62 protein-coding genes (2 of these 62 cut by a window edge) are annotated in these 57,671 nt (G+C 43.5%); 56 read left to right on the top strand and 6 right to left on the bottom strand.

Annotated elements, in window-relative coordinates:
* A protein-coding gene (locus tag OCV99_RS06130) for a helix-turn-helix domain-containing protein (RefSeq protein WP_055151981.1) crosses the window boundary here: on the bottom strand, positions 1-643 show its 5' portion. Its footprint begins 155 nt before the window's first position; only the first 643 of its 798 coding nucleotides appear in the window; the start codon lies at positions 641-643; its stop codon lies off the left edge, out of view.
* Between the two features lie 240 nt (positions 644-883).
* On the opposite strand from OCV99_RS06130, the gene OCV99_RS06135 reads away from it, so the two are divergent.
* From OCV99_RS06135 to OCV99_RS06205, 15 genes are all read left to right on the top strand, one after another.
* Complete coding sequence (locus OCV99_RS06135; RefSeq protein WP_055151984.1) at positions 884-1,987, top strand: tyrosine-type recombinase/integrase; 1,104 nt, start codon at positions 884-886, stop codon at positions 1,985-1,987.
* Between the two features lie 18 nt (positions 1,988-2,005).
* Positions 2,006-3,736: a tyrosine-type recombinase/integrase gene (locus OCV99_RS06140; protein ID WP_055151987.1), complete on the top strand. Its 1,731-nt coding sequence runs from the start codon at positions 2,006-2,008 to the stop codon at positions 3,734-3,736.
* A gap of 112 nt (positions 3,737-3,848) precedes the next feature.
* A complete protein-coding gene (locus OCV99_RS06145; RefSeq protein WP_262575015.1) occupies positions 3,849-5,231 on the top strand; it encodes a tyrosine-type recombinase/integrase in 1,383 nt (460 codons plus the stop codon).
* Positions 5,215-5,622 carry a DUF6262 family protein gene (locus OCV99_RS06150; protein WP_008374214.1) on the top strand — a complete coding sequence of 136 codons (408 nt, stop codon included), beginning with the start codon at positions 5,215-5,217 and terminating at the stop codon, positions 5,620-5,622. The genes OCV99_RS06145 and OCV99_RS06150 overlap by 17 nt, the downstream gene beginning before the upstream one ends.
* A 20-nt stretch (positions 5,623-5,642) precedes the next feature.
* Complete coding sequence (locus OCV99_RS06155; protein WP_055151993.1) at positions 5,643-6,023, top strand: TnpV protein; 381 nt, start codon at positions 5,643-5,645, stop codon at positions 6,021-6,023.
* Positions 6,024-6,154: 131 nt separating this feature from the next.
* Positions 6,155-6,451: a hypothetical protein gene (locus OCV99_RS06160; RefSeq protein WP_055151996.1), complete on the top strand. Its 297-nt coding sequence runs from the start codon at positions 6,155-6,157 to the stop codon at positions 6,449-6,451.
* Positions 6,452-6,599: 148 nt separating this feature from the next.
* Complete coding sequence (locus OCV99_RS06165; protein WP_262575047.1) at positions 6,600-6,950, top strand: CpaF/VirB11 family protein; 351 nt, start codon at positions 6,600-6,602, stop codon at positions 6,948-6,950.
* Positions 6,907-7,662, top strand: coding sequence for a type II secretion system F family protein (locus OCV99_RS06170; RefSeq protein WP_227193415.1), 756 nt, complete (start codon positions 6,907-6,909; stop codon positions 7,660-7,662). The genes OCV99_RS06165 and OCV99_RS06170 overlap by 44 nt, the downstream gene beginning before the upstream one ends.
* Positions 7,599-8,894, top strand: coding sequence for a type II secretion system F family protein (locus OCV99_RS06175; RefSeq protein ID WP_227193416.1), 1,296 nt, complete (start codon positions 7,599-7,601; stop codon positions 8,892-8,894). Before OCV99_RS06170 ends, OCV99_RS06175 begins: the two co-directional genes overlap by 64 nt.
* 73 nt (positions 8,895-8,967) lie before the next feature.
* Positions 8,968-9,120 carry a Flp1 family type IVb pilin gene (locus OCV99_RS06180; RefSeq protein WP_158369277.1) on the top strand — a complete coding sequence of 51 codons (153 nt, stop codon included), beginning with the start codon at positions 8,968-8,970 and terminating at the stop codon, positions 9,118-9,120.
* A gap of 2 nt (positions 9,121-9,122) precedes the next feature.
* Entirely contained in the window at positions 9,123-10,511 is a 1,389-nt protein-coding gene (locus OCV99_RS06185) for a DUF5702 domain-containing protein (protein WP_158369167.1), read from the top strand.
* 68 nt (positions 10,512-10,579) lie between these two features.
* Complete coding sequence (locus OCV99_RS06190; RefSeq protein ID WP_262575019.1) at positions 10,580-11,440, top strand: pilus assembly protein; 861 nt, start codon at positions 10,580-10,582, stop codon at positions 11,438-11,440.
* On the top strand, positions 11,428-11,868 hold the full coding sequence (locus tag OCV99_RS06195; RefSeq protein WP_227193418.1) for a prepilin peptidase: 441 nt from the start codon (positions 11,428-11,430) through the stop codon (positions 11,866-11,868). The genes OCV99_RS06190 and OCV99_RS06195 overlap by 13 nt, the downstream gene beginning before the upstream one ends.
* Positions 11,865-12,269 (top strand): TadE family protein, encoded by a 405-nt coding sequence (locus OCV99_RS06200; RefSeq protein ID WP_158369171.1) that lies wholly within the window; start codon positions 11,865-11,867, stop codon positions 12,267-12,269. Before OCV99_RS06195 ends, OCV99_RS06200 begins: the two co-directional genes overlap by 4 nt.
* Before the next feature lie 11 nt (positions 12,270-12,280).
* The gene (locus OCV99_RS06205) at positions 12,281-13,072 is read left to right on the top strand and encodes a DUF6382 domain-containing protein (RefSeq protein ID WP_158369174.1); all 792 of its coding nucleotides are present in this window, start codon (positions 12,281-12,283) and stop codon (positions 13,070-13,072) included.
* A 19-nt stretch (positions 13,073-13,091) separates the two neighbouring features.
* On the opposite strand, the gene OCV99_RS06210 is transcribed toward OCV99_RS06205, so the two are convergent.
* Positions 13,092-13,877 (bottom strand): sensor histidine kinase, encoded by a 786-nt coding sequence (locus OCV99_RS06210; RefSeq protein WP_158369176.1) that lies wholly within the window; start codon positions 13,875-13,877, stop codon positions 13,092-13,094.
* A 99-nt stretch (positions 13,878-13,976) separates the two neighbouring features.
* Between OCV99_RS06210 and OCV99_RS06215 the strand changes: the two genes are divergently transcribed.
* Positions 13,977-14,390 carry an HIT family protein gene (locus OCV99_RS06215; RefSeq protein ID WP_158369178.1) on the top strand — a complete coding sequence of 138 codons (414 nt, stop codon included), beginning with the start codon at positions 13,977-13,979 and terminating at the stop codon, positions 14,388-14,390.
* 36 nt (positions 14,391-14,426) lie between these two features.
* Complete coding sequence (locus tag OCV99_RS06220; protein ID WP_158369180.1) at positions 14,427-14,963, top strand: RNA polymerase sigma factor; 537 nt, start codon at positions 14,427-14,429, stop codon at positions 14,961-14,963.
* Positions 14,964-14,997: 34 nt separating this feature from the next.
* Here OCV99_RS06220 and OCV99_RS06225 read toward each other — a convergent pair whose 3' ends face one another.
* Entirely contained in the window at positions 14,998-16,065 is a 1,068-nt protein-coding gene (locus tag OCV99_RS06225; RefSeq protein WP_158369183.1) for an undecaprenyldiphospho-muramoylpentapeptide beta-N-acetylglucosaminyltransferase, read from the bottom strand.
* A 102-nt stretch (positions 16,066-16,167) separates the two neighbouring features.
* Between OCV99_RS06225 and OCV99_RS06230 the strand changes: the two genes are divergently transcribed.
* Both OCV99_RS06230 and OCV99_RS06235 read left to right on the top strand, forming a co-directional pair.
* On the top strand, positions 16,168-17,073 hold the full coding sequence (locus OCV99_RS06230) for a DUF4367 domain-containing protein (RefSeq protein ID WP_158369185.1): 906 nt from the start codon (positions 16,168-16,170) through the stop codon (positions 17,071-17,073).
* An 88-nt stretch (positions 17,074-17,161) separates the two neighbouring features.
* A complete protein-coding gene (locus tag OCV99_RS06235) occupies positions 17,162-17,644 on the top strand; it encodes a DUF6147 family protein (protein WP_158369187.1) in 483 nt (160 codons plus the stop codon).
* Between the two features lie 237 nt (positions 17,645-17,881).
* On the opposite strand, the gene OCV99_RS06240 is transcribed toward OCV99_RS06235, so the two are convergent.
* Entirely contained in the window at positions 17,882-18,127 is a 246-nt protein-coding gene (locus OCV99_RS06240; protein WP_158369189.1) for a TIGR03905 family TSCPD domain-containing protein, read from the bottom strand.
* A gap of 332 nt (positions 18,128-18,459) precedes the next feature.
* On the opposite strand from OCV99_RS06240, the gene OCV99_RS06245 reads away from it, so the two are divergent.
* From OCV99_RS06245 to OCV99_RS06310, 14 genes are all read left to right on the top strand, one after another.
* A complete protein-coding gene (locus OCV99_RS06245; RefSeq protein WP_262575024.1) occupies positions 18,460-19,155 on the top strand; it encodes a 5'-methylthioadenosine/adenosylhomocysteine nucleosidase in 696 nt (231 codons plus the stop codon).
* Positions 19,156-19,317: 162 nt separating this feature from the next.
* On the top strand, positions 19,318-20,208 hold the full coding sequence (locus tag OCV99_RS06250; RefSeq protein ID WP_158369191.1) for a hypothetical protein: 891 nt from the start codon (positions 19,318-19,320) through the stop codon (positions 20,206-20,208).
* A 72-nt stretch (positions 20,209-20,280) separates the two neighbouring features.
* Entirely contained in the window at positions 20,281-21,630 is a 1,350-nt protein-coding gene (locus tag OCV99_RS06255; RefSeq protein ID WP_158369193.1) for a glucose-6-phosphate isomerase, read from the top strand.
* 12 nt (positions 21,631-21,642) lie between these two features.
* Entirely contained in the window at positions 21,643-23,079 is a 1,437-nt protein-coding gene (locus tag OCV99_RS06260; RefSeq protein ID WP_158369195.1) for an aminotransferase class I/II-fold pyridoxal phosphate-dependent enzyme, read from the top strand.
* Entirely contained in the window at positions 23,072-23,659 is a 588-nt protein-coding gene (locus OCV99_RS06265; RefSeq protein WP_158369197.1) for a nucleoside/nucleotide kinase family protein, read from the top strand. The genes OCV99_RS06260 and OCV99_RS06265 overlap by 8 nt, the downstream gene beginning before the upstream one ends.
* The gene (gene holB / locus OCV99_RS06270) at positions 23,646-24,635 is read left to right on the top strand and encodes a DNA polymerase III subunit delta' (RefSeq protein WP_158369199.1); all 990 of its coding nucleotides are present in this window, start codon (positions 23,646-23,648) and stop codon (positions 24,633-24,635) included. Before OCV99_RS06265 ends, holB begins: the two co-directional genes overlap by 14 nt.
* Positions 24,636-24,639: 4 nt before the next feature.
* Entirely contained in the window at positions 24,640-25,551 is a 912-nt protein-coding gene (locus OCV99_RS06275) for a PSP1 domain-containing protein (protein ID WP_158369201.1), read from the top strand.
* Entirely contained in the window at positions 25,541-26,284 is a 744-nt protein-coding gene (locus tag OCV99_RS06280) for a tRNA1(Val) (adenine(37)-N6)-methyltransferase (protein WP_158369203.1), read from the top strand. The genes OCV99_RS06275 and OCV99_RS06280 overlap by 11 nt, the downstream gene beginning before the upstream one ends.
* Positions 26,284-27,138 (top strand): 16S rRNA (cytidine(1402)-2'-O)-methyltransferase, encoded by an 855-nt coding sequence (gene rsmI / locus OCV99_RS06285; RefSeq protein ID WP_158369205.1) that lies wholly within the window; start codon positions 26,284-26,286, stop codon positions 27,136-27,138. Before OCV99_RS06280 ends, rsmI begins: the two co-directional genes overlap by 1 nt.
* A gap of 1 nt (position 27,139) precedes the next feature.
* On the top strand, positions 27,140-28,120 hold the full coding sequence (locus tag OCV99_RS06290) for an ABC transporter ATP-binding protein (protein ID WP_158369207.1): 981 nt from the start codon (positions 27,140-27,142) through the stop codon (positions 28,118-28,120).
* Between the two features lie 148 nt (positions 28,121-28,268).
* Complete coding sequence (locus OCV99_RS06295) at positions 28,269-28,724, top strand: RNA polymerase sigma factor (protein ID WP_158369209.1); 456 nt, start codon at positions 28,269-28,271, stop codon at positions 28,722-28,724.
* Between the two features lie 139 nt (positions 28,725-28,863).
* On the top strand, positions 28,864-29,025 hold the full coding sequence (locus OCV99_RS06300; RefSeq protein ID WP_262575029.1) for a hypothetical protein: 162 nt from the start codon (positions 28,864-28,866) through the stop codon (positions 29,023-29,025).
* Between the two features lie 158 nt (positions 29,026-29,183).
* On the top strand, positions 29,184-29,828 hold the full coding sequence (locus OCV99_RS06305) for a hypothetical protein (protein WP_158369211.1): 645 nt from the start codon (positions 29,184-29,186) through the stop codon (positions 29,826-29,828).
* Positions 29,829-30,117: 289 nt separating this feature from the next.
* Entirely contained in the window at positions 30,118-32,397 is a 2,280-nt protein-coding gene (locus OCV99_RS06310) for a hydratase (RefSeq protein WP_158369281.1), read from the top strand.
* A 191-nt stretch (positions 32,398-32,588) separates the two neighbouring features.
* Here OCV99_RS06310 and OCV99_RS06315 read toward each other — a convergent pair whose 3' ends face one another.
* On the bottom strand, positions 32,589-33,332 hold the full coding sequence (locus OCV99_RS06315; RefSeq protein WP_158369213.1) for an ImmA/IrrE family metallo-endopeptidase: 744 nt from the start codon (positions 33,330-33,332) through the stop codon (positions 32,589-32,591).
* 4 nt (positions 33,333-33,336) lie between these two features.
* Positions 33,337-33,681 (bottom strand): helix-turn-helix domain-containing protein, encoded by a 345-nt coding sequence (locus tag OCV99_RS06320; protein WP_158369215.1) that lies wholly within the window; start codon positions 33,679-33,681, stop codon positions 33,337-33,339.
* A gap of 603 nt (positions 33,682-34,284) precedes the next feature.
* Between OCV99_RS06320 and OCV99_RS06325 the strand changes: the two genes are divergently transcribed.
* From OCV99_RS06325 to OCV99_RS06435, 23 genes are all read left to right on the top strand, one after another.
* On the top strand, positions 34,285-41,370 hold the full coding sequence (locus OCV99_RS06325; RefSeq protein ID WP_158369217.1) for an RICIN domain-containing protein: 7,086 nt from the start codon (positions 34,285-34,287) through the stop codon (positions 41,368-41,370).
* A gap of 125 nt (positions 41,371-41,495) precedes the next feature.
* Complete coding sequence (locus tag OCV99_RS06330) at positions 41,496-41,900, top strand: hypothetical protein (protein WP_158369219.1); 405 nt, start codon at positions 41,496-41,498, stop codon at positions 41,898-41,900.
* A gap of 150 nt (positions 41,901-42,050) precedes the next feature.
* Entirely contained in the window at positions 42,051-42,251 is a 201-nt protein-coding gene (locus OCV99_RS06335; RefSeq protein WP_158369222.1) for a hypothetical protein, read from the top strand.
* A 340-nt stretch (positions 42,252-42,591) separates the two neighbouring features.
* A complete protein-coding gene (locus tag OCV99_RS06340) occupies positions 42,592-43,050 on the top strand; it encodes a phage holin family protein (RefSeq protein WP_158369224.1) in 459 nt (152 codons plus the stop codon).
* Complete coding sequence (locus OCV99_RS06345; RefSeq protein WP_158369226.1) at positions 43,043-43,894, top strand: endolysin-like domain-containing protein; 852 nt, start codon at positions 43,043-43,045, stop codon at positions 43,892-43,894. Before OCV99_RS06340 ends, OCV99_RS06345 begins: the two co-directional genes overlap by 8 nt.
* A 212-nt stretch (positions 43,895-44,106) precedes the next feature.
* The gene (locus tag OCV99_RS06350) at positions 44,107-45,177 is read left to right on the top strand and encodes a hypothetical protein (RefSeq protein ID WP_262575033.1); all 1,071 of its coding nucleotides are present in this window, start codon (positions 44,107-44,109) and stop codon (positions 45,175-45,177) included.
* On the top strand, positions 45,174-45,653 hold the full coding sequence (locus tag OCV99_RS06355) for a hypothetical protein (RefSeq protein WP_158369229.1): 480 nt from the start codon (positions 45,174-45,176) through the stop codon (positions 45,651-45,653). Before OCV99_RS06350 ends, OCV99_RS06355 begins: the two co-directional genes overlap by 4 nt.
* 168 nt (positions 45,654-45,821) lie before the next feature.
* Entirely contained in the window at positions 45,822-46,307 is a 486-nt protein-coding gene (locus OCV99_RS06360) for a hypothetical protein (protein WP_158369231.1), read from the top strand.
* A 183-nt stretch (positions 46,308-46,490) separates the two neighbouring features.
* Positions 46,491-46,694: an RHS repeat-associated core domain-containing protein gene (locus tag OCV99_RS06365; protein WP_158369233.1), complete on the top strand. Its 204-nt coding sequence runs from the start codon at positions 46,491-46,493 to the stop codon at positions 46,692-46,694.
* A gap of 63 nt (positions 46,695-46,757) precedes the next feature.
* Positions 46,758-47,336, top strand: coding sequence for a hypothetical protein (locus OCV99_RS06370; protein WP_158369235.1), 579 nt, complete (start codon positions 46,758-46,760; stop codon positions 47,334-47,336).
* A 122-nt stretch (positions 47,337-47,458) separates the two neighbouring features.
* Entirely contained in the window at positions 47,459-48,094 is a 636-nt protein-coding gene (locus tag OCV99_RS06375; RefSeq protein WP_158369237.1) for a hypothetical protein, read from the top strand.
* Positions 48,095-48,173: 79 nt separating this feature from the next.
* Complete coding sequence (locus OCV99_RS06380) at positions 48,174-48,971, top strand: Imm44 family immunity protein (RefSeq protein ID WP_158369239.1); 798 nt, start codon at positions 48,174-48,176, stop codon at positions 48,969-48,971.
* Between the two features lie 136 nt (positions 48,972-49,107).
* Complete coding sequence (locus tag OCV99_RS06385) at positions 49,108-49,407, top strand: hypothetical protein (RefSeq protein ID WP_262575037.1); 300 nt, start codon at positions 49,108-49,110, stop codon at positions 49,405-49,407.
* Positions 49,337-49,978: an RHS repeat domain-containing protein gene (locus tag OCV99_RS06390; RefSeq protein ID WP_262575039.1), complete on the top strand. Its 642-nt coding sequence runs from the start codon at positions 49,337-49,339 to the stop codon at positions 49,976-49,978. The genes OCV99_RS06385 and OCV99_RS06390 overlap by 71 nt, the downstream gene beginning before the upstream one ends.
* Positions 49,972-50,424, top strand: coding sequence for a hypothetical protein (locus OCV99_RS06395; protein ID WP_158369245.1), 453 nt, complete (start codon positions 49,972-49,974; stop codon positions 50,422-50,424). The genes OCV99_RS06390 and OCV99_RS06395 overlap by 7 nt, the downstream gene beginning before the upstream one ends.
* A 186-nt stretch (positions 50,425-50,610) precedes the next feature.
* Positions 50,611-51,432, top strand: a complete 822-nt coding sequence (gene thiM, locus OCV99_RS06400; protein ID WP_158369247.1) for a hydroxyethylthiazole kinase — start codon at positions 50,611-50,613, stop codon at positions 51,430-51,432.
* Positions 51,419-52,060: a thiamine phosphate synthase gene (thiE, locus tag OCV99_RS06405; protein ID WP_158369249.1), complete on the top strand. Its 642-nt coding sequence runs from the start codon at positions 51,419-51,421 to the stop codon at positions 52,058-52,060. The genes thiM and thiE overlap by 14 nt, the downstream gene beginning before the upstream one ends.
* 7 nt (positions 52,061-52,067) lie before the next feature.
* Positions 52,068-52,739, top strand: coding sequence for an HAD family hydrolase (locus OCV99_RS06410; RefSeq protein WP_158369251.1), 672 nt, complete (start codon positions 52,068-52,070; stop codon positions 52,737-52,739).
* Positions 52,736-53,533 (top strand): bifunctional hydroxymethylpyrimidine kinase/phosphomethylpyrimidine kinase, encoded by a 798-nt coding sequence (thiD, locus tag OCV99_RS06415; RefSeq protein ID WP_158369253.1) that lies wholly within the window; start codon positions 52,736-52,738, stop codon positions 53,531-53,533. The genes OCV99_RS06410 and thiD overlap by 4 nt, the downstream gene beginning before the upstream one ends.
* A 94-nt stretch (positions 53,534-53,627) precedes the next feature.
* On the top strand, positions 53,628-55,019 hold the full coding sequence (asnS, locus tag OCV99_RS06420) for an asparagine--tRNA ligase (protein WP_158369283.1): 1,392 nt from the start codon (positions 53,628-53,630) through the stop codon (positions 55,017-55,019).
* Between the two features lie 17 nt (positions 55,020-55,036).
* Positions 55,037-55,726, top strand: coding sequence for a VanR-ABDEGLN family response regulator transcription factor (gene vanR, locus OCV99_RS06425; RefSeq protein ID WP_158369287.1), 690 nt, complete (start codon positions 55,037-55,039; stop codon positions 55,724-55,726).
* Positions 55,716-56,957, top strand: a complete 1,242-nt coding sequence (locus tag OCV99_RS06430) for a sensor histidine kinase (RefSeq protein WP_158369255.1) — start codon at positions 55,716-55,718, stop codon at positions 56,955-56,957. Before vanR ends, OCV99_RS06430 begins: the two co-directional genes overlap by 11 nt.
* A protein-coding gene (locus OCV99_RS06435; RefSeq protein ID WP_158369257.1) for a metallophosphoesterase family protein crosses the window boundary here: on the top strand, positions 56,863-57,671 show its 5' portion. The gene runs 247 nt beyond the window's last position; only the first 809 of its 1,056 coding nucleotides appear in the window; its start codon is at positions 56,863-56,865; the stop codon falls past the right edge of the window. Before OCV99_RS06430 ends, OCV99_RS06435 begins: the two co-directional genes overlap by 95 nt.

A 57,671-nucleotide genomic window follows, 5' to 3' on the forward strand; every position in this document is an offset into this window, starting at 1 on the left:
GAATTGTAACAAAATAATCATAATCTTCGTAAGAAGGAGTGGCGCAAGAAACTTTGATTTTTCCGCCCAATTTCAATTTTGCAAATTCTCCATAAATGGCAGTTAAGGCTTTTTTCCTTTCTTCATCAGAAGTAATTCTATCTACATATCTAATATACCAATAATCTATATTTCCCTCTTTTAATTCAATTAAATAATCGTATGATCTGGGCGTTCCAGATTTTATTGTCCATTCAACTTTATGCAGACTTGTCATCATGGAAAGTCCACGCATTAAGGTAGAAAAAAACTTTTCATGCACCTGAACAGTAGAGAGATCCAAAGAAAATCCATTGTCTGCAATTATCTTTTTTCGTTCCCGTATTTTTTTAGAAGAATATCCCGTTGCATCATATAATTCTTGGATAAGTTCTGGATCATCAATGGCTTTTGCAATTTTATCAATAGTGCTTTTATATGGTCTTCCAGATCGGGCACCGTTGAGCATTCGTGAAATGGTTGCATTATTTAAGCCTGTTTGTTCAGATAATTCTTTTTGTGTTTTTTTCTGTAAAATGATTTGAAGTATATTGATGAATCTTTCCTGATCGTAAACGCTGTCAGGATTTATTAGTGTGCCTGAATTTGATATAAATTCGTTCATTCAAATCTCCTCTTGATTTCTTTGACTTTGTATAAATTGACTTCTTGTATTTTATCTTATCAATTATATCCCTAAAAATCAATTTAAAACATAAAGAAATCAAAAAATACTTTATTGATATTCCCTTAAAAGTCAAAGAAATCAAAAACGTAATTGACATTTTGACGTCTTTGTGTATAATGTAAATCAAGAAGTCAAAGAAGTCAAACAAATCAAAAAGAAAGGAAGGAGGGCTGTGGATTGAAATATAGGGTTGTTTCGATTTTGAAAGATAATAGACCACGTTTTTTGATTATTTCTGATATTGAAGAAATTGAAATCCTTCCATCAAAGTATTTGAAGCATCTGGATCAGATTAATGCTTCTCCGAATACTGTAAAATCCGCAGCTTTCGCACTTTCATATTATTACAATTTTCTGCAGGAGCAAACGATAGGATTGGATGAGATTATATTGCTATCTTATTCAGAGCAGAATAAACATTTTATTGATTTCTTGTATTGGGTTAAGAGTGGAAAGCATACTGAGCATAATACACAGACGAGCAATAAGACCTGCAATATGTATCTTGGTGCAGTCTTCAGATACTACCAGTTTTTGGCACTGGAAGATGTTTTGCCAATGCTTAAAGCCTTACGAGTAAAAAAAGTATCGTATTTTGACAGTATGGGAGTAAATCATCAAAATGCAGTGAATTCGTTTAAAGGTTTCTTCAAAGAAGAAGAACCTAATCTGGAAGAAATAACATCCGAAGAAATACAGGAGCTGATAAATGCCTGTTCGAATGATAGAGATCGATTGCTGATAGCAATGATGGCAGAAACCGGTCTTAGATTAGGGGAAATTCTGGGAATCCATTATACCGAAGATATTGATTTTGAAAGAAGAACGGTTCGGGTAAGGTATCGTGAATACAATACCAACTTGGCAAGAGCAAAAAATGCAGAATATAGAATGGCTTTGTTAAGTAATACAACTTTTGAGTTCTTGGTTAAGTACATTTCTGATAACCGAAAAAGTCTGATGAACTCGGAGTATTTATTTACAAAATTGACTGGAAAAAACAAAGGAGAGCCATTAGATGCGGATTCTGTGTATAGCATGTTGAAAAGGCTATCCCAAAAAACGGATATCAATTCTCATCCGCATCAGCTCCGACACTATTTTGCGGAGGAAAGAAGAAAAGAAGGATGGGATTTGAATGACATTCGTTTTGCCCTGGGGCATAAGAAAGTTGAAACTACCATTAAATACTTGGGTGAAAATAATGAACGATTGATAGAAGCGACAGATCAATACTACTCAAATAATGAAGATTTATACCAAATTGCAGATTTTCTGTAAAAGGAAGGAGGGATTACCTTGGCAGTATTAAAAATTGTTCCGAAGTTATATCAGGAAAAAATATCCGAGAAATTAAAGGAAGAAATATCTTTAGTTACGAATGGAGAAGCAAAATACTATAACCGGTTATACAAATTTTTCCAGTATACAGATATACAGTGTACTGCAGATATTAACTATGAAACGAGAAAAATGTATATGGATTCTCTTGAAAAAGAGGATATTTCAGAAAAATATAAAGCGGAATTACTGAGCTTATTTGATCGTTTAAAAATAGAAAATATGCCGGATGTCTATTCACAAGGAAATCCCTTCTCTGTAGAACAGGAGTTTTTTAAGCAAGACAAATTGTTTTTGCTGTATGTCCCCAATAAGAAGAAAGCACACTCTTTTCGTCAGGTGGTCGATAAGAATGATTTGTTATGGGACTTAACGAGGATACATTCATCACAGTTGGTGCGACAGACAAAAATATTGCTGTGTGAAATTCTGAATATGGATAAGGTACAAAGACATCGAAGATATTTTTTAGAACCATTAAAAGCACTTATACGGTTTTGCGATAAGTACGGAATAGATGATATTGAAGAAATGGAACAGGCAGATGAAAACAGATTTTATCTGTATTTAAACAAAGAGTCGGAAATTATAAAAAAACAGGCTTCTAAGATTGTTGAGTTTGCGAGAAGAACGTTATTTCTAACAGATTCAGAGACAAATTGGCAAGCGTGTATCTGGTATATGGATAGGTTTCAGTTTGATAAATCGAGAATCAATGCCAGTTCACCTGTTAAAAGCCTTTCATTTATTAATATTTACGAAAAAGAAAATCGTTGGTATTTACAATTATACGCAAAATATTTGGTCGGGATATCTGATCTGTCTTTATCAAATATCCGAAATACAATAAGTTTTATTTCACAATTTTTAAAATATCTGGATGGACAGAGTAAGAAAGTAACTGAACTGGAGATGCAAGATATAGCGGATTATGTGTCTGCTTTGGATGAGTCCGATATTAAGTATTCCACTTTTAACCGATATATCACACATATGCATACATTTCTACAGTTTTTGAAAATGAAAAATATTGAAGTGTTGAAGTTTTATCCGGAACGATTTTTAAAAAAAGGTTTTTCGGAACACAATGAAAGAAGTGTTCCAGAAAAAACAATTGCTCATCTAATTAAGGAGCTGCCGGCATTCCCAGAGCATTTACAGTTGATGTATTTGATTTTGTTTTGCACAGGAATTAGGAAAAGCGAGGTTTGCACAATAAAATCGGGAGCCTTTTATTCACAAGGCAATGAGAATTGGATGCGCATATATCAAAGCAAAATGCGGAGAGAAAAAGTCATTCCTGTTCCTAGTTTATTGGTTGGACTGGTGAATGATTATGAAAAAAAGTATGGAATAAAAAATGGGGAGTATTTATTCAAAAATAAAAAGGGTGGTGCATTTAATGGACAGACATTTTCAAATCAGATGATTCGGGAGTGTAAGGTTCGTGGGATTGCCTGCGGAGATTATATCTTTAGAGCACACGATTACAGACATAACCTTGCAACTTCAATGTACGGAAATGGGGTTTCTATACAAGGGGTACGAGATTATCTAGGACATTCAAGTGAGAATATGACAAAACAGTACATTGATTTCATGCCGGAACGTATTGTATCGGCTGAAGATAAATATTTCTTTAAAAATCAGTCATTTAAATTGAAAGGAGCAGAAGATGATGAAAGGTAATATTAATTTGATTTCGTATGACTGTTATCAACAAGCTACAGAAAAACAGTTGGCAGGACTGAAATGGAAGGAAAACAGGGTGTACTACATATCAGAGATTCATAATGAAAAGATGCAGGATGAGATTTATGGGTATATCGATGATAGATGTAGACGTTTGTCATTATCAACAGTAGTAAATGATATTTACAGATTTGATCTGTTGAAAGAATTTCTGAATGAGAAGTGTACAAGTTGTAGCAGCATCACTGATAAAAAATGGGAAGAACTGGAGAGAAGTTATAAAGCATTTTTATATAAAAAAGGATTGGCGCTGTATGTTAGAAGAAATAGACCGGATAGGCGGAATGTTGAGCAACAAAGTAGCGCTCAGATTTCTTTTCTGAAAATGTATTATGAGTATGTTGTGAAGTGTAAAACAGCAGATATTCCAGAAAATGAAAAAGATGTATGGGATATGAGAAAGTTGGATATTGTGCCAAGGAGTAATCCGATTCGTGGAAGATATAGATTAGATTTTCGTGAGATCAGGCAGAAAGAATTTAAAGAGATAATAAAGAAAATATTGTATAGCCACTGCCAGACAAAAGCAATGGGTAGTATAAAAGGTGAATTGCGTGGATTCCGTCGGTTTGCTAGTTTCATGTATGATCGATTCCCAGAAGTAAAGCACTTTACAGAAATTAGCAGGGATATGATAGAAGATTATCTGGTTTATATAAAAACGGATACCGGTCTTACATCAGTCAGTTACACGACAGAGCTGTCGGTTTTGGATAATCTGTTGGATGAAATAGGGCGTGAACTGGAAATAGGAAATATATGCAACCTTTTTCTGTCCAGTGATTGCAGAGCATATGACAACGCTTTACCAGAAGCGTATTCAGATGCAGAAATCAGAAGATTTAATTGTGCATTAACAAAATTAAAGCCCCAGTTAGGCAGATGTTTAATAATACATCAGATGCTCGGTACAAGAATAGAGGATACGTTGACTTTGCGAAGGGATTGCTTATCTGAGAAATCTGGACATTATTTTATAACTATTATCCAGCAGAAAACAAGGAAATACAAAAGACCAGTTAGCGATCAGCTGGCAGAATTGATTAGAAAAGCAATAGAAGTTTCAGAAAAGGAGCATCCAGATTCAGAATATATTTTTCTGCAAGATAATGGAAAATTGTATACAGATTCAATGCTGAAATATCATGTAAATATCATGATTTATGAAAATGATATCAGGGATGATAATGGAAATTATTTTGAGTTTCGTACACATCGTTTTAGACATACTTTTGGAGTAAAACTTACAGAAATGAAATTAGATGATGATAGCATTGCAAGGCTGTTGGGGCATAAGGATACACGAACCATACCACATTATCGGCGGTTAAGAAACGAAGCATTAGCGGAGGATACAAAGGCTGTACGAGATGAAATGAATGAATTATTAGCACAATACAGGAGGGAAAAGGAAAATGCAGAAACACGATAAAATGGTAGCACTGGCAAAAGAAAAAAGTGCGGAAATGACGGAAACAGCAATAACAGCTATTGAAACAATGTATAGAAAAAATATAAAAATTTCAGTTGCTGAACTTACAAAACTAACAGGACTTTCTAGAGGTTTTTTCTATAATAATCCGAATGTGAAACAGGTCATGATGGAATTGAAGGAAAAACAACAGGGAATGATATTGCGAAATCCTAAAAGTGATGCTATTGCAAAAGCACAGGAAGCACGGATTAAGAGTTTAGAACAGAAATTATCCGATAGTGTTCCGAAAAACGAATATGAAAGTCTTCAGAAAAAATATGAAGAATTACAGGTGAAATATAGTCAAATGAAAAAGGGAACACTGTTGAAGATGTACGACCAATTATAGGAAGAAAAGGAGAATATTTTATGCAGAACGAAATTTATGATGAGAAAAATGGACTTACTTATATGTTATGTGGTGATTATTATTTGCCAGAATTGGCACTTACAGATATCGAACCAACTTATGGGAAATATGGGATGCTTCGTAAAAGCTATTTACAGGAACACAGAAAGGCAAAATATCAAATATTGTTGTTACAAGGAAAACTTGTCGAGCATTTGAATCAGATTGATGCAGAAGCAAGGGATAGAGAAGAACAATTAGTAAAACAGATGATGGAGAAAGAAGGAATTACAGAGGAATTAAAAAGGCAAGACAACATGGAATGGACAAGGAGGATGAATACCCTTTGTCATGATGCAGAAGAGATGATTTTGACGGAAATGATATACACGAAAGGATAATGAACTGTATTGGATAGCAAGAATTTTGCAGCCCGGATAGCAAAAAAGTGGAAGTCCGGATAGCAAAAAAATGGAAGTCCGGATGGCAAGATTCTTGCTGTCCGGAAAGATAAAAAAGGGAGGGATTAAAAATGTTGGTTAAGTACATAATAAAAGTGTTTTTATATTTAATTCTTGCAGTAATGACATTGATTCACTGGTTATTAAAAATTCCGATGATATTGGGAAATATTTTGCTTTACTTTTTATCAATTATATTTATTCTGACAGGTGTTTTGAGTTATGGATTTGCATTGGAATCTGCAAGAGAATGTGGTCGAATGATAATAATTGGGATGGCATTTGGTGCAATACCAGATTTTGTCCCATTTTTGGGAAAAAGTTTAGAGACATTGGTTGCAAAACTGTTGAGTATGACAAATGAATGAGAAAGTCGATATGAAAGAGGGCTGTGAAAGGCGCTCTTTTCTTTTTGCAACTGTGGAATGGCAAGATAATAACGTTATATACAGTGTATATTAAGTAAAGCTATTGTATTTCTGCATGATGGGAACATAGGGAGTCCATATAAAGGCACTGTCTACCGGACACAAGGGAAGCTTAAGTACCGGGCATTCGGACAGCCCGGAGGATATGCTGCGCAGGCTGGAAACCATGGTGCTGATGGGAATGGAGATACCACTGGCAGCCATTCAGCGGCAGATTGCATCGGCGATAGACATTGTGATACATATCGGCAGACTTCGGGATAAGAGCAGAAAGGTGCTGCAGGTGGTGGAAGTTCTGGGATACCGGAACAAAAAGATTGAGACGCAGGTGCTGTATGAATTCAGGGAAAATCCGGAGAAAAAGGAGAGGATAACCGGTGAATGGAAGCAGATTCATGACCTTATTCATAAAGCCAAATTATTTTCGGCAGGATATTAAGAAGCGGGAATATCTGCTGACGGCAGTGCGGTGTATGGCACTTATGGGGCTGATTGCTTTTTTATATTATGATTCTTTCTGGGCAGTTCCGGCGCTTCTGCCAATAGGATTCGGGTATTTTCTTCAGTGGGAACAGGAATGCATGGAGAAGAAAAGAGTGGAATTTCAAAAGCAGTTCCAGGAAAGTATTCGGGCTTTATCCGCATCTCTTGGTGCGGGCTATTCGGTGGAAAATGCAATGAAGGAAACGAAAAAAGAGCTGTCGGTTTTGTATCGTGATACAGAACCGATTCAGAGGGAATTTACCTATATGATCCGGCAGATACATCTGCATATTCCCATAGAACAGATTATAGAAGAGTGGGCAGAGCGTACCGGGCAGGAGGATGTATATAATTTTGCGGCGGTTTTTGCAGCGGCAAAAAGGAGCGGCGGCAATATGACAGGAATTATAAAGAATGCAATCCGGCAGATTGAGGATAAGCTGGCGGTGGCGGAAGAGATAGAGACGATTCTTGCAGCGAAAAAGTATGAATTTAAGGTTATGTCGGCAGTTCCTTTCGGGGTGATTGCTTATATGAAAGTCAGTTTTCCAGAATTTATGGATGTTCTGTACGGCAGCAGTGTGGGAATTGGGGTGATGAGCGGATGTTTGGGCGTATATATCGCGGCATATTTGCTGGGACGAAAAATTATAAATATCGAAGTATGATACTGGTGTTATGTGGAACGGTCTTTCTGTCGCTGTCGCTTTTATATATGGATGTCCGGGAGAGCAGAAAGGAAGCAGAGGTTATAAGGCGTAATACTTATGGGCAGGGAAGCAAGACAGAAGAAAGGGAAGTCACCGTCGGCGGCGAGAAGATGGAAGAACCATTGGAGATTACCGTTGGCGAGAGACAGTATACAAGTGAGGAAATCAAGAAGGTATTTGAACAAAATATTCGAAGGCTGGATCTGTTGATCCTGGGAGAGAATAAGAGTCTGGATGAAGTTCGTTCTGACCTTGAGCTGATAACGGAGATTCCGGATGAGCCTGTGGAAATTGTGTGGGAATTGGACCGGTACGATGTAATGAATATGCAGGGGAAACTGCAGGAGAAAAAAATAGCAGAAGAAGTATCGGAAAATCCGGATATAAAGCGGGATGGAATTCTGGTGCAGCTTAAGGCGTTTCTCAGGTATACGGAAGACGAGACGAAGGAAGCTCTTTATGAAAGGGCAGTAAAAGTTTTTCCGCCCCGCTTAAGCGAAGAAGAAGAAAAAGTAGAAAAGATATTGGAGGAAATACAAAATGAAGAAAACAATAATTCGTCTAAAGAAACGATTGAATTGCCAAAGAAAGTGGAAGGTGAAAAAATTACATACCGCCGCCCGATAGATTTCAGGTGGTTCGGCGTATTGCTGCTGGGAATATTTGCGGCGGGATTGACAGGCTGTCTGATTCGCCAGGAAGAGAAAAAACAAGTAAAAAAGCGCAGGATACAGCTAATGCGGGATTATCCGGAAATTATAAATAAACTGTGTCTGTTGCTTGGAGCTGGTATGACGATTAAAAATGCCTGGAAGAAGATAACGGATGATTATGAAAAAAAGAAAGCGAAAACCGGAGAGCGTTTTGCTTATGAAGAGATGCTTGTAGCGTGCCGGCAGATGAGAAGCGGTATGACGGAAGCGGAATGTTATGAGCAGTTCGGGAAGCGATGTGAGACTCCTGCTTATCTGAAGCTGGGGGCGCTGCTGTCGCAGAATCTCAGGAAAGGAACCAAGGGATTGTCTGAGATGCTGCAGATGGAGGCGGTTCACGCGTTTGAAGAAAGAAAAGCGTTGGCAAAAAGAGTGGGAGAAGAGGCAAGTACGAAACTTTTGCTGCCTATGTTTTTTATGTTGGGGATTGTTCTGGTTATAGTGATTGTTCCGGCATTTTTATCTATACAAATATAAAAATTTCAACGAAGGAGGAAAGATTATGTGGAGACTGAAACATGCATTTTTTACAGTAAAAGAACGGTTGGAGATGAGTCTGCGGGATGAGAGTGGAATTGGAGTGGTAGAGGTTATTTTGATTTTGGTTGTGTTGATTGGATTGGTGATTATCTTTAAGTCACAATTAACCAGTCTGGTGGAGACCATTTTTCAGAAGATTACCAGCGAAAGTGCAGGAATTTAGAAATGCGGAAGGGGGAAGTAACAGCATTTTTAAGTTTGATATTTTTGTTGCTGATATCTTTCTCAGCGTCGATTATGGAGGCAGCTTCCATCCAGATGGCGAAAAATTACAGGCGTGCGGATATGAACCGCGCGGTGGAATCTGTGTTTGCAGAGTATAGAAAAGAACTGTTGGAAGAATTCGATATTTTTGCATTTGATGCGGGATACGAGACGGGAGAATATGAAGAAAACAAGATCAAAGAGCGGCTTGAATTCTATGGAGCATCCGGTATGGAGCAGAAGATTTCGCGGATTCGGCTCTTGACAGATCAATCCGGACAGGAGTTCTATGAACAGGCAGTCCGGTATGTACAGCACAGATATGGTCTGGATTTTCTGGACAGGTATGCAGGCCTGCCGTCTGTCTGGGAAGAACAGGAAGAACATGCGCGGGAGTATCAGGGAGAAGAATACGATGCAAGAGAAGAGCTGGAGCAGGGACTTCTGGAAAATGAAGGCGCGCTTCCCACTGAAAACAATCCTCTGCCAAACATGGAACTGTTAAGGAACCGTTCACTTCTGGATATTGTTATGCCCCGTGGAAAAGCGGTTTCTTCTAAACAGTTTTCTCTGAGTGAAATGGTATCAGAGAGGGAACGGCAGCAGGGGTATGGCAGTTTTGAAGATGTGGCCGAAGAAGGAACACAGTCGAAGCTTTTGTTCGGAGAATATCTTCTGGAGCATTTTTCTGTGGCAGTGGAAGAAACCGAGACGGCGGAGGATTCGATTGCAGAGGAAGATAAAGCTCTGGATTATGAGATGGAATATATTCTGGAAGGAAAGGGAAGCGATAGGGAGAATCTGGAAGCGGTGGCAAAAAAGCTGCTTCTCCTTCGCTTCGCCCCCAACTATGGGTGTATTTTGGGAAGCGCCGGAATGCGTGCGCAGGCAGAGTCGCTTGCATTGACATTGTGTACGGCGGCAGCGCTCCCTATGCTCACAGGGGCAGTGACGCAGGTTCTTCTGCTGGCATGGGCTTTTGGAGAAAGTATCATGGATCTTCGCTCTCTCCTGGGCGGCAGCAGGGTGGCACTTGTAAAGACAGAGGAAAACTGGCAGCTTCGTTTGACCGCTCTGCTTACTTTGGGGACGGAAGAGGATACAGGAGAAGGTGAGGATATGGCAGATGGTTTATCCTACAAGGAGTATCTTCGGATTCTTCTGTTTCTAAAGGAGAAGGAGAAGATGACTATGCGGGCGCTGGATATGACAGAGTTATGCCTTCGGAGAGAAAAAGGGCTTACCTGGTTCCGGGCAGACTGTTGTGTATGCAAAATGGAACTGGAGAGCACTTGTAGTCTGAGAAGAGGGATTTCTTATCAGTTCCGAACTTATTATGGATATAAATAAGAAGTGCATGGAGATGTCCTTATGGGGTTTCTCTAATGGAAATAAAATATGACGAAAGGAGTTATCGCATGATCCTCACAAAGCAAATACCAACGAATAGTATCACATTAACCCAAAATCCTCTTAACGCCCAAAGGACATCTCCATGCACTTCTTTCCATGAAAAAAGGAAAAGCCGGTGGAATGGGAAGCTTTGCGCCAGCATTACGGTAGAAGCGTCACTGGCGGTTCCGGTTTTCTTTTTTGCTATATTGACGTTTTTCTATATGTTTGAGGTGATGGCGGTTCGGACAAGTATAAGGAGCGGAATGCATTATGCCGGAAAAGCGTCGGCAGAGAAAGCTTATTTGATTTCGGTGGTTACGCCGGGGCAGTTGGAACAGGATATTGTAGAAGCAGTGGGAAGAGAAAGACTGGAAAGAAGTATTGTGGTGGGAGGGAGTAGTGGGATTCACTGTGAAGGGTCAAGGATGTCTCTAAAAACGTCCATATTGGAAATAAAAGTTTCTTACCGGGTGGAGCTTCCTGTTCCGCTGGTAGTTGGCGTATCGGTTCCCATGGAAGAAAACATGCGTTTCAAAGGCTGGTCCGGATATGAAAGAAACGCATTTGGCGGAGAGAATGACGAAACAGTCTATGTTACGGAGAACGGTGTGGTATATCACAGAAATTATCATTGTACCTATCTGGATCTTTCCATTCGCGGAGTAGCGGCTGAGAGTGTGGAGAATTTAAGAAATGAGAGCCAGGGAAAATATCATGCCTGTGAGAAATGTATGGGCGGCAGGATCCCGGCAAGTGTTTACATTACGGATTACGGGGATCGTTATCACAGTACGCTCGCGTGCAGCGGATTAAAGCGGACGGTTTATGCAATTCCTCTGTCAGAGGCGGTAGGAAAGGGAGCGTGTTCAAAATGTGGGAAATAGAGAAAATAAGCAAGGGGATTTGTCTGTGCTTTCTTGCTATCTGCAGTTGGCAGGATATAAAAAGGCGGGAAATATCCGTTTCTTTCCTGTGGGTGGGAAGCTTACTGGGGATTGTAAGTTTTATCTGCCGCGGCAGGGAATGTTGGTATTTGTATCTTTCAGGTGCCGGGATAGGGATAGTTTTCCTGATTATCAGTAAAGTTACCAAAGAGGCAATCGGTTATGGAGATGGGTGGATTGTCTGCATTATGGGGAGCTTTTTGGGAATTTGGAGTTTGTTAGAAGCGCTGGCGGCAGCCTGGATGTTCCTGGCCGCCGCGGCCATGGTATGTCTGGTGAAAAAGAAGTGGTCAAGAAAATCAGTGCTTCCGATGGTTCCTTTCCTGACAGCAGGGTACGTAGTTTCATTGGCGGCGAGGTGTGTATGATGTGTGTAAAAGGAAGTATGACGATAGAGATGGCTTATATTATGCCGGTAATTTTTCTGGTATTTTTTCTTAGCGTTACAGGTATTTTTTATTACCATGATAAAAATATTATCAGCAGTTGTGCTTATGAGACGGCAGTTGTGGGGAGTGTAAAGGCGAGAGAAAAAGACGGGATAGAAGAAGAGGCGTTAAACGCCGCTTTTCAGGAACGCATAGACGGGAAGTGCATACTTTTTGCAGGCGCACGGGCACAGATTTCGGTCGAAGAGGATGAGATCGCAGTTGCCGCGACAGCAAGAAAAGGCAAAATGAAAGTATCCGTCCGTCAGTCGGCCAGGGTTACAGAGCCGGAGAAATATATCCGGGATGTTCGAAGGGTAAAAGGAATTATAGAAAGATAGGAGCTGCGAAGATGAAAGAAAATAATATAGTGAAGATTCAAACAGAGTATAAAAGAGAATTAAATAAGACGCATTTACTATTAAAAAAAGCAGGCGTCTATTCGGAAGACTATCAGATACGGATGCTGAGAGAAAATCATATAGAAGGATTGCTGCCTCTGAAAACCTGGGGATTGGATGAAATGAGTGTCTGTGAATATGATATTAGTGGAATGCAGTCTTTGGAAAATCTATATGATAGAAAAGGAATAGTATCGAAAGAAATGAAAGAGTTGCTAGAAACAATATTGAAAGTTATGGAGGAGATAGACAAATATCTTTTAAATGCAAATTGTCTGTTATTGGATCCGGCTTATGTGTTTAAGGAAAATGAAGAGTATATTTTCTGTTATTGTCCTTTTCATGAGAAAGATGTCCGGGAATCTTTCCATGAACTGACGGAATTTTTTGTTCAGCATACGGATTATCAGGATGTGGACAGCGTGAAATTGTCCTTTCTTCTTCATAAAGAAACGATGGAAGAGAATTACAGCCTGGGGAAGATTCTGGATAAAATAAAGCAGGAAGAAACAGTCCGGAAGCCGACGGAAGAATACCGGCGGAAGAATATGGACGTATTATTTCAAAATTCCACCTGTGAGGATGCGGAGCATGACTGGATTGCCTGTCAGGAAATGGGGAATAATATTATGCGGGAGACAGACAATCTGTGGACTCCGGTAAGAAGATTTCTTCAAAAGCATAGGAAGCCCCGGTGGGGAGACTTTGACGGAATCTATATTGATGAAGAAGAGTTCTATTGATAAAAGCAAAGGGGTTATGCTATAATTCATCTATATTCTTCAGCGGAGGTGTTTTTCGTACCTGATGCTGAGGGAGAATTATGGTAAATGTTGTTCCGGCGTCTGGCATAGATTCTACAGAGATCTTGCCGTGATGCGCTGTGACGATACGGTCTGTAATTGCCAGTCCAAGGCCTGTGCCGCCTTGCTTATAAGTGACAAACGGGGTGAAGATATCGGAAAGATGCTCTTTGGGAATACCGCAGCCGGAGTCCTGGATTTTAAGGAGAATCTGACCGGAGGATATGTCACAGGCTGCAAAGAGATGGACTCTTTTGTCAGTGGACCGGTTGTCAACAGCGTCTGCGGCATTGCGGAGAAGATTCAGGATTACTTCTTTCAATTTTACGGAGTCACCTTCTATGGAAGGAAGATCCGGTGCTATGTAAGAGGTGAATTCAATATCGGTGTCTGCAAGAGACGCAGCGTAGGAGACGGCGATCTGCTTTAGCAGAGCAGAGAGGGAGAAGGAAGATACAGTCAGTTTACTTCCATTATGAAAAGAGGACAGCTCGTCAAGAAGCTGCTGCATGTATTCGGTATCTTTTTTCAGGGAGTCCCAGTGCCGGTATCCGGTTACTTCCGGGTGCTGATGTTCAATCAACTGGATGGTGCTGTATACAAGTGTTAATGGATTGCGGATTTCGTGGCTGATGATCCGCAGGGTTTCTGCCTGTGAGTCTAAAAGCCTCTGCAGCAGGGCCTTGTTTTCTGGATTTTCTTCCATTAAATGTAACAATTTGTCGTAATCTGTTTTTGTCAACATGTGATATTACCACCTTTCTGGAGTAACAGTTTATCACGCACGGTTTTAATATTCAATGAGAAAATGTAAGTCTAAGATTCAAGAAAGAAGGATGAGAAAATGAGAGATGAAAATTGTATTTTCTGTAAAATTGCAAATGGTGAGATTCCCTCAACGACGGTATATGAGGATGATGATTTCCGGGTGATTCTGGATCTGTCACCGGCATCAAAGGGACATGCACTGATTTTGCCAAAGGAGCATTATGCGAATTTGTATGAATTGCCGGATGAAGCAGCGTCTAAGGTTTTGATTGTTGCTAAGAATGTTGTCGCTAAGATGACGAAGGCGCTGGGATGCGATGGCTACAACCTGGTACAGAATAACGGAGAGGCAGCCGGGCAGACCGTATTTCATTTCCATATGCATCTGATCCCAAGATATAAGGAAGACCAGGTAGGGCTTGGCTGGAAGATGGGTGAACTGACAGATGCCGACAGAGAAGATATTCTTGCAAAGTTAAAAGAAGTGTAGTGTTTGGAAATATACAGAAGATGAAGGTAAAGTAATGTGGAAACAGAATTCAATACAGTATTTGAATTGTATCAGAATATAGTAGTTCAGGCCGCGGCACTTTATACCCGTAATCAGCATACAGCAGAAGATATTGCGCAAGAAGTTTTTCGCAGATATTACATTTATGCCGGTTGTGGAGAGGTAGAGAATGTCAAAGGATGGCTTTTAACAACTGCAAGAAATCTTGCATATAACTACGTGAGAGACCACAGAAAAGAAGTTCTTCTGGATGTGAATACAGAAGGAGAGACGCTCTTGGGATATGGCGACAGTCCTGAGAAAGCATTCTTCGAGAAACTTTGGACAACAGAGGTGCTGGAGACCACGGATACGATTTTGAGCGCACTTGCAAGAAAGAATGAGAAATGGTTTGACGCGGTAACGCTGGTGTATTGTATGGAGAAGCCACAGCGGGAAGTGGCGGAGAGTATGGGTATTAGTTACGAGGGCTTGCAGAGTATGTTATACAGAGCAAAGAACTGGATAAAAGAAAATTACAGAGAAGAATTCGACTGTATAAACAAAGCATAAAGAAGCAGGTGTCGAACGGACACCTGCTTTTACGCTAAGAATTGACAGCGGATTCAATTAATTCAATAATGGTATCGATAGAATCCTGCTGACCGGAGACGGTCATTGCCTTTTTATACTGTGCACGGTTGTCATATAGCTGATGTACGGCTGACAGAAGGGATTCGTCTGTCAGTTCTTCCTCTTCGAGAACCATGCTGAATCCCTGGCGCTCGAAAGAGCGGGCATTCAGAATCTGATCGCCGCGGCTTGCGCTGGCAGACAGCGGAATCAGAAGGTTCGGCTTGTGCAGCGCCAGAAGCTCGCAGATGGCGTTAGCTCCGGCACGGGAAATGACAATATCGGTTAGAACGAACAGATCCTTCAGTTCGTCCTTGATGTACTCATATTGCACATAGCCCTTTACTCCCTGCAGAGAAGTGTCCAGTTTATTTTTGCCGCAGAGATGAATAACCTGAAAGTCCTTTAAAAGCTCCGGAAGGACATTTCTGACGGCCTGATTAACTGCAGCGGCGCCCAGACTTCCGCCGATAATCAGGATGACCGGTTTGTCAGAGGTAAGTCCGGTAAATTCAATAGCTTTGGATTTGCTGCCGGACAACAGTTCCTGGCGGATTGGGGAACCGGTCAGAACCGCTTTGTCAGCCGGAAGAAGTTTTACCGTCTCAGGAAAATTGCAGCACACTTTGGCTGCGGAAGGTATGGATAATTTATTCGCAAGCCCCGGCGTCATATCGGACTCATGAATAATAGCCGGAACCTTGCATTTCTTTCCGGCTATGACAACCGGAACGGATACGAATCCGCCTTTTGAGAAAATAACATCAGGTTCTAAGAGTTTAATCAACTTTTTCGCTTCGCTGAATCCTTTGATAACGCGAAACGGGTCAGTAAAGTTCTGAAGACTGAAATAACGGCGAAGCTTGCCGGAGGAAATCCCGTGGTAAGGAATTCCGAATGGTTCAATCAGCTCCTTCTCAATGCCGTTATAAGAACCGATGTAGTGGATATCATATTGTAATTCTTTTAGACGCGGCAATAATGCAATGTTAGGTGTAACATGACCTGCCGTACCGCCGCCGGTTAAGATGATACGTTTCATAATGCGCCTCCGCTTTTATCATTATAAATGTAATTGTAAACGCAAGCGGGGCGCGGGTCAAGGAAAAGTAAAAAGTTAAGATTAATTTAAAGGGGAAACAGAATGAAAGAAGAATTAGACGGCTTCAAAGAAAAAATGAAAGAGGAAATGGAAAAAGATGCCGCCCGAATCGAGGAAGCCATCCGGGCAGATGAAGAGATCTCGAAGATGAAAGCCAGCGCCGAATTGAGGGATAAGGTGAAGGAGCGGATCGAGGCATATCAGAGAGAAGAACTTCTGTCCAAATTGTCGGAGGAAGACCGGGAGGCGCTGCGCCTTGGACGGGAGCTTCAGAAGAAGAAAGCCGGGGCAGAGCCGGATGTGGAAATTGCCGGGGAAATCGGCATAACGGCAGAAGATGTGAAGAAGGCACCCGTACGCAAGGGCAAAATTGTGTGGAAGCGTGTGGCGGTGCTGGCGGCGGCAGTTATTGCGGTCTTTGCCATTGGAATCACCAGCGTCGGCGGACCGGAGAGGTTTATAGAAAAGATGAAGCAGACGGTTGGCGGCAGGGAAATGACGCAAGTAGATTCGGATAATGATTATGTAGCAAATGGTGGAGAAGAAAAAGAGGAGGCGGCGTATCAACAGGTTAAGGATGAATATGGTTTTGACCCAGTGAAAATAATGGTAAAACCCCAAAAGATGGTCTTTGACCGGGTGGAGATGGATTCGGATATCCCGCTTGCCCAATTTGTTTATGATTTGGACGGTCAGATAGTCACTTACATTGCGGATGCCCTGTATCTGGATAATTCCTGGGGCCTGGATGTGGAAGACGTACTGCTGGAGGAATATGAGTATCCCCTGGAGAAGACGACGGCTATGGTGGAAGCTTATCGTATAGCTGACTCGGGAAACACTAGCTATGTGGCTCAGTTCGATTACCGGGATGTACATTATACCCTTATGGGGCTTACGGAGAAGGAAGATTTGGAATTAATTTTAAAAAATTTACATTTTTTGTAAAATTTGCGTCAGATTCTGCCGACTTGTGTGTCTTAATATATGTAAAGGAAAAAGAAAAGCATAACAAAACAAGTGTGGAGGTACGAAGATGAGGAAGAAGTTGGTGTCTGTGATTAGCGCCGTAGTATTGACGATGAGTCTGGTAGTAGGGATGGGAACCCTAAGCTATGCGGGAAGTGGCCAGCCGCTGGCGGACGGTTCTTACCTTACCCATGACGAAGAGTCAATTGGCCACGCGACGCTTATGACCAGAGGAGTAGACCTTCAGGCAGGATATTCTAAAGTAGCACGCCTCGGTCCTGGAAAATTATATGCAGGTGGAACAACCATTGCAAATCACAACGTAGAATCCATCCAGGTGAGTGTGCTGGTAGAACGATGCAAAAAGGAAGGTGCCCCATGGGAATGCGTGGATGGTTGGCACAAGGAGAATGAGGATACCAGTACTGTCAACTCCAGCAAGGTGATGACTGTGGAAGGGGGATATTATTACCGAGTAAGATGTACCCATTCGGCAGGCAACGACATGAGCAGCTCATATACCAACGGAATCTTTATCGAAGAACCGTAAGCACGGAGAGAGTGGAGAATTAATTCACGGAGGGTGGAACTGCCGCAGCCACTGCACTGCGGAGCGAAGGAATGATTCCTTACATTGAGAAGCCGTCAAGCATCCACAACCACAATGGGTGACACCCACAGTGCAGTGGCTGCGGCAGTTCGCTGAACATGGCTAAAATGTGAATTCAAACAAGGGAAGGCTGAAGCGTAGGCAACTTCAGACCTTCCCTTTCTCCATTTTGGCAGGTTAAGCCTGTTCTTTGGCGAGCTTCAGCGCTTTTGCCAGTTGATCCGGGCAGGAAGTGGGCTTGATGCCACAGGTGATTCCTTCCATGCGCTGAATTGCGTCGTCTACCTTCATGCCTTTTACAAGCTGGGAGATTCCCATTGTATTTCCGGCACATCCGCCGACAAATTCCACTGATTTTATAACATCGCCGTCCAGTTCTACATTGATTAACTGAGAACAGACGCCCTGGGGTTTGTATACCATATGATAAGCCTCCTTGATTTTTTATAAGATGTTCAGGGTTACTATTCACAGTCGATTTGGAATCCAATATGGATTCGTCGTGCTTGCACGTAAGAAGGTATATTGGATTCCAAATCAGGACTGTGGGGCAGTCACCCAACCCACATAAGCAGTCTTAGCTCCTTTAGGAGCGGGACTGGAGTATCGAAGATGCGACGAGTGCGCATGCTGGTGGGGTGCTGTGAATTGTAACTGTTCAGGAGGATTATAACAGATGACGGAGGAAAAAGCTAGCTTTCAAAAGAAGAAGCTGATACAATAGATATCAGTTCAGACGATGGAGGATGTGGAAGATGATAATTGGCATTATTGGAGCAATGGAGGAAGAAGTTGCAGTTTTAAAGGAAGAGATGGATGTTCAGGAGGTTGTGAAAGCAGCGTCTATGGATTTTTGCAAAGGTGTGCTGTGCGGAAGAGATGTGGTGGTGGTAAGAAGCGGCGTAGGCAAGGTGAATGCCGCAATCTGCGCCCAGCTTTTGGTGGACAGGTTCGGCGTGGAGATATTGATTAATACGGGAATCGCGGGTTCTCTGGATGCGCAGATTGATATTGGGGATATCGTGATTTCTACGGATTCTCTGCATCACGATATGGACGCCACTTTATTTGGTGATCCACTGGGGCAGGTGCCGAGAATGGATACTCTGGCATTCCCGGCAGATCAGCGGCTTGTGGAGCTGGCGGTGCTGGCGAATCAAGAAGCGAATCCGGATATCCATACGTTTACGGGAAGGGTAGTCAGCGGTGATCAGTTTATCTCATCTGCAGAGGTAAAGGACAGGCTTGTGAAGCAGTTCCATGCAAAATGTACGGAGATGGAAGGGGCAGGGATAGCTCATGCCGCCTATCTGAATAAAATTTCGTACGTCATTATTCGCGCGATTTCCGACAAAGCAGATAATAGTGCTACTATGGATTATCCGGTGTTTGAAAGGCAGGCAATCGCCCACAGCGTAAGGCTTGTGAAGAATCTGCTGCCAAGGATTTAAAGGATGAAAGAAACCGCAGAAGAAGCGGTGAATCGACAGCAATCCCGGCTTTCGACGGCAAAGTGTAGGTTTCGGGGATTGAACCGCACAATTTGGCGAACGGTTTTTCTACCCTCTTTCTGAGATTCAGGTATAATCGGAATCAAGAAGGAGGGTTTTACTATGTTAAAAGCGATTTTGGACAGGCATGTACTATTGATACTTATGGGAGTGTTCGCGGTTCTGGGGATTGTGAGCAAGTGCATTGCCGGCATTACACTAAAGAGGCTTGTACGGGCGGCGGGCAGTATGAACAAAAGCGCACATCCATTGATCCGGCTGGTGCGCGCCAAGTATGAACATGCATGTATGCTCAACGACAAAGTACAGAATGTGGGAGTATTTGTGGATAAGTATTTATACGAGTATAAGATCCTGGGGCTGCGCCTCTACCGGTGGAGACGGATGGAGAATGTGATGGCGGGATTGTGTCTGATTACCGGGGCAGCGGCGGCGTTCCTTACATACAGCGTTTACGGGATGTCGGACGCTGTGCTGAAGATGGGGGCCGGCGGAGCGGCTCTTGCAATACTGCTTTATCTCTTCCATTTGACGTCTGACGAAAATTATATGCTGGAGGCAGTGAAGACTTATATGGTGGATTATCTGGAAAATGTCTGTGCACGCCGTTATGAAAAGAACCAGCAGAAAGAAAAGAAGGAAATAAAAGGATTGGCAGTGCGGGAAGAGCCGGAGAATGCGGCAGAAGACAGAGCGCTGGCGGCGAAGGTGGAGAAGCTTGGAACTGCCGGAATAGAGGAAGACGTTCAGAAGTTACAAAAATCGGAGCCGAAAAAGGAAGAGGGGGCGGATGATGCTTCTGGGACAACGAAAAAAGAGATTCCGGCGGAAGTTCCACTGGAGATTCCGGAGCCGGGACAAGATCTGGAGAGGCTTCCGAAACCGGAAATATCAGCTGCATCGTCTAAAAAATCCAGGGAGGAGAAAAAGGAGCAGAAGCAGGTTTCGAAGGAAGTGCTGATCAGGGAGATATTAGAAGAGTTTTTAGCTTGATAAAAGCGTGGTAAACTGATAAAATAAGGATAGTGTATTTATAGAAACATAAGAGGGAAAGAAGGTATTGCGATGGCAAATAAAGTAACATTTGATTACGCAAAAGCAACAACATTTATTCATGACCATGAAGTGGAATCTATGAAAGGAATCGCAGAGGCGGCGAAGGAGGTTCTGGTCAGCAAGTCAGGCGCGGGCAATGATTTCCTGGGATGGATCGATCTCCCGGTAGATTATGATAAAGAAGAATTTGCACGTATCCAGAAGGCAGCCGCGAAGATTCAGAGCGATTCAGAGGTTCTGGTTGTAATTGGAATCGGTGGTTCTTATCTGGGGGCAAGAGCTGCGATCGAATTCTTGCGCCATAATTTCTACAACATGGTTTCTAAAGAAGTGCGTAAGACTCCTGAGATATATTATGCAGGAAACAGTATCAGCAGCACATATTTAAAGCATCTGATCGATGTGATTGGCGACAGGGATTTCTCTGTGAACATCATTTCCAAATCAGGTACGACAACAGAGCCTGCTATCGCATTCCGTGTTTTTAAGGAAATGCTGGAGAAGAAATACGGTAAGGAAGAAGCTGCGAAGAGGATTTACGCAACTACAGATAAGGCAAGGGGAGCGCTTAAGAATCTGGCGACAGAAGAAGGATACGAATCCTTCGTGGTGCCGGATGATATTGGCGGACGTTTCTCCGTACTGACAGCGGTAGGACTGCTTCCGATTGCTGTGAGCGGGGCAGATATTGAGAAGTTGATGGAAGGTGCTGCAGCGGGAAGAGAGATGGCGCTGAACCTGCCGTTTGAGGAAAATGATGCAATGCAGTATGCTGCTATCCGTAATATTCTCCACAGAAAAGGGAAAGCAGTGGAGGTTCTTGCCAATTATGAGCCAAGTCTCCATTATGTATCTGAGTGGTGGAAACAGCTCTACGGTGAGAGCGAAGGCAAGGACAATAAGGGAATCTTCCCGGCGGCGGTAGACCTTACGACAGACCTGCACTCCATGGGCCAGTTCATCCAGGACGGAAGCCGCATTATGTTTGAAACGGTTATGAATGTAGAAGAGTCCACAGAGGAGATTATTATTAATGAAGAACCGGTGGATCTGGACGGCCTGAATTATCTGGCAGGAAAGAATGTGGATTTTGTAAATAAGAGTGCGATGAACGGAACGATTCTTGCCCACACAGATGGAAATGTGCCGAACCTGCTTATTAATATTCCGGCGCAGAATGAGTTTTATCTGGGAGAGTTATTCTACTTCTTTGAATTTGCATGTGGTGTAAGCGGCTATATTTCAGGAGTGAATCCGTTCAATCAGCCAGGTGTAGAGAGCTACAAGAAGAATATGTTCGCGCTTCTCGGCAAGCCGGGATTCGAGGAAGAACGGGAAAAATTACTGAAGAGATTATAAGGACCGGAAGGTATGACATTATATCAGAGACTGAATGAGTACAGTGAATCGGACTATTACGGATTCCATATGCCGGGACATAAGAGGAACCGGAATCTTATGGGCAATGGATTACCGTACAGCATTGATATTACAGAGATTGAAGGATTTGACGATCTGCATCATGCGGCGAATGTGCTGAAAGAGGCGCAGGAGAGAGCAGCCAGAGTGTATGGAGCGCAGGAGAGCCATTTCCTTATCAATGGAAGTACAGCAGGAATATTGAGTGCGGTTCTTGGAAATACACAGAGGGGGGATGCGGTGCTTGTGGCAAGGAACTGCCACAAGTCCGTGTACCACGGGATTTATTTGAATGACTTGAAGCCGTACTATCTGTACCCGGAGTTCAGGCAGGATATTGAATTAAACACAGGAATTTCCGTAAGCGCAGTGAAAACTGCGCTTAAAGAGCATTCAGAGATTCGGGCGGTTATTATCGTATCCCCTACCTATGACGGCGTTCTGTCGGATGTCCGGGGAATTGCACAGGCAGTTCACGAGAAAGGGATTCCGCTGATTGTGGATGAGGCTCACGGCGCCCACTTCGGATTTCATCCGTATTTCCCGGAAAATGCGCTCGCGAAGGGAGCTGATGTGGTAATACACAGCGTCCATAAGACACTTCCTGCCCTGACCCAGTCAGCGCTGCTCCATATGCAGGGTTCTTATGCGAACCGCAGAAAAGTGCGTAAATATCTGGATATGTTGCAATCCAGCAGTCCATCCTATATACTGATGGCAGGGATTGATGCTTGTATGGATATGCTGGAGAACCGCAGAGAGGAAGTATTTGACCCTTATGTGGACAGGTTGAAAGCGCTGCGGGAATCTCTGAGGGAGCTAAAAGCACTGCGGCTGATCGAAACGGAGGGGGAGACTTACGACCCGTCTAAATTGCTGATTTCCGCAGGGGATACGGGACTTAGCGGCAGGCAGCTTTACAGGAAATTGTTGGAAGAGTATCATCTTCAGATGGAGATGGCGGCAGGCAGCTACGTGCTTGCCATGACGGCAGTAGGGGATACAAAAGAAGGATTTGACAGGCTGAGAGATGCTTTGTTTGCCATTGACGCTCAGGTTTTGGAGGGAAGATGGAAGGATATGCCGATAAGGAAGCGCGTATGCGGGAGACTTCCGGCGGCGGAGATGGTCTATACCAGCTATGAATTGGAAGCGCTTTTGGAAAATGCAAAGGCGCACGGTGTGCAGTTTGTTCCGTGGCAGAAAGCGGCGGGATATATTTCCACGGAGTATGCATATCTTTATCCGCCGGGGATTCCGTTGATTGTCCCGGGCGAACGGATTACAGAAGAAATTGCAGATATGTGTGCTGCTTATCATACTCTTGGATTTACCATTGAGGGATTAAAAGGAGAAGAAGGATACATTGAGGTTTTAGAAAATGGGTAGAATATATTATATCATGGGAAAAAGTTCGGCGGGGAAGGATACCTTGTTTCGGGAGATCAGGCACCGTCTGCCGGAGCTTCGAACCGTAATCCCTTATACGACCCGCCCGATCCGTGAGGGCGAAGAGAACGGAAGAGAGTATCATTTTGTAGAAGAAAGCCGTCTGGCAGAGCTTGAGGCGGCAGGCAGAGTGATTGAGATGCGCGCCTATCATACGGTGCACGGTGTCTGGAAATATTTTACGGTGGATGATGGGCAGATTGATGTCCGGACTGCGGATTATCTGATGATAGGAACGCTGGAGTCCTATGAGAAAATGAGAGAATATTACGGCGCGGAATCTTTGGCGCCGATTTATATAGAGGTGGAAGCCGGAGAACGGCTGTCCCGGGCGCTTGGGAGGGAGCGGATGCAGAGGTCGCCCAAGTACGGGGAGATGTGCAGAAGATTTCTTGCGGATGAGAAAGATTTTGCAGAAGAAAATCTGCACCGCCTGGGAATCACAAGAAGATTTATAAATGATGACAAAGAACAATGCTTAGAAGAGATTATCGAGGTAATACACAATGGGAAGCTTTAAAGACGTGGTAGGACACAAAGACATAATTAATTATATAAGGAATGCAGTCAGTGAAGATAAGGTCTCACATGCTTATATCCTGAATGGCGAGCGGGGTTCCGGCAAGAAGATGCTGGCAAATCTTTTCGCTTCGACGCTTCAGTGTGAGAAGGGCGGACCTGACCCGTGCAATGAATGTCATTCCTGTAAGCAGGCAGAGAGTGGCAACCATCCGGATATTATCCATGTAACCCACGAAAAGCCGAATACAATTAGTGTGGAAGACGTCAGGACGCAGGTCAATAATGATATTATGATTAAGCCCTATCAGGGGCCTTATAAGATTTATATTATCAGTGAGGCGGATCTGATGACGCCCCAGGCACAGAACGCCCTCCTTAAAACGATTGAAGAACCGCCGGAGTACGCGGTGATTTTCCTGCTGACGGAGAATGCCCAGATGCTGCTTCCTACCATTACTTCCAGGTGTGTGATGCTGAAGCTGCGCAATATTAAGGATACGCTGATTAAGAAGTATCTGATGGAGACTGTAAAAGTGCCGGATTATAAGGCGGACATGTGTACCGCATTTGCCCAGGGAAATATGGGACGGGCAATTATGCTGGCAAATTCGGAGCATTTTAATGAAATCCGTGAGGAAGCCGTGCAGCTTCTGAAATATATCGATGAGATGGATCTGAATGAGGTTGTGAAGGCGATTAAACGGATTAGCGCATATAAATTGGAGATTAACGATTATCTGGATATTATTATGATATGGTATCGGGATGTACTTATTTATAAGGCGACACAGGATGTTACAAAGGTAGTTTTTAAAGATCAGCTGTCCTGCATTAAGGCAAGGGCAAGGAAGAGCTCTTATGAAGGGATCGAGAAAATTTTAGAAAGTCTTGAGAAAGCGAAGAGCAGACTGAAGGCAAATGTTAATTTTGATTTGGTAATGGAGCTTTTGCTGCTGACGATAAAGGAGAATTAGAAATATGACAGAGGTAATAGGAGTAAGATTCCGTCCCGCGGGCAAGATATATTTTTTTTCACCGGGGAAGTTAAAAATCGGGACGGGCGACCATGTGATTGTAGAGACTGCCAGGGGCGTGGAGTATGGAACTGTGGTGACAGGACCTAAGATGGTGGAAGACGACAAGATTATGCAGCCGTTGAAGCCGGTTATCCGTATTGCGACACCTGAAGATGTGAAGAAGGAAGCGAAGAACAAGTCGAAAGAGAAGGAAGCGTTTGAAATCTGCCTGGAGAAAATACGTAAGCATGGGCTGGAAATGAAGCTGATTGATGCAGAGTATACTTTTGATAATAATAAGGTATTGTTTTATTTTACTGCAGATGGGCGGATTGATTTCCGGGAACTGGTAAAAGATCTGGCAAGCGTGTTCCGCACAAGAATTGAGCTGCGCCAGATCGGCGTGCGGGATGAGACAAAAATCAGAGGCGGCATCGGCATCTGCGGGCGTCCGCTGTGCTGCCATACGTATCTGACAGAATTTGCCCCGGTATCGATTAAGATGGCAAAGGAGCAGAATATGTCCCTGAACCCTACAAAAATATCGGGTGTGTGCGGAAGATTGATGTGTTGTCTGACTAACGAAGAAGAGACTTATGAAGAGCTGAACAGTCGTCTGCCGTCTATAGGCGACAGTGTGACGACACCGGAGAAACTTCATGGAGACGTGCAGTCAGTGAATGTCCTGCGCCAGCTTGTGAAGGTAATTGTTACGCTGGATAATGACGAGAAGGAAATCCGGGAGTACAAAGTGAGTGAGCTGCGGTTTAAGCCCCGCAGGAAGAAGAAGGATATCCGGCTGTCAAAAGAAGAATTCCAGGAGCTTAAAGCGCTGGAGGAAAAGAATGGAGCGTCCAGATTAGATGATGAATAGGTTAAAGGAAGGCGAGCGGCTGGATGACCTGCAGGTGAAAGGTTATGAAATCATTCAGCATCCGGGACGTTTCTGCTTTGGGATGGATGCGGTGTTGCTGTCATCATTTGCAAAGGTGAAGAGAAGGGAGCGGGCGCTTGATCTTGGATGCGGGACAGGGATTCTGCCTATATTACTGGAGGCGAAGAATGAAGGCAGCTATTATGCCGGGTTGGAGATTCAGGAAGAAAGCGCGGACATGGCGCGGCGGAGCATTTGCCATAATCGACTGGAAAATAAGATTGAGATTATAACGGGGGATATTAAAGAGGCGGCTAAAATTTTCGGTGCGGCCTCTTTTGAGGTTATTACTTCCAATCCGCCCTATATGATTGAAGAACACGGATTGAAAAATGAGATGGATACGCAATATATTGCAAGGCATGAGGTGCTTTGTACGCTGGAGGACATTCTGCGGGAGAGTGCAAAGATTCTGAAGCCAAAGGGCAGGTTTTATATGGTGCACCGCCCTTTTCGCCTGGCGGAAATTCTGGCGGGTATGAATCGGCATGGAATAGAACCTAAACGGATGCGCCTGGTATATCCTTATGTGGATAAAGAGCCGAATATGGTGCTGGTAGAGGGAATGAGAGGAGCCAGGCCGCGGATGACGGTGGAGCCGCCGCTGGTTGTGTATGAGAAGGATGGAAGTTACACGCGGGAGCTGCTTCGTATGTATGGGAGGAATTTATAATGGCAGGAACATTGTATTTATGCGCGACGCCTATTGGCAATCTGGAAGATATGACGCTGCGGGCCATACGGATTTTGCGGGAAGCAGATTTGATTGCAGCAGAGGATACCCGCAACAGCATTAAGCTTTTGAATCATTTTGAAATCAAAACTCCTATGACCAGCTATCATGAGTATAATAAGATAGAGAAAGGGCGTAAGCTGGTGGAACGGCTTTTATCCGGTGAGAATATTGCTCTGATTACCGATGCGGGGATGCCCGGGATTTCTGATCCGGGAGAAGAACTGGTGAAAATGTGTTATGATGCAGGGGTGGCGGTTACGGCGGTTCCGGGGGCGTCGGCATGTATTACGGCGCTGGTCCTTTCCGGGTTGTCCACAAGGAGATTTGCATTTGAAGCATTTCTCCCGGCTGAGAAAAAAGAACGAAAAAGCATATTGACGGAGCTTAAGGATGAGACAAGGACTATGATTATTTACGAAGCTCCGCATCGGCTTTTAAGGACGCTGGAGGAACTGTATGAGACGATGGGGGAACGGAAGATTACCGTATGCAGGGAGCTTACCAAGAGACATGAGACTGCATTTACCACAACATTAAAAGAAGCTTGCAGTTACTACCGTGCACAGGAGCCTAAGGGCGAATGTGTGCTTGTGATCGAGGGAAAGAGCAGACAGGAGCTTAAAGAAGAGGCGCAGGCAAGGTGGGACGATATGTCTGTCAAAGAGCATATGGAATATTACGAAAGCCAGGGCATCGGGCGGAAAGAGGCGATGAAGCTGGTGGCGAAGGACCGGGGCGCAGGCAAGAGGGATATCTATAAAGCGCTGCTTGAACAGCGGGAGGAAGAGTGAAATGGCAAGTGTATCACTAAGGCATATTAATAAGGTTTATCCAAATGGATTTGAAGCGGTGAAGGATTTTAACCTTGAGATTGAAGAGAAAGAATTTATCGTATTTGTAGGGCCGTCAGGCTGTGGGAAATCCACGACTCTTCGTATGATTGCCGGCCTGGAGGATATTTCTTCCGGTGAGCTTAGAATTGGGGGCAAGGTGGTAAATGATACGGAGCCAAAGGATAGGGATATCGCGATGATTTTTCAGAATTATGCTCTGTATCAGCGCATGACGGTATATGAAAATATGGCATTCGGACTGAAGTTAAGGAAGACACCCAGAGATGAAATTGACAGGATGGTTCGCGAAGCGGCAAAAATCCTGGAACTGGAAGCCTTGTTGGATCGCAGACCCAAAGCACTCTCTGACGGACAAAAACTGCGTGTTGCTATGGGACGGGCTATTGTCTGTGGACCGAAGGTCTTTTTGATAGGGGAGCCACCCTCAAATTTGGATGCGAAGCTTCGGCGGCAGATGCGTTTTGAACTTTTCAGGCTGCATCAGAGATTGGGAATGACAGTTATTTATGTAACAAATGATCCGGTAGAGGCTATGATGCTTGGGACAAGGGTTGTGGTTATGAATGGCGGTGTCCTGCAGCAGGCAGATACGCCGCAAATGCTGTGTGATTATCCCCGTAATCTGTTTGTGGCTGGTTTTGTCGGTTCGCCGCAGATGAATTTTGTGGATGCAGCATGTAAGGCTGCCGGCGGCAAATTGTATCTTACGGCAGGCTCTCTGGAACTTGAGATTCCGGTGGAGCAGGTAAAGAAGTTTACTGACGGCGGTTATGTTGGGAAAACGGTGGTGCTGGGAGTTCGCGGGGAGGATGCCGGCGCTACTTTGAAGGCGCTTACACAATCCCCGGAGGCTATGAAGAAAAAGATGATTCATATATTTGATAAGGAAACGGAGCTTGCCATTACAAGTTTGTCATAGTAAAATAAAAATAGAAAAGAAAGTACAGAAAAGACGGCGTGGGATGCGCCGTCTTTTTATATGTAGTCGGGGAATGCAGCAGGGCTTTCAGAGGATTCGGGCTGTTATGGCTGAACGGATATATTTTGTGCGGTGATGGGCGTCTTAATTGGCTGAACTGGAACAGGGAGTGAGGAGAGACATCGCTTACAACAAATGGCTGGCAGAACAACGATGGAAGCAATGGAAGAAAGAGGAAGAGCAGATTCTCAGAGAAGAGGGGGCAAGTGAGGAAACCATACAGAAGTTAAGAGAATATGATTGGGAAATGTTCAAACAAGAGAGGCGTTTTCTGGAAAGGCAGACGCCCATGGCAATGCATTCGGGAAGAGAGAGAATGCAAAGAGAAGAAATCTATGATGAAAAAGAACTGCTGGAGGCAATCGATCATGAGGCGTTGTATGAAGTGGTAAAGAGCTTAGATTCCGTAAGCCGGGAAATCCTGGTTCTGAAGCTGCAACAGTACAATACAGCCGAAATTGCCAGGAAATTAGGGATTACAGAAAAGGCGGTATACAGGCGGATGGACAGGATAAAAGAAAAAATTAAAAAAATTGTCGAATGAGAGGGGAAAAAAGCAGCTTCCCGACGGCTAGTATATAAGAGGGATATTTTACACGTAACATCTGAGCTCTGAAATAGCCAAGCCTTGCGGCTGGCAGAGATCAGCAAACAACGGCAGACAGAAAGAGAGGAAAGGACTTATGAAGAGAGATATTTTGATGATGGGGATACTGACTGTATTCGGCTGCTGGGGAGTGCATATCGGAAAGATAAATAGGGAAATCAGCAAATTTGACAGAGAAATGAAAGTCATGAAACAGGCACAAAATAGTTCCCACCAAAAGAAAAATATGATACAATGAGCGCATAGCGACGAACGCAAATCCGGGGGAAGATGCGCTGTCTGCTTGCAGACGAGAGCATCTTCACAGGGATTTATGTGAGTGCAACGGACACCGAGGGAAGGGAGTTCCCGAGGTGGCGTTCGGAGAAGGTAGGTAGTGAAAGAGGTGATGAAAGTATGTTAGATGAAAAAGATGTGTTTATCATAAAAGATATTGTAGAAAGTGCAATTGAAAAGAATAATTATATCCTGCGAGATGAGATGCGAGAGAATTCGGAGAATCTGAAGAAGGAACTACGCGAAGAGATGCGAGAGAATTCGGAGAATCTGAAGAAGGAACTACGCGAAGAGATGCGGGAGAATTCGGAGAATCTGAAGAAGGAACTACGCGAAGAGATGCGAGAGAATTTGGAGAGCTTGAAGGAAGAACTACGCGGGGAGATGCGGGAGAATTCGGAAGAACTACGCGGGGAGATGCGGGAGAATTCGGAAGAACTGCGCGGAGAGATGCGAGAGAATTCGGAGAATCTGAAGAAGGAACTGCGCGGAGAGATGCGAGAGAATTCGGAGAATCTGAAGACAGAGCTGCGTGGGGAGATTCATAGTGCAATTGAGGAGAATAACGAGTTGATTTTCGATGAAATGGAGTGTTATTACCAGATGACACACAGAGAGCTCGAGGCATTAGACAAGAAGGTAACAGAGATTAGCGATTATTATCGGATTAGGAAACTGGAGGATTCCACCAGCGATAAGCTGCTGCGGCTATATGAACAGCAGCAAGAAGAAATAGAAGAAATAAAAAAACAGCTTGCAATGTAGCGGCACGCGGGACATTCTGTCCCGCGTGTTTTGATACTTATTATAGTAACAGTTCAGCCCGCGCCATTCGCAAAACGCATCTACGATGCTTCTCCGCTGCTATGCAGCTATTTTTGCTCATAAAATGGCGCTCCGCTCATAAGCCGGATTGTATGTTCATTCATGCAAGCATGATTCACCCACAATCCGGCTTATGGCTGAACTGATATGTATGAATTCTAAGGTTACATTGACTTTTTATAGGATGCGTTATAAAATAACAGAAGCGAAGGCGACAGGAGGAGAAGCAATGGTGAAATTGTATGACAAAGGTGTCTATCTTGTGAATGGCACTGAAATTGTAGAAGATGTAAAAGAAGCAGAGCGTAAGGCTGGCAGGGCGTTTTCCAGGGATGAAGCCGCGGAACAGACAATGGCATATCGTATTTTGGCTGACCATAATACATCCGGAAATATGGAACGCCTGCAGATTAAATTTGATAAACTGACGTCCCATGATATTACTTTTGTTGGGATTATCCAGACAGCAAGAGCTTCCGGCCTTGAGAAATTCCCGGTGCCGTATGTACTGACGAATTGTCATAATTCTTTGTGTGCGGTAGGGGGAACGATTAATGAGGACGATCATATGTTTGGATTGACATGTGCCAAGAAATACGGCGGAGTCTATGTTCCTCCACATCAGGCGGTTATCCACCAGTATGCGCGTGAGATGCTTGCGGGAGGCGGCAAGATGATTCTGGGTTCGGACAGCCATACACGGTATGGAGCCCTTGGTACGATGGCAATGGGTGAGGGTGGACCGGAGCTTGTGAAGCAGCTTCTGAATAAAACTTATGATATTAAGATGCCGGGAGTTGTAGGCATTTATTTGGACGGCGAGCCGATGAAGGGCGTAGGACCGCAGGATGTGGCGCTTGCAATTATCGGTGCAACCTTCGGAAATGGATATGTGAATAATAAGGTAATGGAATTTGTCGGACCCGGCGTAGGCAAGCTGAGTGCGGATTTTCGTATTGGCATTGATGTTATGACGACAGAGACTACCTGTCTTTCTTCTATCTGGAAGACAGATGAGAAGATAAAGGAATTTTATGAGATTCATGGACGTGTGGAAGATTACAAGGAGCTGAATCCGGGAGAAGTTACATATTATGACGGCATGGTATATGTAGACTTAAGTGAGATTAAGCCAATGATTGCAATGCCGTTCCATCCATCTAATGTATATACGATTGATGAGGTAAATGCAAATCTGAAGGATGTGCTTCATGATGTGGAGCAGAAAGCGCTGGTAAGTCTTGACGGAGCAGTTGACTATTCTCTGCAGAGTAAGATTGTAGATGGCAGACTTTATGTGGATCAGGGAATCATCGCAGGATGTGCCGGAGGCGGATTTGAAAATATTTGCGCGGCAGCGGACATTATCCGCGGCAAATATATCGGTTCTGATGAATTTACATTCAGTGTATATCCGGCAAGTACGCCAGTGTATATGGAGCTTGTGAAGAACGGCGCCGTAGCTGATTTGATGGCAGCGGGAACCATTGTGAAGACAGCGTTCTGCGGACCTTGCTTCGGTGCAGGAGATACGCCTGCTAATAATGCATTTTCCATCCGGCATTCTACCAGGAACTTCCCGAACCGTGAAGGTTCTAAGCTTCAGAGCGGGCAGATTGCATCTGTTGCGCTTATGGATGCACGTTCTATTGCAGCGACGGCAGCGAATAAAGGATTCCTTACTCCAGCGACGGCAATGGATGTGGAATACAAGGGACAGAAATACCATTTTGATAAAAATATATATGCAAACCGTGTATTTGACAGCCATGGAGTGGCAGATCCGTCTGTAGAGATTAAGTTTGGACCGAATATCAAGGATTGGCCGGCAATGTCAGCACTTCCGGAGAATTTGCTTGTGAAGGTTGTTTCAGAAATCCATGACCCGGTAACCACGACAGATGAGTTGATTCCGTCCGGCGAGACATCTTCTTATCGTTCGAATCCACTGGGGCTTGCGGAATTTGCGCTGTCAAGGAAAGATCCTGCATATGTAGGCCGGGCAAAAGAGGTGCAGAAAGCGCAGAAGGCGATTGAGGCAGGTTTATGCCCATTGGATGCACTGGAAGAGCTGAAGCCGGTAATGGCGAAGATTCAGGAAACTTATCCGGAAGTGGGGCAAGGAAATATCGGTGTAGGAAGCACGATATTTGCAGTAAAACCAGGCGACGGTTCCGCAAGGGAACAGGCGGCGTCCTGTCAGAAAGTTTTGGGAGGATGGGCGAATATTGCAAATGAATATGCGACCAAGAGATACCGTTCTAATTTGATTAACTGGGGTATGCTGCCGTTTATTACAGAAGAAGACCATGAACATTTAAGCTTCAAGAATGGCGATTATATTTTCGTGCCGGAAGTAAGAAAGGCAATCGAAGAGAAAGCGGAGACCATTAAAGCATATGTGGTTGGCGATGAGCTGAAGGAGTTGAATCTGAAGCTTGGCGATCTGACGGATGCGGAGAGAGAAATCATCTTGAAAGGATGCCTGATTAATTACTATAGAGGATAACAATATCTATATGAATAGAAATAGAGGGGCTGTCAGGAAATAGACAGCCTCTTTTTATATAACAGGAAATTCCTTCGGAATCCCCTGTTATATAAAATGCACTTCGTGCAGTGATGCGCAGCTCGCGGAGATGAAATTACTGTGTTACAGTCTGCTCGCGCGCGGCGATTGCACACAAGGCGCAATCTTTTTTATAATATAGGGGACAGCCAGCGCGCTTCCATCCGGCGGAACCGCTCCATATCGTCTGAAAATAAAATATCTGACAATGCAGGCGTGTCTGAGCGCAGCGGACGCTCTTTTGGAAGTTCACATCCCCGGCAATGGTTCTCATAGGAATTGTAAAGTGTGGCGCCGCAGAAATCACATGTTTTAACATTCCATACAAAACAGTCCTGCTCTGCCCTGTAAAAATGATAATACATATCCCGTTCAAGAGCCGTCATCCGGCGCTCACGGAGAAGAAGCTCTTCGTGCCATCGCAGATAATCTTCGTATGCAATTTGTGCTGCCTCTTCTGATATTTGAAATATAAAGGATACGTCACGCGCATTCTGGCATCTGGCATAGTAAATAGCCATTCTGGGAGCCAGAAGATTTCCTGCGAAGAAGTTTGCCTCAATTTCATTGTGCCGGGTTTCATTCTTGTGCCCTAAAATATGATGCCCCAATTCATGGGCGAGGGAAAATCGGATCCGCAGGGGAGATTTGTCCTGATTATAGGCAATAATTCTATGTGCCCCGTCCCGAAAGGCTTCTTCTGAATAAGAAATACACATTTCATAAAGAGCTTTATTTTTTCGCCCAAGTTCCTGGTAGGTATGCAAAGTATATCCGTAGTGTTCCAGAAGACTTGTACAGTCAACAGGAAAAGAAAATACACTGCATTCAGCGAACACATCTAAAATACGCTTCTGAATGTCATAATGATTCAAAATATCAGACCTCTTTTGGATTATCAATTTCGGACAGGAGTTTAATCAGCTGCATCTTTTGTTCTATGGAAAAATCTTTTCCGTTGCGGGCAATCAGGTGTTCCACATCTTCATAGGATGGAGCCGCCGGTTTTGCAGTGGTTCCGTCTGCTGCCATTTCTTCCAATTCTTCAACAGTAATCCCAAGATTTCTGCAGATCAGGCTAACATTATTTACGCTTGCGCGTCCTGCGCCCTTTTTCAGAATGGTATAAAGAGTACTTTCCGGAATTTCACATTTCTGGGCAAAAGACCGGACAGAATAGCCCTTTTCTTTAATTAATTTTTCTATAACGGCTGCTTTTTTCATATTCTTCTACCTCATATCAATTTTATTTGGAATGCAGATACATTCTTATAGAAAGAGTTTCACTTATGTAACTAATTATAAGCGAAATCGAAGTAAAAGTAAACGGAAAACCATAATAGAAAGAATGTTTTTTGTTACCATTCACAGAACCCCACCAGCATGCGCACTCGTCGCATCTTCGATGCTCCAGTCCCGCTCCTATCGGAGCTAAAACTGCTTATGCGGGTGGGGTGACTGCTCCACAGTTCAGATTTGGAATCCAATATATCTTCTTACGTGCAAGCACGACGAATCTATATTGGATGTCAAATCGGCTGTGAATGGTAACGAAAGTCCGCAAAAAAACTATTGACAAATTACGGATATCCGATTATTATAAAGCCATAGATTTACGGAGAACAGCAAATAAACATCTGTTCGATAGAATGAATATATCATGTGGAAACATTCATGTCAAGGACGAAATCTATTACAGCGGCCGGGCGGACGCCCGGGAGTCCTACCGGCCGTGCGCGCGCAGAATATTCCGGAGCCGGAAGAGGGGAGAACCGGCGCCGGAATCCCCAATACAGAAAATAAAATGAAAAAGAAAGGAAAGAAAAAATGAATACAAATGTAATAAATAAAACAAAAGAGGAGAAGATTCTCACTGAACAGAAGGAGAAGCGTAATGCCAATACTAAATACTTCCTTACGGAAAACCACGGAGGCATTGCTGCGGTTTATCCATATCCGGTTCATTTTGAAGAGGATGGAGAATGGAAAGAAATCGACAATACATTGCAGGAAGAAAATACGGAAGAAGCAGGCTATCAAAATAAAGCCTCCCACTTTAAAGTGAAATTTGCTAAGCATGGAAATTCCAAGAAGCTGGTATCTGTAAAGCTAGAAGAACACAAGATTTCCTGGGGCTTGGAGCCGGAGGAAAAAAACGCTGCAGAAGCGTCTCTCCGGAGCGTGGAAGAAACCGGAGGCGGAGAAACTGCCATCTTCCGTATTTACGGAGAAAAAGTGCCTTCCGCAGAGGAAGAAACGCAGGAATCTTCTCTGGCGAGTGATGGAGATGAAGCGATTGAGGAGCCCGCGGCAGGTTCCGGGGATACACCGCTTGCGGCACAGGAAGATACCGCAGCATGGAACCACAGACAGATGCAGATAGAACGCGCAAGAGGCGGAGGTATCTATGAAAATGTACGGGAAGGCATGGATCTGCAGTATATCCTGGAGGGTGAGCGTTTAAAGGAGAACATTATTCTCAAAAAGAAAGAAGCGGCGGCGATTCCGATTCGTTTTCGCATCCGCCATAAGGGACTCACTGTGGAACAGGAAGGACAGGGCAGTATCCGTTTCTGCGACAGCAAGAATCCGGAGAAGGAAATCTTCCGTATGGCAGCGCCTTACTTGTATGACCGGGCAGGCGGACAAAGCGGCCAGGCATCCTATCAATTGGAAACCGGGGAAAAGGACGAGACGGTGCTTACTATTAAATTAGACAGGGAATGGCTGGAAAGTGAGGAGCGTCAGTATCCGGTGACGGTCGACCCGGGTTTGGAGACGTCCAGGACGGTTTCCAATATCATGGATACTTTTGTGAGAGAAAAATATCCGTCCAGCAGTGCAGCGGGAAGCTGGGGGTCTTTTGTAGTAGGAAATAATTCTAGTTATGGAAAGTGCAGGGCGATGTTAAAGTTCAATACGCTCCCGGCAATTCCGGAAGGAGCTGTCATCTATGATGCGAATGTATGCATCTGGCAGTATGGATTTTCTGCTAATAACGGGCAGAGCTTCTATGTGGAGGCACATGAGATAAAAACCGGTGAGGCAGGAGAGTGGCATAGCAGTACAGCAACCTGGAACAAACAGCCGGAATATGAGGCGGAAGTGCTGGATTTTGCAAAGATGGAAAATGTGGAAGCGCAGAGCGTAATTGCTCCAAAGCAGTTTCATGTGACGAAATTAATTCGTAAGTGGTATGAAGGAAACAATTATGGGATTTTACTGAAGGCGCAGAGCGAAGACGTTTTGGCAGACGCCCGGTTTGTAGCAAGCGAGTATGCGGTGGGAGACGGAACCGGAATCACCAGCTCTATGTTCCCGGCGGGAACGATTTATTATCGGGATTCCGTAGGGATCGAGGACTACTACAGCTATCACGAACAGAACGTCGGAAGGGCAGGAACCGTCCATGTCAATGATTTTAATGGAAATCTGGTGTTAGTCCATCCGGATACCCAGTTTACTGGGAATCTGTTCCCGGCAGGACTCTCTCATGTCTACAAGCTTTCCAATCGGAAGATAGACAAGAGCCTGGGGCTGGGATGGAGATTAAGCGCGCACCAGGAGCTTCTGGGGACAGGAATTCAGGATTATCCTTACCGTTACATTGATGAAGACGGCACCAGTCACTATTTCTATAAGGATACGACGGATAATAATAAATGGAAGGACGAAGATGGGCTGGGGTTTGTAATTACCCAAGTTTCCTCCGGTGATACGGAGAGTTACCGAAAGATTGAGACAAAAGATAAGACAGTTCTGACCTTCCGGCAGGATGGTTATCTGTCGAAGGAGACGGACCCCAATGGAAATACAATTACCTATACTTATACCAATATAGGTGGAAAGAATTGCCTGACAAAGATTACAAATGCGGCGGGCAAGACGATTTCTCTGCAGTATGGCACGGACGACAGGCTTCAGTATCTCTTCGATGAGGCGGGAAGAAGGTTCCTTTTCACTTATGAAGATGATAACCTGAAGAGTATTACTTACCCGGATGGGAAGACGAGCCGTTACGGGTATGATGTGGGAAGCCGCGCGAATGTGCTTAAATATGTAAAAGCGCCGGACGAATATGAGATGGAATATGATTTCGTGAGTGACTGCGGCACGGTTCGTGTATCTCATATCAAGGAGAAAAAAGGACAGAAGACCGGGCAGGAGATTCATATTACCTACAAAGACGGAAATATGACCGTGTTCGAGGAGCCGGGATTGGATGGGATGCTGTCAGGTCTGGCAGAAAATACCGGAGACGCTTCCTTAGATAACCGCATCTATACTTATCAGTTTGACAGCAGCGGACGCCCTACCTGTATTTGCGATCAGGATGGAAATGCGGCAAGTTACGGATATTTTAAGGAAGGGCAGAAAAACAATAAGCTGAGCAGCCAGGGTTCCACCATGAAGCCGGTCTTAAACCGTCTGATGAATACCCGGTTTGAGGATGGATTGAACAACTGGCAGTTATACGGAGGAACCAGTTCTCAGATCCAGGTGGTGTCCGGAAATAAGCTGGGATATGTGGGCGATAAATCGGTCAAGGTTGTAAGGACAGAATCGGGTTCCGGCGAGCTGGGTGTTCTTCAGACGATTCAGCTGGAAGAAGGGAAGACTTATACAGTCTCTGCTTACATGAAGGCAGATTCCATAACGGCAGGTTCGGATGGGAAGCTGGGGTTGATTGTCAGGGCGTTAAATAATGCAGGCAGTTGGGAGACGCTTGCGGAGTCGGATGGCGTCAGAGAGAAAACGGACGCAGGCATTGACAATGGCTGGAGACGGGACCAGGCGGTCTTTACGGTAAAGGCAGGAACTAATTATCAGTATCTGGTGGTAATCGGAGGATTCTTCCGTGCAGCAGGAACCGGGTATATGACCTGCTTCCAGTTAGAAGAAGGCAATGTAGCAAATCCATTTAACATGATGGAAAATGGTGATTTTGAATATGCGGCTTCTTCCGGCTCTATGGATCCGGCAACTTTCACCGGACTGCTTACCAGCAGCAGTTGTGCAGACGGCAGAGTACAGGGAACCACAGGAAAGAACGGAAACTGCCGGTATGGAACTCATTCCCTCCACATTTACGGGCAGCCAGGTAAGCGGAAAGGATTCTGGAAACGTATTCTTGTAAATGGAGATGAAACGGATGTATTCTCTGTTAGCGGCTGGGCAAAAGGGAAAGCCGTACCCGGCAAAGAATTCGGATTTACGGTAGGATTTGAGTACACGGACGGAACCTATAAATGGAGCAGCATTCCTTTCAACCCCTATATATCCGACTGGCAGTTTGTGAATCAGTCAATTTCACCGAACGACCAGGTTAGTGATACCGCGAAGAAATACCGCGCTATTCATTTCCATATCTATTATGGGGATAATGCTAACGATGTTTACTTTGACGGAATCCAGCTTATGCGAGATGACGGAGAGAGTTATGTCTATGATGATGACGGTAATCTGATTTCTGCAAAATCTGCGGCAGAGAAGGCAGGCTTTGCTCATGACAAAAATGGGAACTTAAGCAAAATGTCTGATATTACGGGGACATCTTTTGAGTATGGTTACGATACAAAACAGAATTTAAAACGAGCCGCAAGCTCGGAACAGTTGGTCTACCAATTCGAGTATGACAGTAAAGGCAACCCGGTTCGCACCCATGCCTACGGGGATAAACGCCGCGGGGCAGTACTGGCGGAACGACTCTATTATATCCGGGAAAAGGTATCCGGGAAATATCTAACCGTGCCAAATAGCAGCACAGCCAATGGCACGGCAGTGCAGCTACAGCCATTCAGCAAGAGTAATAATCAGAAATGGAAAGTGGTGGATATGGAGGCGGGCTATTATGTTCTCCTGCCAATGCACAATACCTCGCTGGCACTGGATGTTTATAACGGCAACGACGGTGATGGTGTGAAGGTACAGATCTACACCAGGAATAACCGGGATTCCCAGAAGTTCAAGCTACTCTCCCAGTGGAGGGGCGAGTATCAGATTGCAGCGAAATGCAGTAAGGATAAGAGGGTTCTCACCAATGCGGAGAATACCACCAGCGCAGGGGCGTTAATCACCACCTGGGGAGCCAATGAGGCTTACGACCGGCAGAAATGGTATTTTGAGCCGGCGGATTGGCCCGTAATTTCTGATGAACCGGAGGATGGCAGTATCTTTGCGATTCGTGCAAGGCACAGCGGGCAGTACCTGGACGTGCCGGGAGGATATCAGACGGAAGGACTGGGTCTTCAGCAGTATTACAATAATGGCAGTGAAGGGCAGAGTTTCTATTTTCAGAAAGAAGAGGGAACCAGTAACTATTCCCTACATCCTTTGTGCGCGCCGGGAATGGCGCTGACAAGGATTGCAAACGATTCCGGCATTAACAGACCGGCAATCGTATTGCAGACTTATTCCGGCACGAACCAGGCGCAGAAGTTCCAGTTCGTAAAGGTAGGAGATGTCTATGCCATCTATAACCCACAGTCTGCAGAAGGTATGGGAATTGTAGGAGGTGCAGAGAACTCCGTGGGCAGCGGTGCAAGAGTCGTGACAAATGGAGGAGACATCTCCACTTATGCAGACAATAAACTGTTCCTTCTGGAAAACCGTGGGAAGCAGATTGCATCTTCCATGACTTATACGGCGGACGGAAGGCAGGTAGCTTCTGTGACAGACGCCAGGGGATACACTACGCGGAATACCTATGACAGTGCCGGAAGGCTATTAACGAGTGTGACGGACGCCAGGGGAAATAAGACCGAGTATACGTATGAGGCTGCCAATGACCGCCTGAAGAGTGTGAGCATGGCAGTGAACGGGCAAAGGATCAGCAATACTTACACCTATGATAATTCCGACCGCCTGAGCAGTATCAACCACAATGGAACGGTCTGCTCCTACGAATATGATGACTTCGGCAACAAGGCAAAGGTAAAAATAGGCGACACGGCGTTGGAAAGTTATACGTACCTGCCCAATAATGGACCGCAGAAGACCCTGACTTATGCAACCGGCGAGACGTTCGAGAACGCCTACGATAATGACTTTCGCCTGATTTACCGCACGCTGACGGACAGCGCCGGGAAAAAGAGCATCCTGGACTGGAATACTTACGATGCTTATGATAAGCTCCTGCGCCATGAGGATCGAGTGCAGAATATAACTTACAATTATCAGTATGACCTGATCGGACGCCTGACGGCAATGGATACCAGCAAAACCCAGAAGCTGCGCCTGTCCTATGATAATAAAAACCGGTTGGAGAAGATTGTGAGCCAGATCGGAGGAAGTACAAAGACGACAGGCTATATTTATGGAAATGTAAGCGGCGGGGAGAAGCCGGGGCTGATGTACGGAATGCGCGTGGACAACTACCGGAGGAGTTATCTGTTCTATGACCAGATGTCCAGGTTAAAGGAAAAAAGAATCGCCCTCGGAGCAGGAAAGAACTACTATACCAGTTATACTTATGTGAAGGGACAGAAAGACTGGCAGACGACGACCCTGCCGGAGAGCATTAAAAACGGAAGCAATACCCTCACTTATAGTTACGATGCAGTGGGAAATATCACACGGATCCAGGAAAATGGCGTGAATAAGGCGTACTATAGTTATGATCCGCTGGGCAGGCTGACATTGGAAGATAATCTGTGGTTAAATAAAACATTCCGCTACTATTACGACGCAGGAGGAAATATCCTGTCAAAGGAAGAATATGCAAGGGGAGCATCAGGGACGGAGAAAAAAAGCATCTCCTATACCTATGGAAACAGCCAGTGGAAAGATCAGCTGACAGAATATGACGGCTATTCGATCCTCTATGACAGAATGGGGAATCCGGTTACCTATCGTAATGGCTGGAAAATGACCTGGGAGAGAGGACGGCTGCTGAAATCTGTTTCCCTGACGCCTTACAGGATCACCTATGATTATAATGCAGACGGTAAAAGGGTAAAAACCCAGGTTTATCAGAGTGAACAACTCAAAAAGGAGAGTGAATACTTCTGGAATGGCGATCAGATTGTGGCGATCGCAGATAACGGTAAGCTGCTACAATTCACCTACGACCAGGATGGGAATCCGTTCTCTATATCACAGGGAAGTAATACTTATTACTACCTCTACAATCTTCAGGGGGATGTAATTGGTTTGATTGACAGTGAAGGGACGCAGGTGGTAAGCTATCAGTATGATACCTGGGGAGTCCCGGTGTCCACGACGGATACTACCAGTATGAAGATTGGTACGCTGAATCCGTTCCGCTACCGTGGATACTGTTATGACGAAACGACAGGATTCTATTACCTGGGAAGCAGGTACTATGACCCGGTAGTTGGAAGGTTCGTCAATGCTGATGATGTGGATGTGCTGGGAGTGGAGAAAGATCTGCATGACAAGAATCTGTATGCCTACTGTGATGATAATCCGGTGAATAGGTCTGACAAAGAGGGCGATGTATGGCAATTGGCGCTGGCGGGCGGGGGAACATTAGCAGTAGAAGCTGGATTTTCCATGAGCGCTCTGGGGAGTGCAGTTATGGCTGGACTAGGAGCAATAACGCCGGTTGGCTGGGTCGTGATTGCGATAGGTGCTGCCGTGGTAGGTGGGAGTATTGCATACTCTAAAGCAAAGTCAAGGTACCGTCGAGAAGAGAAGAAAAAAGTACAACCCCAAGAAGAAAAAAAGGTAAAGGAGCGAAGCAAGCTTCCGCCGGGGAAACGTAAAAGGTATAAAACCAGAAAGCAAGCAGAGCAGGCAGCGAAAAGAGAATTGCGGAAAGTAAACAGAAGTAGAAAAACAAAAAAACAGGTTTTAAGGAATGAGCGGCATGTAGGTAGTAAAAACACTCAACCACATTTTCATCCTGGAGAAAGTCATGATCATTATTATTACCCGAGACGTTATTACTAGGATTATATAGTGATGAAGAATTAATGGTTATAGAATTACTATAACCATTAATTCTTAAGAAGCAAAGAGGTGTGAAAGTGAAAAAATGAGATGTTTTATAGTCTAAGGTGAAGGAGAAAAGCAGCATGAATAGTAATATTGAAGAAGAAATTGTTGATAGTTACTATCAGAAAAGATGCAGAGAAAGAATTAAATGGGAATTAAAGACACCAAGAAGAAGAGATGATGGAATCTGGAAGATGCGCTTAAAAAAATATTTGGACGAAGATAAAATGCATCATTTGGAATATCTTTCGATAGAACAATTAAAGAAAAAAATATTGAAGTTAGGAGGGAAGGAGACCGCATATTTAATTTCAATATATTTTGTCGGAGAAATTAATATTGCTGAAGGAATCGAAAAGGCACGCAATGATGATATGGGATGTATTTTATATTTTGGAAATGGTATAGGGTATTATCATGAAGGTGAACTGGGAAAAAATCCGCCAGAATTTTTAATGTTGAATGAAGTGAACGATAAGAATTAGAATTTCTTTATGGCGAAAGATGGACAGTAGTCATTGAAAGGGGAAAATTTATATGGAAGATATGGAAAAAGAACTCATAAAAAAATTTGTAAAAAAATCTAAGCAAGAAAGAATTCTTTGGGAATTGGGTTCACCTAAAAAAGGGAAGAGATGATAAAGTATCTTTTTGAATTAAGCGCTGCTTCGGATGTCTATTATATGGGGGAAAGTTATATCGGACATTTATTTTTGGAACAGGCGGCGGAAATAGGAGTTGTCTGTATTATTTATTGTGGAAAAGGAATTGGCTATTATCAGGGAGAACCAGGGTATGGAGCTCCACCAAGATTTATGTTATTAGCAGAAAAGTAAAGTTGGTTAGAAACAGGAAGTGGCCGCCACAATCCGGCTGCTTCCTGTTTTCATACTAATATAGGAAATTCCTGTGGATTTCCTATATCACAAAATGCTCCGCAGGATGCGCACGATGTGCAAAGGAAGGCTGCTTGTAGCAGCCGCACATCGGCGCCGCAAAGCGGAGCAAGGTCTGCATTTCATTTCGGTCGGTGCTAAGCGGACATCTGCAAGATGTCCAGCACCCCTCAAGGATTGAGGAATATAGGGAGTTCAAGGCAGACTTGTCCGCTTTGTTTTTCAGTATGTAAGGTGAGTTGCCAATGGCAGGTCATCTGCAAGAAAGAAGGTGAGAAATATGAGACAAATATTTATGGCTATAAACGGTATTGTAGGCGGTATCATCGCCGCCTGCTTCGGCGGCTGGGATACGGTACTGCAGACGCTGGTGTTATTTATGATAATTGACTGGGTTACCGGAGGAATTCTTCTTCCGGCGGTATTTAAGAAAAGTCCGAAGTCAGAAAATGGTGCGCTGGAGAGCCATGCGGGGTGGAAGGGGCTATGCAGAAAATCTATGATGCTGCTCTGTGTGCTGATAGCAGTCCGGCTGGATCTGTTGATGGGGACAGGCTATTTGAGGGATGCGGTGTGCATTGGGTTTATTGCAAATGAAGCCCTGTCTATTGTAGAAAATGCAGGACTTATGGGTGTGCCGCTGCCGGGCAGTTTGAAAAGGGCGGTGGATGTACTGCAGAATAAAAGTATGAATCTGAACGGAAATTGTGAAAGAAAAGAGGTGAGAGAGAATGAATAAAACAGAAAATGCGGCAGCATTTATGACAAGGATAGCAAATGACGCTTCTCATGGATATGATCAGCTTTACCGATGGGGCGAGAAGGGAGACTATGACTGTAGTTCGCTGGTGATTACTTCCTGGCAGAATGCCGGGGTTCCGGTGAAGAACGAAGGAGCGTCCTATACAGGAGATATGTATACGGTGTTTTTAAAGAAAGGCTTTCAAGACGTGACAAAGAACTGTAATCTTGCCACAGGAGGTGGCATGAAACGGGGAGATGTCCTGTTGAATCATGTACACCACACGGCAATGTATCTTGGAGATGGAAAGATTGCACAAGCATCTATGAATGAAAAGGGAACGGTTACAGGAGGGCAGCCGGGCGACCAGAAGCAGCTTTGGGGACAGAAGGGAGAGATTAATATTTGCGGATATTATAATTATCCCTGGGATTGTGTGCTGAGATATAAGGAAAACCTGGTGGGTGCGGACGAGGAGGCCCATGCGGGTAAGGGTGGAGCCCTTGTGATCGACGGCTCCTTTGGTCCTGCGACTGTAAGACGTACCCAGCAATTCCTTCATACAACACAGGACGGAAGAATCAGTAACCAGCCTTTGGAGAACAAGAAATATCTGCGTGCGGCAGATACAGGCTGCTGGGAATTTAAGATAAATGGCTATCGGGCAGGTTCCGAGGCAGTCCGGGGAATGCAGAAGCTGTTTGGGGCGAAGACTGACGGCTGGTTCGGAAAGAAATCGATTCTGTGTATGCAGGGATTTTTAGGGACAACGCAGGATGGTTCCATGGGGTCTGAGACAGTGAAAGTGTGGCAGAGGTATTTGAATAAGATGGAGGCTTAGGATGATAGGCCAATAATTACTGGAACGACAATCTGTTCTCCGTGTCACTGGGAAATGCTACTTACTATTACCTTTACAATATCCAGGGAGATTATAATTGGTTTGATTGACAGTGAAGGGACACTGGTAGTAAGCTATCAGTATGATACCTGGGGATCCAGTGTCCAAGACGGAAAAAACATAGATAGTATTTTTATCAGGGAGTGAATAAAGTGCATATATGGTATTTAGAAAACTGGAAAGAATGGATCGATTTAACTAAAGATAGTCATAGAAGTGGGTTACGGATGCGGTTTGACGCAGAAGTAGATATTCAAGTAAAAGAAGTGTGCAAAAATTTTGCAAAATGGTTAAGAAAGGAATTCTTTTTTCCTATTAGAGTTTATGTATATATAAAAGCACTTTATCGAATTAAAGCAAGAGATGGGGAGTTTGTTGTGGGGACTTTTCTTTGGCCGGCGGATTATGATACGGAACCGCATATAAGAATTGCGGCAGGTGATTATCAGGAATTAAAGAAAAAAAGAGGAGAAGAAGAGGCGATGTGGGCAATATTGGAAAGTATTGCCCATGAATTAACACACTATTTTCAGTATGTTAATGGTATTTCTTTGACGAAAATGGGGGAAGAAAGACAGGCCACAATGTATTCGGATTATATATTAAGTGATTATGATGAATATTTAGAAAAGGGAAAAGTGGTAAAAAGTAAAAAAGATATTTGGAAAAGTTATAGATGGGAAGAAAATATTAATTTTGAAAAAAGAAGCTCAAAGATGGGAATGCAGTTAAAATTTGATTCTGAAATAGATAGTGAAGTACGTAAAGTCTGCAAGGCATTTGCTGCATTTTTACGGAAGGAGTACTTTTTTCCGATAAGACTTCAGGTTTGTGTAAAGAAGACTTCAGAAATTATTGATGCGGATGGAAACAAAGTAATCAGCACATTACAGAAAAATGAAGACGATTATACTATTCAACCGCGTATATTTGTGGCAGTAGGAAAATATGCAAAATTTTGTAGTAAATGGGGCAGAGAAGAAGCTTTGAAAAATATTTTGATTACAATAGGGCGTGAGTTGACTTATTATTTTCAATGGATTAATGCTGTTGAGCTGACTCCGGTTGGTAAAAAGAGACAGGCAACCAGGTATGCAAGGAAAGTTGTAAATGAGTTTATTGAAGCCGATAAGCAAAAAAGCCGAGAAACCAGCCTAGACCGCACCACCCAAGTAAAAGAGGACACAGAAAATATTGATATGAAAGGGAGTAAGTTGTTTTGAGAAGGTTATGGGAATGTAAAGATTGGAGTGCTTTTTTAGATACTGATTGCAGAAAAGGAATAAGATTACGTTTTGATAAAGCAGTGGATAAAGAAGTAAGGCGGGCTTGTAAAGAATATGTTTTCTGGCTCAGAACACAATATGATTTCCCGATGCGGGTACCAATTTACTTTAAAGCATCAAAACAAGTGATTACGTCAACAGGAGAAAAAGGTTCAGCTCTTTTTTTCGGACCTTATGATAAATCTATAGAGCCATATATAAAAGTTTCGGTGGGGGATTATCAGGAGTCATTGGAGAGAGTCGGAAAAGATAATGCGTTGGCTGGAATCTTACATTCAATTACCCATGAACTTTCACATTACTATCAGTGGATCAAAGATTATGATATAGATATAGAAAAGAGTGAACGTCAGGCAAAATATTATGCGACAGTAATTGTTGAGGATTATGCAGAAACACGAGAGCATCCATAGAAAGAGTTGTCATTAAGCTAATCCTGTTTTGTATCCCTATAACCAGGCGCAGCAATTGGAGGAACAGTCGGAGCCGTTATAGGCGGTGGTTCTGGGTATGCAAAATACAAGGATTTTGGAATAGAAAAGGTTCACATCCGGTTGCTCGCTGGAGAATATGGGGGAAAGATGGAAATGATAAAAAAGCAGATGGATTTTAATGTGCAGCAAGAAATCATACAATGGGAAGAACAGTGTTGGATACTTTTTCAACAAAAAATGGGATTTTTTCGGCAAAAAGTTGAAGAGGAAGGCTTAGAATTGGTTTTAGAACAGTACTGGTACAATGATTATGAAAAGCAATTTATAGAAAGTCCTGAAAGAATAAAGTTTCTCCCTGGCTATACCTATTGTTGTCGGTTTTCTATTCGAAAAGACGGGCAGATATATGAATATAAAGGAGATGATGAAGATCTTGCTTGGTATATTTGTAGATTCGTTGAAATAAAAAATAAGCTTTGGCTTCCTCAAATATGGTATCGACATGGCGTTTTTCAAAGAAAAAAGCTTTATGTGGAAATGAAATTTGAAGAAGAATTTGATGACGAAGAAATACAGGAGACGGTAGAAGAATATTTAGAGGATATAAAGAAAGGAGATTATATGATTCCTTAATTAGGATTTGACAGAGAGCTTAAAACGCGTGACCGTTCTCGTTACTGATTTTTGTTTGGAGGTGGCGAGGGCGGTTTTTATAATCAGCAGTACATTTTAATATTATCCTGTCAGCGGGTGATTTGATAAGATAAAAATAAGGAATAGAGATACTGTAGAAAAAACAGTGAAAATACTGCTGAAATGACAACCAAATCGCGGCAATCCAAGACTGCGATTAGCTATCAGTATGATACCTGGGGAATCCCGGTGTCCACGACGGATATTACCAGTATAAAGATTGGTACGCTGAACCCATTCTGTTACCGTAGATACTGCTATGATGCAGAGACGGGACTGTATTATCTGGGAAGCAGGTACTATGACCCAGTGACTGGAAGGTTATAATCTGTATGCTTATTGTGATAATAATCCGGTAAATTTGTAAAAACAGGGAGGAAAATAAAGACTATGAAAATTGAAATAAAAAATGGAGATTGGGTAAAAGGGTATCATGCGGGATATTATCAAGTAGTAGGGTTTGGAGCCAGTTATGCGTTTGAAGATGTTGGTACGTCCAAAAAAGGAGAAAAATGTTCTACGTTAGCAAATTTAAAACAAGGTTTTACGTCAAAAATGAAATTTAAATTAGGAGCAGATGCAGTAGCGCTCGAATGGTTAAAACCAGTGTCAGAGGAAGTTTTACGTCAAATTGAAGATTATTGGAAAGAGAATCCTGAAAAAAAAGAAATATTTGACAGATGGCAAGTAGTTGAACAATTAGGAGATTTATGGTATCAATTGAACATTTATGAAGAGGGTATTGAATTTTGGCAGGAAAAAACGATGAATCTGCCGAAAAAAATTAATTATCAGCAATTTGCAGCGTGGTTTGATAAGACAATGATGGATTATGGGAAATTGTATGATGACAAAAAAAGCCGAAGAAGAAAAAAATTGTGTTTTGTATCGACAAAGGTAATCCCAGAAAGCGTTTCTTTGGGAAAAGTCCCATTGTATGAGCATCCTATTATGATTGTTGGTGATTAAAAAGATTTACCAATCCGATTTGGACCCTTGTCTACGGGGATAATATTGGATGATTCGTTATCAAAGCTAGAATCAGTATTAAAAAGATCAAACTTAAATTTAGTAGAAAGGAAAAATGGAATATGAATTCTAAAGCAAAAATTAACGAATGGACATCTGCGTTGGGGTATGATGGAGAAGAGGTACATGTAGGAGATTGGGTTAAGACGAAAATGTATAAAGGTTATTATAGAATAGTAGGATTTGAACCGTTTTATCATACTGTAGACAGACCGAGTGTTAATATAAGAAGAGGTGAATTTGTAGGTGTTCAAGTTAAAATGGAGCAGGTATTTACAGCTACTATGAAATTAAAATTGGGGATAGAAATAATGGCAATTGAATGGGTACAAAAGATTTCGGATGAAAAAAGAGTTGAGATTGAAACATTTTGGAAAGAACATCCAAAAGAACGCGAGAAATATGAAAAATTTGTAGTTGGAAAAGAACTAGGGAATGAATGGTGGGATTATTCGTGGTATCCGGATGAAGTGGAATATTGGAAAGAAGAAATATTGAAAAATTCGAAGAAGTTTACTCATGAACAGTTTCTTGCGTGGCTTAGAAAAACCAATAAAGCATGTTGTGAATTTTACGAAGACAAAAAATTGAAAGGTAAAAAAAATCAATATTACATTACTATTGATTTAATTGATGAAGATATTGAGGTGGGAAAGACCCCAATGTTTCATAATCCAAGAATACTATTTGGGAAGTAGATGTAGTTTAATAATAAAGATGGTTTGTATTTAATCCTTATTGTTGGAATAAGCAGCAACAAAGGAACAGGTAATAAAAATGAAGTTTTTTTTAAGTTTTGAAGCGTACGGAAAAGGTGCAAGTATTCTTTCTGATTTTCTTGGACAATATACAGAATTGTTGAATCAGTCATTAAATAGAAAAAATTATGGAGAAGAGCTTACAGAAATTGCTATTATATCCACGTGTATGCCGGATTCGGACACGTGGTATCGCGAAAGGTCGCTTTTTATAAGGAAGGATAAGAGCGCCGATATCCGTTTGCATATCAATTATAAAAGTATATGTAGGGCGAGTGCTTACCGGAGAAATAGGATATATCAGGAGCATTTGATTCAGTCAATAGAAACTTTGCGCCGTAAGGTCAGTAAGCAATTTGATTTTGAACGATTGATTTCAGATGTAAAAGAGGTACTGAATATTGCGCTGGGGAATAAAGCATGGACAGAAAAAAATATAGTTTCATTGGAGCAAGTGGAAAAAGATGATGTTATATATAGCTGGGATGAAATGAAACAAGAAAAAAGTCTGGGAAGATGTATAGATTCATGCACAAGTAATGTAAAGGAAATTATCGAAATTAAGATTTCAGGAGATAATTTTATATGTTCTGCAAATGATATGCTTTATGTACTAGAAAAAGGATGGGTTGAAGTGAATGAAATCCATCAGTATGATTTGATTAAGACAGGATTTGGCTCTTATGTTCGGATAGAAAAAATGAATAAAGAAATTTTTGAAGATGGTATAAAGTTACCACGAATAAAATTGGAAAAAGCGAATATAATGTTAATTTCTGAATCAGGTGTGTTATTAAAAGAAGCGTTTGAAGGATAATTATAAAGATAGGAAATTGCGTATGGGTGTTTGCTTTTTCTGACTTAAAGAAAAAAACGGATGATGGATAAATTTCTATTTTCAGAAAGAAGCAGGAACCAGTAACTATTCTCTACATCCTTTGTGCGCGCCGGGAATGGCGCTGACAAGGATTGCAAACGATTCCGGCATTAACAGACCGGCAATCGTATTGCAGACTTATTCCGGCACGAACCAGGCGCAGAAGTTCCAGTTCGTAAAGGTAGGAGATGTCTATGCCATCTATAACCCACAGTCTGCAGAAGGTATGGGAATTGTAGGAGGTGCAGAGAACTCCGTGGGCAGCGGTGCAAGAGTCGTGACAAATGGAGGAGACATCTCCACTTATGCAGACAATAAACTGTTCCTTCTGGAAAACCGTGGGAATCAGATTGCATCTCTGTCCGATCCTCTATGACAGAATGGGGAATCCGGTTACCTACCGTAATGGCTGGAAAATGACCTGGGAGAGAGGATGGCTGCTGAAATCTGTTTCCCTGCCGCCATGTAGGATCGTCTATGATTATAATGCAGACGGTAAAAGGGTAAAAACCCAGGTTTATCAGAGTGAACAACTCGAAAAGGAGATTGAATACTTCTGGAATGGCGATCAGATTGTGGCGATCGCAGATAACGGTAAGCTGCTACAATTCACCTACGACCAGGATGGGAATCCGTTCTCTATATCACAGGGAAGTAATACTTATTACTACCTCTACAATCTTCAGGGGGATGTAATTGGTTTGATTGACAGTGAAGGGACGCAGGTGGTAAGCTATCAGTATGATACCTGGGGAGTCCCGGTGTCCACGACGGATACTACCAGTATGAAGATTGGTACGCTGAATCCGTTCCGCTACCGCGGATACTGCTATGATGAAGCGACAGGATTCTATTATCTGGGAAGCAGGTACTATGACCCGGTGATTGGAAGGTTCGTTAATGCCGATGATGTGGATGGGCTGGGAGCGGAGCAGGTGCAGTGGTAATAGCATGTGGTGTTGCGGCACCAGCAATGTTAGGCGTTGCAGCGGTAACGGTTGCAGCGGGTGTATTGACAAGTGCAAATGGAGTGTCTGACAGGAGGCAAGAAAATATGAGAAAGTTAATTGTCAAAAGGAATAAATCTAGAGTAGGAATATGGATTAAATATTGGTGTGTTATTGATGGATCATTAACAGAATGTAAAAAAATATTTGGGACGGAGAATAGATGCAGCGGTGAATTTTATCCTATTGCAAATGGAGAGATACTTGAAATTCCCATAGAAAATAAAGAATATAATTTTTTTGTCATGGCACAAACATCAACAGGACTTATTTATAGTAATGAAGTGATTATAGAGCAAGGAGAAGAAAATGTAGTTTATGAAATAGAAACTCGATATAGTTTTATTAGAGGTAGCAAGCTATATATAAAAAAGATTATTGATTAAAGGATGGTTACAATGCCTTCATATCGGGTTATGGATTTATGTGGCGATAAAAAAGCATCAGGAGAAAAGAAAAAATTCTGAATAGGAAGCGAAAAGAGCGAATGTACTTTGAGACAAATATTTATGGTAATAAGTCTTTTTTGTAGTATAATGTGACTATTGATAAAATACTAGGAGGAGTTAGGTATGTTAGGCACATATATTGAAAATGTAAGGAAATGCGTGCCGCTTGTGCACAATATTACGAATTATGTTACGGTGAATGATGTGGCAAATGTATTGCTGGCTTGTGGCGGAAGCCCGATTATGTCGGATGAGCCGGAGGATGTGGCTGAGATTACTGCTATCTGTGGTGGATTGAATATTAATATCGGGACGTTGAATAAGAGAAGTATTGAGAGCATGTTTACGGCCGGAAAGAAAGCGAATGCTCTGAATCACAGAGTTCTGCTGGATCCGGTGGGCGCGGGAGCCAGTACACTGCGGACGGATACAGCGTTGAAATTAATGAAGGAAGTGAAATTTGATGTTATCCGTGGAAATATCTCTGAGATTAAGACGCTTGCCCGGGGAAGCGGAACCACAAAGGGAGTGGATGCGGATGTAGCTGATGCTGTGACAGAGGAAAATCTGGAAGATGCAGTGCGGTTTGCTAAGAGATTTGCGGAAAAATCTGGGAGTGTTGCTGCTATTACAGGTGCGATTGATCTTGTGGCTGACAGTGAAAGGTGCTATGTTATCCGCAATGGGCGCCCGGAGATGGGGAAGATTACAGGTACGGGATGTCAATTGTCCGGCATGATGACAGCGTTTCTTGTGGCGAATCCGGATCATATGCTGGAAGCTGCTGCCGCTGCTGTCTGCACCATGGGGCTTGCGGGAGAAATTGGATTTAGCCGGATGCAGGAAGGGGATGGAAATTCCACATACCGTAATCGGATTATTGATGCGATTTATAATATGGATAAAGATACATTAGATAAAGGAGCAAATTATGAGGTGCGATAAGAAGGATTTACTACTATATGCGGTGACAGACAGAAGCTGGCTTGGAGGGGAGACTCTGTACAGTCAGGTGGAAAAAGCGCTGAAGGGCGGAGCCACATTTGTTCAGCTTAGGGAAAAAGAGTTGGATGAAGGACGGTTTCTAAACGAGGCACGGGAAATAAAAGAACTATGCAGGAAATATCAGGTGCCTTTTGTAATTAATGACAGTGTGGAGATTGCGCTGGCAGTGGATGCAGATGGAGTTCATGTAGGGCAAAGTGATATGGAGGCAGGAGATGTAAGGGCAAAGCTCGGACCGGATAAGATTATTGGCGTGTCTGCCCAGACAGTGGAACAGGCGGTGCTTGCTGAGAAGCGGGGAGCGGATTACTTGGGTGTGGGAGCTGTTTTCCCTACTGATTCTAAGGCAGACGCCAGGGAAGTAGATCATAAGATTTTGCGGGCTATCTGTGAGGCGGTGCATATTCCGGTTATTGCCATTGGCGGAATCAGTAAGGAAAATGTGATGGAGCTTGCGGGAAGCGGAGTATGCGGCATTGCTGTTATCAGCGCCATTTTTGCTCAGAAAGATATCGAAGCGGCTGCGGCACAGTTGAGAGAATCCACAGAGAAGATGGTGGAGGTATAAGAAAGATATGATAAAAGGAGCTATCTTTGATGTGGACGGTACACTCTTAGATTCTATGTTTATTTGGAAAGATGTAGGAATTCGCTATGTAAGAAGCCGGGGAATAGAGCCGGAAGCGAATCTGAGTGAGGTTTTGTTTCCTATGACATTGGAGGAAGGCGCCGCCTATGTGATGCGGCGGTATGGTCTGAAAGAAAGTATAGAACAGATTGTACAGGGCATCCTGGATATGGTAAGAGATTTTTATTACTATGAAGCACAGCTAAAAGACGGGGCGAAAGATTTCCTGCAGGCAATGGATGAAAAAGGGATTCCCATGGTGGTGGCAACTTCCAGTGAACGGGATCAGATTGAACATGCTTTTAAACGGTTGGAGATACTGCACTATTTTAAGAGAATATTTACTTGCACAGAAGTAGGAGTTGGGAAAAGAAAGCCAGTTGTTTATAAAGAAGCGGAAAAGTTTCTTGGAATAGAAGCGAAAGAAATTTATGTCTTTGAAGATGTGATACATGCCATACGAACAGCGAAGACAGCAGGCTTTCAGACAGTGGGTCTATACGACAGTTCCAGTGAAGCTGTTCAAAAAGAAATAAAGGAGACTGCGGATATTTATCTGGGAAATCTGAAAGATTTTCAGAAATTCTGGACTTACGTGGCGAAAGGAAGAGAGAGATGAAGACAGCATTAACAATTGCGGGAAGTGATTCCAGCGGAGGCGCGGGAATCCAGGCGGATATTAAGACGATGCTTGCAAATGGCGTGTATGCCATGAGTGCGGTTACTGCTTTGACGGCACAGAATACGACGGGAGTGGCAGACATTATGGAAGTGACACCGGAATTTTTAGGAAAGCAGTTGGATAGTATTTTTACGGATATTTATCCCGATGCAGTGAAAATAGGGATGGTAGCATCTGCTCCGTTGATTTGTGTGATTGCAGATAAACTGAAAGAATATAAAGCAGAAAATATTGTGGTGGATCCGGTTATGGTTGCTACCAGCGGTTCAAGGCTGATTGGTAATGAAGCAATCCATACGCTGAAGGAGCGGCTTTTTCCGCTGGCAGCAGTTCTTACGCCGAATATTCCGGAGGCAGAAGTGCTTGCACAGATGGAGATTAAGAAAGAGGAAGATATGATCCGGGCAGCGGAGAACATTAATAAGAACTATGGATGTGCCGTGCTCCTGAAGGGCGGTCATCAGCTAAATGACGCCAACGATCTTCTCTGTCATGACGGTTCTTTTCGGTGGTTTTACGGAAAACGTATTGAAAATCCTAATACGCATGGGACAGGATGTACTCTTTCCAGCGCCATTGCATCCAATCTGGCAAAAGGGTTCTGCCTGGACGTAGCAGTAGAGCGGGCAAAGGCATATATTTCAGGGGCTCTTGAGGCAATGCTGGATCTTGGCAGAGGAAGTGGTCCGATGGATCATGGCTTCGGTCTTCAGGGGGAATTTTTAAGATAACTTTTAAAAAAGGGAAGCTTATGTTATACTGTCATTATACTGTATGTCAGAGCATACGCGGACGAAATTAGAGAAAGAAAAGGAGCTTATCGGTATGGATTTGATTACAATCAGAGAATTATACAAAAACAGAGAAGAATATCTGGATAAGAAGGTGACTGTCGGAGGCTGGGTGCGCAGTATCAGGGATTCCAAAACTTTTGGATTCATTGTGGTGAATGACGGGACATTTTTTGATCCGCTTCAGGTGGTATATCATGACAAGATGGACAATTTTGCTGAGATTTCCAGGTTGAACGTAGGAGCTGCAATTATAGTTACGGGAACACTGGTTGCTACGCCTCAGGCAAAGCAGCCATTTGAGATACAGGCAGATACGGTGGAAGTGGAAGGTGCTTCTGCGCCGGATTATCCTTTGCAGAAGAAACGGCATAGTTTCGAATATCTCAGGACAATTTCTCATTTGAGGCCGAGAACGAATACTTTTCAGGCGGTTTTCCGTGTGCGTTCTCTGACGGCTTATGCAATCCATAAGTTTTTCCAGGAGAGAGGTTTTGTATACGTGCATACACCGCTGATTACCGGAAGTGACTGTGAAGGGGCGGGAGAGATGTTCCGGGTTACTACGTTGGATATGGAGAATCTGCCGAAGAACGAAGATGGAAGTATCGATTATACGCAGGATTTCTTTGGGAAAGAGACGAACCTTACTGTGAGCGGGCAGCTAAACGGCGAGACTTATGCCCAGGCATTCCGCAATATTTACACTTTCGGACCTACTTTCCGCGCGGAGAACTCTAATACGACGAGACATGCGGCGGAGTTCTGGATGATAGAGCCTGAGATGGCATTTGCAGATCTGGATGATGACATGATGCTGGCGGAGGCTATGCTGAAGTATGTGATAGGTTATGTGCTGGAACAGGCGCCGGAGGAAATGAATTTCTTCAATTCTTTTGTGGACAAGGGGCTTTTGGACAGGCTTCATAATGTAGTTTCTTCTGATTTTGCAAGAATAACATATACAGAGGCAATTGAGCTTCTTGAGAAAAATAACGACAAATTTGAGTATAAAGTGTCCTGGGGAGCAGACCTGCAGACAGAGCATGAGCGTTATCTGACGGAAGAGGTTTTCAAACGCCCGGTATTTGTAACCGATTATCCGAAGGAAATTAAGGCATTCTATATGAAGATGAATGACGATAACAAAACGGTTGCCGCAGTGGACTGCCTGGTGCCGGGAATCGGAGAGATTATCGGAGGAAGCCAGAGAGAGGATGACTATGATAAGCTGCTGGGACGTATGAAGGAGCTTGGGCTTAAGGAAGAAGATTATGGCTTCTATCTCGACCTTAGAAAGTACGGTTCCACACGCCATTCCGGTTTTGGTCTTGGATTTGAAAGATGCGTGATGTATCTGACCGGAATGGGGAATATCAGAGACGTAATCCCGTTCCCGAGGACTGTGAATAACTGTGAATTATAAGAATGAAAGAGAGTAGTATGAATATATTAGTAGTAGACGATGAGAGAGAGATTGCGGATGTAATCGAACTGTATCTTCAGAATGACCAATATACGGTGTACAAATTTTATACCGGGCAGGATGCACTGGACTGCGTGAAGGAGCGGAAGATAGATCTTGCAATTTTGGATGTTATGCTTCCTGATATAGATGGATTCCAGATTCTTAAGAAAATCAGAGAAAAATATACATTTCCGGTGATTATGCTGACGGCTAAGACAGAATACATTGATAAGATTACGGGTCTTACTATGGGCGCGGACGACTATATTCCCAAGCCTTTTAATCCACTGGAGCTGATTGCAAGAGTGAAGGCGCAGCTGCGCCGGTATACTCAGTATAATGACGGTGGGAAGGAAACAGGTGATGTGATTGATTTCGGCGGATTGTTCCTGAATCGTACTTCCCACGAATGTATTTATAATGAAGTGTCCCTGACGCTGACGCCTATAGAATTTGATATTCTGTGGCTGCTTTGTGAGAATCGGGGAAAGGTCATAAGCTCGGAAGAGCTTTTTGAAAAGGTATGGCATGAACAGTATTATAAAAACAGCAATAATACGGTAATGGTACATATCAGGCACCTGAGAGAGAAGATGAGTATTCCGACCGGCAAGACGGATTTCATCAAAACAGTGTGGGGAGTAGGGTATAAGGTTGAAGAATAATTATCGGAAACTGAAATTTAGTATTCTATTGCAGACAGTGCTGGTGACTGCGCTGACTGTACTTGTTGGCGGCTTTCTTCTGAATTATGTGATTGACGGCATTTATAATGACACCTTTGCAAATGCATTCGTGAAGGTGATGATGGCCTTTCATATGGAAGAACAGACCGCCATTGATTTATATTGGCAATTAATCGGAGATAATAAGATTTTTTTTATGATTTTGGGATTTCTGCTGCTCTTCGCACTGTTTTTCTATGTGGCGCTTTCTAAGATGACAACCTACCTGGATCAGGTGGGGGATGGAATTGAGAATATTCTGTCTGAGTCAACGGAGCCGATTCATCTGATTACAGAATTGAAGCCGATTGAAATCCGGTTAAATGAAATCAAAGCGACGATTAAGCGTCAGGAGCTGGAGGCGGTGGAAAGTGAGAAGCGCAAAAATGACCTGGTTCTTTTCCTTGCTCATGATCTGAAGACGCCGCTTACTTCTGTGGTAGCATATCTGACGATGCTGGACAGTCATCCCGACATGCCGGTGGAGGAGCGGGCGAAATATACGCACATTTCCCTGGAGAAGGCAATCCGGCTGGGAGAACTGATTAACGAATTTTTTGATATAACGAAATTTAATCTTCAGAACATGGAGCTGGAGCCGGTGGAACTGAATCTGACCATGATGCTGGAGCAGATTGCGGATGAATTGTACGGCGTGCTTCAGGAGAAGAAACTGACCTGCGAGGTAGAAGTCCAGGAGAACCTGGAGGTATATGGAGATCCGGACAAGCTTGCAAGGGTATTTGATAATCTTCTCCGTAATGCCATTGCTTATTGCTATGAAGGAACGACAATCCGGATAGAAGCACATGAAAAGCGAAGAGATGTGGAGATTATATTTACGAATGAAGGAAAGAAGATACCGGGTTCTAAATTACAGACAATTTTCGAGCGTTTCTACCGCCTGGACAATTCGCGTTCCACGGAAACCGGAGGCGCCGGACTTGGACTTGCGATTGCAAAAGAGATTGTGGAGCTGCATCATGGCAGAATTATTGCCAAAAGCGACGAATCCTATACCCGGTTTATTGTAACACTGCCATCCAGGGATAAGCAGGAGGGAGGAGAAAATCAGCATGAAGTTCATACACGTCGCAGACGTCCATTTGGGGGCAGAACCGTACGCTGGAAGAGAGTACAGCGCAAAGAGGAGCCGGGAAATCTGGAATAGCTTCCGACGGGTGGTAACTCTGTGTGAAGAAGAAAAGACGGATTTGCTTTTGATTGCGGGAGATCTCTTCCACAGACAGCCGCTTCGGCGGGAACTGAAGGATGTGGCATATTTATTTGCGGGACTTACGAAAACGCAGGTAGTACTCATTGCCGGGAATCATGATTATATAAAGAAGGGTTCTTATTATCAGGGCTATTCCTGGAGCAAAAATGTACATATGATTTTGAGCCGGGAACCGGAGAAGATTGTTCTGCCGGATATCGACACGACGGTGTATGGGCTGAGCTATCATAGCAGAGAGATAGAGGTTCCCCTTTATGACAGGATTGTGCCGGAGGGGAACACGAAGTATCATATTCTGCTTGCCCACGGCGGCGATGAAAGGCATATACCCATAAAAATAAACAATTTAATTGACAAAAGATATGATTATATTGCACTTGGACATATTCACAAACCTCAGGAGTTAGTCCCGGGCAGGGCGGCATATGCGGGGGCGCTGGAACCTATAGATAAAAATGATACCGGAGCACATGGATTTATAAAGGGAGAAATCACGGAGGAAGGTTGTGAGATTGCATTTGTACCTTTTGCATTAAGGGAATACGTCCATATGGATGTGGAAGTCAACCGGGAGATGAGCGGATTTGAACTGCGCAGCAAAATCTGCGGGCAGATCGAGCAGCGGGGTGTGCAGAATCTGTATAAAAT

Source organism: Dorea acetigenes, from assembly GCF_025567385.1.
In the GTDB taxonomy this organism is placed as follows: domain Bacteria; phylum Bacillota; class Clostridia; order Lachnospirales; family Lachnospiraceae; genus Claveliimonas; species Claveliimonas acetigenes.

Excerpts from the sequence above, each read along its gene's own strand:
- OCV99_RS06145 (WP_262575015.1), top strand. The coding sequence starts at position 3,849 with ATGCAGGATGAGATTTATGGGTATATCGATGATAGATGTAGACGTTTG.
- OCV99_RS06150 (WP_008374214.1), top strand. The coding sequence starts at position 5,215 with ATGCAGAAACACGATAAAATGGTAGCACTGGCAAAAGAAAAAAGTGCG.
- OCV99_RS06155 (WP_055151993.1), top strand. The coding sequence starts at position 5,643 with ATGCAGAACGAAATTTATGATGAGAAAAATGGACTTACTTATATGTTA.
- OCV99_RS06160 (WP_055151996.1), top strand. The coding sequence starts at position 6,155 with ATGTTGGTTAAGTACATAATAAAAGTGTTTTTATATTTAATTCTTGCA.
- OCV99_RS06170 (WP_227193415.1), top strand. The coding sequence starts at position 6,907 with ATGACCTTATTCATAAAGCCAAATTATTTTCGGCAGGATATTAAGAAG.
- OCV99_RS06175 (WP_227193416.1), top strand. The coding sequence starts at position 7,599 with ATGTTTGGGCGTATATATCGCGGCATATTTGCTGGGACGAAAAATTAT.
- OCV99_RS06180 (WP_158369277.1), top strand. The coding sequence starts at position 8,968 with ATGAGTCTGCGGGATGAGAGTGGAATTGGAGTGGTAGAGGTTATTTTG.
- OCV99_RS06185 (WP_158369167.1), top strand. The coding sequence starts at position 9,123 with ATGCGGAAGGGGGAAGTAACAGCATTTTTAAGTTTGATATTTTTGTTG.
- OCV99_RS06190 (WP_262575019.1), top strand. The coding sequence starts at position 10,580 with ATGATCCTCACAAAGCAAATACCAACGAATAGTATCACATTAACCCAA.
- OCV99_RS06195 (WP_227193418.1), top strand. The coding sequence starts at position 11,428 with ATGTGGGAAATAGAGAAAATAAGCAAGGGGATTTGTCTGTGCTTTCTT.
- OCV99_RS06200 (WP_158369171.1), top strand. The coding sequence starts at position 11,865 with ATGATGTGTGTAAAAGGAAGTATGACGATAGAGATGGCTTATATTATG.
- OCV99_RS06205 (WP_158369174.1), top strand. The coding sequence starts at position 12,281 with ATGAAAGAAAATAATATAGTGAAGATTCAAACAGAGTATAAAAGAGAA.
- OCV99_RS06210 (WP_158369176.1), bottom strand. The coding sequence starts at position 13,877 with ATGTTGACAAAAACAGATTACGACAAATTGTTACATTTAATGGAAGAA.
- OCV99_RS06215 (WP_158369178.1), top strand. The coding sequence starts at position 13,977 with ATGAGAGATGAAAATTGTATTTTCTGTAAAATTGCAAATGGTGAGATT.
- OCV99_RS06225 (WP_158369183.1), bottom strand. The coding sequence starts at position 16,065 with ATGAAACGTATCATCTTAACCGGCGGCGGTACGGCAGGTCATGTTACA.
- OCV99_RS06230 (WP_158369185.1), top strand. The coding sequence starts at position 16,168 with ATGAAAGAAGAATTAGACGGCTTCAAAGAAAAAATGAAAGAGGAAATG.
- OCV99_RS06235 (WP_158369187.1), top strand. The coding sequence starts at position 17,162 with ATGAGGAAGAAGTTGGTGTCTGTGATTAGCGCCGTAGTATTGACGATG.
- OCV99_RS06240 (WP_158369189.1), bottom strand. The coding sequence starts at position 18,127 with ATGGTATACAAACCCCAGGGCGTCTGTTCTCAGTTAATCAATGTAGAA.
- OCV99_RS06245 (WP_262575024.1), top strand. The coding sequence starts at position 18,460 with ATGATAATTGGCATTATTGGAGCAATGGAGGAAGAAGTTGCAGTTTTA.
- OCV99_RS06250 (WP_158369191.1), top strand. The coding sequence starts at position 19,318 with ATGTTAAAAGCGATTTTGGACAGGCATGTACTATTGATACTTATGGGA.
- OCV99_RS06255 (WP_158369193.1), top strand. The coding sequence starts at position 20,281 with ATGGCAAATAAAGTAACATTTGATTACGCAAAAGCAACAACATTTATT.
- OCV99_RS06260 (WP_158369195.1), top strand. The coding sequence starts at position 21,643 with ATGACATTATATCAGAGACTGAATGAGTACAGTGAATCGGACTATTAC.
- OCV99_RS06265 (WP_158369197.1), top strand. The coding sequence starts at position 23,072 with ATGGGTAGAATATATTATATCATGGGAAAAAGTTCGGCGGGGAAGGAT.
- holB (WP_158369199.1), top strand. The coding sequence starts at position 23,646 with ATGGGAAGCTTTAAAGACGTGGTAGGACACAAAGACATAATTAATTAT.
- OCV99_RS06275 (WP_158369201.1), top strand. The coding sequence starts at position 24,640 with ATGACAGAGGTAATAGGAGTAAGATTCCGTCCCGCGGGCAAGATATAT.
- OCV99_RS06280 (WP_158369203.1), top strand. The coding sequence starts at position 25,541 with ATGATGAATAGGTTAAAGGAAGGCGAGCGGCTGGATGACCTGCAGGTG.
- rsmI (WP_158369205.1), top strand. The coding sequence starts at position 26,284 with ATGGCAGGAACATTGTATTTATGCGCGACGCCTATTGGCAATCTGGAA.
- OCV99_RS06290 (WP_158369207.1), top strand. The coding sequence starts at position 27,140 with ATGGCAAGTGTATCACTAAGGCATATTAATAAGGTTTATCCAAATGGA.
- OCV99_RS06300 (WP_262575029.1), top strand. The coding sequence starts at position 28,864 with ATGAAGAGAGATATTTTGATGATGGGGATACTGACTGTATTCGGCTGC.
- OCV99_RS06305 (WP_158369211.1), top strand. The coding sequence starts at position 29,184 with ATGTTAGATGAAAAAGATGTGTTTATCATAAAAGATATTGTAGAAAGT.
- OCV99_RS06310 (WP_158369281.1), top strand. The coding sequence starts at position 30,118 with ATGGTGAAATTGTATGACAAAGGTGTCTATCTTGTGAATGGCACTGAA.
- OCV99_RS06320 (WP_158369215.1), bottom strand. The coding sequence starts at position 33,681 with ATGAAAAAAGCAGCCGTTATAGAAAAATTAATTAAAGAAAAGGGCTAT.
- OCV99_RS06325 (WP_158369217.1), top strand. The coding sequence starts at position 34,285 with ATGAATACAAATGTAATAAATAAAACAAAAGAGGAGAAGATTCTCACT.
- OCV99_RS06330 (WP_158369219.1), top strand. The coding sequence starts at position 41,496 with ATGAATAGTAATATTGAAGAAGAAATTGTTGATAGTTACTATCAGAAA.
- OCV99_RS06335 (WP_158369222.1), top strand. The coding sequence starts at position 42,051 with ATGATAAAGTATCTTTTTGAATTAAGCGCTGCTTCGGATGTCTATTAT.
- OCV99_RS06340 (WP_158369224.1), top strand. The coding sequence starts at position 42,592 with ATGAGACAAATATTTATGGCTATAAACGGTATTGTAGGCGGTATCATC.
- OCV99_RS06345 (WP_158369226.1), top strand. The coding sequence starts at position 43,043 with ATGAATAAAACAGAAAATGCGGCAGCATTTATGACAAGGATAGCAAAT.
- OCV99_RS06360 (WP_158369231.1), top strand. The coding sequence starts at position 45,822 with ATGGAAATGATAAAAAAGCAGATGGATTTTAATGTGCAGCAAGAAATC.
- OCV99_RS06365 (WP_158369233.1), top strand. The coding sequence starts at position 46,491 with ATGACAACCAAATCGCGGCAATCCAAGACTGCGATTAGCTATCAGTAT.
- OCV99_RS06370 (WP_158369235.1), top strand. The coding sequence starts at position 46,758 with ATGAAAATTGAAATAAAAAATGGAGATTGGGTAAAAGGGTATCATGCG.
- OCV99_RS06375 (WP_158369237.1), top strand. The coding sequence starts at position 47,459 with ATGAATTCTAAAGCAAAAATTAACGAATGGACATCTGCGTTGGGGTAT.
- OCV99_RS06380 (WP_158369239.1), top strand. The coding sequence starts at position 48,174 with ATGAAGTTTTTTTTAAGTTTTGAAGCGTACGGAAAAGGTGCAAGTATT.
- OCV99_RS06385 (WP_262575037.1), top strand. The coding sequence starts at position 49,108 with ATGGCGCTGACAAGGATTGCAAACGATTCCGGCATTAACAGACCGGCA.
- OCV99_RS06390 (WP_262575039.1), top strand. The coding sequence starts at position 49,337 with ATGCAGACAATAAACTGTTCCTTCTGGAAAACCGTGGGAATCAGATTG.
- thiM (WP_158369247.1), top strand. The coding sequence starts at position 50,611 with ATGTTAGGCACATATATTGAAAATGTAAGGAAATGCGTGCCGCTTGTG.
- thiE (WP_158369249.1), top strand. The coding sequence starts at position 51,419 with ATGAGGTGCGATAAGAAGGATTTACTACTATATGCGGTGACAGACAGA.
- OCV99_RS06410 (WP_158369251.1), top strand. The coding sequence starts at position 52,068 with ATGATAAAAGGAGCTATCTTTGATGTGGACGGTACACTCTTAGATTCT.
- thiD (WP_158369253.1), top strand. The coding sequence starts at position 52,736 with ATGAAGACAGCATTAACAATTGCGGGAAGTGATTCCAGCGGAGGCGCG.
- asnS (WP_158369283.1), top strand. The coding sequence starts at position 53,628 with ATGGATTTGATTACAATCAGAGAATTATACAAAAACAGAGAAGAATAT.
- vanR (WP_158369287.1), top strand. The coding sequence starts at position 55,037 with ATGAATATATTAGTAGTAGACGATGAGAGAGAGATTGCGGATGTAATC.